The following is a 57,671-nucleotide window of genomic DNA, read 5'->3' as shown; positions in this document are numbered from 1 at the left end:
TCTCGGGTGCCACGGTGGCACCGTCGTCGGTGCCACCGTCGGTTTCGCTCTCGGTGCCTCCGTCAGTACCGCGGTCCGGCTCGTCCGCAGCGATGATCGCGGTCACCGTGGCGGAGCTGCGCAGCAGCCCCTGCTCGGCCGGCACGAATCGCAGGTTGATCTCGTGCGTTCCCACGGGCAGACCGGCGAGCGCAGAGGTGCCCGCACCGTCGGATACCATAAACGGTTCGCCCAGCGGCTCGTCACCCACGAACACCTGCACGGTGCCACTCGGATGGAGGGTCTCAGCGGGAGCAGCGTTCGCACCGTCGCGTCGCGCAGCAGGCTCGGGGTCGGGACCCGGCTCGTCCTCCAGAATGGAGACCGACACGGCGACCGTCGCGGGGTGCGCCGGGGTGCCACGCAGTTCAGACTGCGCGGGGGTGAGCACGGTCTCCACCGCGCGAACGTTCACCTCCGTCGGTGCGATCTCAGCACCGCCGAAGCCGGGGGCCGGGAAGTAGCGCGCTGACACCTGGTGCCGGCCTGTGGTGAGTCCGCTCAGCGACGCTTCGAAGCGTGAGATGCCATCGCCCGGCGTTGCGTCGCGATCATCGCTCGACGCCTCGGCGAAGAAGACCTCGCCGTCGACGAGGATCTCGATCCCGCCGCGCGGGTCGATCCGGGAGCCCGGCTCGGTGGAGCGGACCGCAAGTTGAGCGGTCACCGTGTCGAGCGCGCGCACCTGGAGCGCGGAGAGGCTGAGCTGCGCGCTGGTCCCGTGAACTCGCGCGCCGAACTTGGCCGGCTCTGATGCTGAGGGTGCCCAGTTCCCCGCAGCATCGCCGGTGTAGGCGACGACGAGTTCTTTCACGCCCCATGGCACGTCCGCCTGCGCGAAGCGAACGGCCCCGTCGGCGGCCACTGCTGCGCGCTGCACCGGTGAACCGTCGGCGAGCAGCTCCGCGGTGCCCGAGATGCCCGGCGTCGGCGAAGTCACCTGCGCGGTCACGTCGATGGGGGTGAACGCTGCGGGCGCGTCCGGCATCTCGACGATGGCCGTCTGCGTCGGCGCCTGGGCGACCGTGATTGTGGTCCCAGCGCTGACCGAGGGCAGCGCCCCTGGCAGGCCAGGGGCATCGCTCTCCGACCCGGCGAAGCGCGCGGTCAGCGTTGCGCTCCCCGCGCCCGGCATGACACTCACGGGGAAAATCGAGGAGACTTTCGTGCTGCTCCGCGGAAGCAATAGAACACTCGAGCCGATTTTCGTTTCGTCGAGGTAGAAATCGATCGGCTTGCCGATGATTATCGACGGGCCGAGCAGCTCAACGGTGGCGCTCACAGTGAGGAGGTCGCCGTACGTCGCTGGCATCTTGTCGACCGACAGCGTTGTCGCGGTCTCTGAGCGAGGGGCCGGCTCCTGCTGGACGACCGTGACGGCCAGTGCCGGGCTTGCCTGGCCGAGCCCGGCACAGCCGAGCGCGAGCGCGGAGGCCACGAGCAGCGCGAGGGATCGTGGGCATGAAGATTTCTGGGTCATGCCCAGAGCGTACGTGCGCGTGCTCCCCCACTCGGCTGCACGTCAGCGAGCGCTGCGCGAACTGCAACGTTTCTGCGCGCGCTGGGGCGCGTCGGGCGCCCGCTTCGCCGCCCCATCCCAAGCGATTCGGCTGCCGCCAGCCCGAATCACCGAAGGCGGCTGGCTTTCGCCGAATCGCTTGGGTTGGCGGGGCGCGGTGAGGCGGGGCGGAGCGCGAGGTGCAGGATCGGGTAGGGCCGGCCGTCGCCGTCGTGCTCGCTGCGCCCCACCCGCGCGAAGCCCCGGCTCAGGTAGAAGCCGAGCGCGCCGGGGTTCTGCTCATTGACGTCCACCGCCGTGACCCCGAGCTGCGCGACCGCGTGATCGAGCAGCGCACCGCCGATGCCGCGGCCGCGCACAGGGTCGGCGACGAAGAGCATCTCCAGTGACCCATCGGCGACGCCCGCGAAGCCGACCGGCGCCCCGTCCAGCTCGGCGACCACCAGAGTGACCGCCGGGAAGTAGGCAGCGGGCAGCAGCGCGTCGATGCGCGCGAAGTCGGCCGGGTCAAGGAAGTCGTGCGTTGCGCGCACCGCGCTCCGCCAGATCTCCTGGAGCGCCGGGTACTCCACCGCACCACGGCAGGGGCGGATGGCTGGGCGATTCGCTGTCGAGTGCACCCATCGATCCTGCGCTGATTTTCCGACGCAGTCAAACGCCGCGCCACGCCCGGGATGTACGCTGGACGGATGTCCCATCTTGATCTGTCTTCGATCAGCTACGGGCTTCCCGATGGCCGGCCGCTCCTCAACAGCGTCTCGCTGCGCGTCGGCGACGGCGAACGGCTCGCGCTCATCGGCGCGAACGGCGCGGGGAAGTCGACCCTGCTGCGCATCGCGCTCGGCGAGCTGACGCCCGACGAGGGAGCGGTCGCGCGCACCGGGACGCTCGGGGTGATGCGGCAGTTCCTCACCGGAGCGTCGGTGCGTGATCTCCTCCTCGACGTCGCCGCGCCGGAGATCCGCGAGGTGAGCGCGCGCGTCGCCGCCGCCGAGCAGCGCATGGCGGAAGTCGGTTCCGAGGCCTCGCAGATGTCGTACGCGAACGCGCTCGTCGCCTGGGGCGAGGTGGGCGGCTACGACGCCGAGGTGTTCTGGGACGTCTGCACGCAGGCCGCGCTCGGCCTCCCGTTCGAGCGGGCGGCGAGCCGGCCCGTCGACACGCTCTCCGGCGGCGAGCAGAAGCGGCTCGTGCTCGAGGCGCTCATTCGCGGCCCGCACGGCCTCCTCATCCTCGACGAGCCAGACAACTTCCTCGACGTGCCAGGCAAGCGCTGGCTTGAGGATCAGCTGCGCGCCTCCGGGAAGGGCGTGCTCTTCGTGAGCCACGACCGCGAGCTCCTCGCCCGCTCGGCCACCTCGATCGCCACGCTCGAGCTCGGGGCCGCCGGCAGCACGGCCTGGATCCACGCCGGCAGTTTCGCGAGCTACCACGCGGCGCGCGACGCCCGCTTTGCACGGCTCGACGAGCTGCGCCGCCGCTGGGACGAGGAGCACGCAAAGCTCAAGGCCCTCGTGCTCATGTACAAGGAGAAGGCCGCGTACAACGACGGGATGAGCTCGCGCTATCAGGCGGCCCAGACGCGCCTCGCGCGCTTCGAGGAGGCCGGCCCGCCCCACGAGCAGCCGCGCGAGCAGCGCCTCGAGATGCGACTCTCGGGCGGGCGCACCGGCAAGCGCGCGGTGGTCTGCGAGCAGCTGGAACTCACCGACCTCATGTTCCCGTTCGACGCCGAGGCCTGGTTCGGCGACCGCGTCGCGGTGCTCGGCGCGAACGGATCGGGGAAGTCGCACTTCCTGCGGCTGCTCGCCGCGGGCGGCAGCGATCCCGATCTCGAGCACGAGCCGGTGGGCGATCTCGACATCGAGCCGGTGGCGCACACCGGGCGCGCGCGGCTCGGGGCGCGGGTGCGCCCCGGCTGGTTCGCGCAGACGCAGCGGCGCCCCGACCTGGCCGGTCGCACGCTGCTCGAGATCCTGCACCGCGGCGACGAGCACCGAGCCGGGCGGGATCGCGAGGCCGCGGCCCGCGCCCTGGCGCGCTACGAGCTCGCGCAGTCCGCGGAGCAGGCCTTCGACTCGCTGTCCGGCGGGCAGCAGGCGCGCTTCCAGATCCTGCTGCTTGAGCTCGCCGGCGCGACGCTCCTACTGCTCGACGAGCCGACCGACCACCTGGATCTCCAGTCGGCCGAGGCGCTGCAGCAGGCGCTCGCCGCGTTCGAGGGCACCGTCATCGCGGTGACGCACGACCGCTGGTTTGCGCGCGACTTCGACCGCTTCTGGGTGTTCCAGGAGGACGGTGAGGTCGTCGAGTCGCCGACGCCGGTGTGGGACGAGGGGCGGGTGCAGCGCGCACGCTGACGCTACGGGATGGGCACCGCCCGCTCCTCGCCGATCTGCTTCATGACCATCGTCGAGGTGAGCCGCTGGACCCCGGGCAGGCCCGTCAGCGTCGTGTCGAAGAACTGCTGGTAGTCGGCAAGATCCCGCGCGAGGACCCGGAGCAGGTAGTCGGGCTGCCCGAACAGGCGCTGCGCCTCAACGATGCTCGGCAGTTCGGCGACGGCCGCCTCGAACGCCGCGATCACCTCGAGCGCGGTGTGCTGCATCGTGACGAACACGATCGCCTCGAAGCTGAGCCCAACGGCCTCCGGCGCGACGATCGCGCGGTACCCCAGGATCGCGCCGGATCGCTCGAGCTCTTTGAGTCGGCGATGGCACGCCGACAGGCTGAGGCCCACCCGCGCGGCGAGGTCGGTCGCGGTGATCCGCCCATCCTCCTGGAGGATCGAAAGGATCTCCCGGTCAAGTGTGTCCATGTGGAAGATTCTGCCAGCACTTCCCGCGATTCGCTCGAAGAAGCGGAGCACATTTCGCCGAATTCTCCGTACAGTCTTCACGCGGGCGCAGCACGGCGCACGCACGGCGAACCGGAGACGCAATGGATGGCACCCTCGTACTGCAGTTCTGGGCCGTCGCGGTACTCCTCGCGCTGACCCCCGGCCCGGACTGGGCGTTCGCGATCTCCACCGGGCTCCGCTCGGGCGCGGTCGTGCCGTCGGTGCTCGGCATGGCCGCCGGCTACATCGTGATGGTCGCGGTGCTCGCGCTCGGCGCTGGCGCGCTCATCACGGCGTTCCCGATCCTCCTCACTGCGCTCACGGTGCTCGGCGCCGCGTACCTCGTCTTTCTCGGGGTGGGCACGCTCCGCGCTCCGGCGCAGGCGTTTGGGGACACCGCGGCGGCGCCGGGCGGCAGCTTCCTCAGCCAGTTCCTCCGCGGTGCCGGCGTGAGCGGCTTCAACCCGAAAGGGCTGCTCCTCCTCCTCGCGGTGCTCCCCCAGTTCACGTCCCCGCTCACGCCGTGGCGGCCGGAGGCGCAGATGTTCGTGCTCGGGCTGCTCTACGTCGCCACCATCATCGTCATCTACTTCGCGATCGCACACGGCTCGCGCCGCGTCCTCGGTGCCCGGCCACGCGCAGCCCTCGTGATCACGCGGGTGGCCGGCGTCTCGATGATCGGGATCGGCCTGCTGCTCGTCGCCGAGCAACTCGCCCCGCTGCTCGCGTAGCGGCACCGCACCGCACCGCCAACCATGGCCGGCGTCGCCACGCTGGCGCTCGGGTGGTGCGGTGCCGCTTCGTTTCGGCGGAATCGCGCGCTACGTCGCGGGGTCCGCCGCCACGGCAGGCGGCGTCGAGTTGCCGCGAACCGTCCAGAACCAAGAGTGCCGCCACAGCTCCCACTCCCACTTGGGCGTTGCCGCGTTGATATTCACGATGTCCCACTTGTAGATGCGCAGCTTGCCCGAGAACTTCGCCTCAGCTGACGCCCACGCACCCACGGCGAGGCTCAGGTTATGCGTGTCCGGTGGCGTGACCGTGTCGGTCAGGGTGCCAGAAATGTTGGCGCGCGGCTTCACAAGCAGCTGCGGTCCGGCTACACCGTAGATGAGCGTCTCGGTCTTCAGCGTTGGCCCGACAGCCACGGCGCCGGAGACTTCGGGCGCGATTTTGCCGTTCAGTGCGCGAACCGTCGGCGCAGTCATCTTCGCGCTACTCTGACCTTCCACCGTGGTGATCCCATTCGCCGAGCTGTAGCGAAAGCCCTGCGTGATCGTCCGGTCATAGCGCAGGTTCGTCACGTGCACGTTCGCCTGGATACTCGCTTCCGCGTCGATCGTCAGCGTCACGTAGTTCTTGACGACGATGGGGATCGGGCCGAGGTACACGGTGAACGACCCGACCTCGGTGCGCTTCAGCGGTTCGAGGAGGGTCACCTCGCGCTTGGCGGAACCGTTCGCCGCGATCTCGACCCCCACCCCGGCGGCAACTTCCGCCTGCACGGTGAAGTCATTCACACGCACACCGGCGGGGACCACCTTCAGTTTCCTGATCAGCGTGACGTCAAGCGCGATGTGCACATCGGCCTTCGCCTTCACCTCCGCGCTGATCATCGCTTCGAAGAGCCCATCGACCGGGTGATCGGTGATGCGGGTCAGAATGTTGTCGACGTCTGTTTTCTTCGCGTTCGTCATCGTACGAACGATCACGTTACTCTTGCCACCGCCGTCACCAACGAGCAGGTAGAACACCGGGTTCACTTCGAGTGCGGCTGCTGTGTCCCAGGAGTTGCCAGCGCGCGCCGAGTCCTCCGCACGCACCGCGGCACCGCTCGGCTCATGGCCGAAGACCGCGTCTTCGCCCGTGACGAGTTCGCCCGTTCCTCCGCGCTCGTTCTCGTACGTCACGTCGTCGCGAGTGAGGGTCTCCCCCGTCTCAGGGTCGGTGATCGTCACCTCAAGCGGATCGTCACCGGCCTCTCCGGCGAGCGGCGCGAGGGACTCGAGGTCCGGACCGACGGTGTCGGCGTTGAACTCAAGCTCCTCATCGATCGCAGCGTTGAGCACCACGTCACCGAGAGCGGCCTCGGTGGTACGGACGAGCCAGTCGGTGCCGCGCAGTTCAATGCTCGCGATCCGCCCAAGGAACCCATCCGGCAGTCCGGGGGTGGCCTGGGAGACGATGACGCTGTCGAGCATGAGCTCAGCGGGGAGTTCCGCAAAACGCACCACGCGCGGGTCGCTCGTGGCGTCCATGACCGGGCCGTCCGCGCCGTTGACCACGAGTGCGTTCTCGTTCACGGTCGCGGCCTCCTCGGTGACCGCGGTGATCTGCAGCTCAATATTCGTGGCGGTGCGCGCCCCGGCACGGTCGACCAGGGTCACGGTGTAGCGGTATCGGCCGTCGAGCGGCGCGCCGACCGCGGTGGTGAAGCGCAGCTCCCCGTCATCGGTGACCACGACGTCGGCGTTGCCGATGTACCCGTCCTGGCCGATCTCCTCCGGGTAGTCCGCCGGGTTGAACCCGGGGGCATCCACACCTGCAATCGCAACCTCGACGTGATCAACGTTCTCGTCGCCTGCGCTGAGCGAACCCGCCAGCTCGAAGAAGCCGTTCTCATTCAGATCGATCGCGGCACCGTTTCGCTGCGAGTCGATCACGACGGCGGCCGCGGTGTTCGCACCCGGTGTCGCCTCGCCCAGGTACTCACCGATCAGGTGCAGGCCGACATCGGCGGTGCCCCGGTTGAGGTGCAGCCGCTCGACCTCACCCGCTGGAGCGAGCAGCAGCTGCGGAATCGCACCCGCCGCCGCGTCGACCACCACCCCTTCCGGGCGGCCCGTCGGTGCCGCGCCGAAGTCGAGCAGCGCTGGCTCGCTTCCCGGGGTCGCCTGCGCGAGCACGAGGACATACCCACCCTCGCTCGTGTCGCCGATGGGCACCTCCGCAGCGCGCGGGCCCACCGTGGTCGTGAACTCCACGTCACGGTCGCTCGCGAGGTCGAAGCCGCCCGTCACGTTCACCCGGGAGTGGAACTCGTCGGCGTTCGGCATCCAGCCGAGCACGTCCATGCGCAGCTGGGCGTCGCCCCCGTCGATCTCCGCACGGACGAGCCCCTGCGCATCCGGGGTCACCACGGTGGTGAGCGAGGTGATGCCTGCTGGCAGGTGCAGGGTGGCGCCGTCCAGGGTGACGTTTGCTGCGCGCTGCAGCTCGAGGGTGAGCGCGGCGTACACGGCACGCACATCAGCGGTGGGCACGCCTCCCTCCCCGGTGACGCCGATGTCCATCGGGCGGCCGGGCGCAAGCCCCGCCCCGCCCAGTCCGGCCACGCTGTCGGCTCGAGTCACCGGGGCGTCGAGCGTGATCGTGGAGCCCGGGGTCCCCGCTTCGAGCAGCGTGCCGTCCTCGCCGATCCGCGGCGCGCTGCCCGCAAGGCCTGCGATGACCTCGACGCGTGCGTCGGTATTTGCGGACGCCCAGAGCGATGCCGTGCCATCGGTGACGCGCAGCAGCGAGGTCGTCGATGCCGCCTCGCCAGCTGGCACGGTGAGGATCGCAACCGGGTGTTCGGCCGTGCCCGTGAATACGGTGCGCGGCGCGTCGGACGCAGCGAGCGAGACGCGCACGAGCGCGCCAGTGTTCCCGGCCGCGAGTCCGGGCAGCGCGACGCGAGCGCCGGCAGTGGCGCCGAGTCCTGCGCCCCACCCGAGTGAACTCTCGGCCGCGGGCAGTCGATCCGATACGGGGGTGAAGATGTCTTTCGCCGCGGCGACCTCGCGCAGGTCGGAGGGCATGGCGAGTGCTGGCGATGCGACCGCGGTGGCGAAGCCGCCAGCAAGGGCGACCGCCGCGGTTGCCGCGAGCAGGCGATTCAGCGTCGGCTTCGGGCTCATGCGCGGGGCTCCTCGGTGTCGGTGATGTCGGCGGCGAGCGCGCGTCGCGTCTGTGCGGTGCGGATGGCGAACGTGGCCCCGCCGGTGACGAGCAGTAGTGCGGCCAGGATCCCCATCGAGAGCAGTGTCTGGTCACCCGTGGTGGCGAGCGGTCCGCTGGCCGATCCGCCAGAGCCTCCCGGCGTCACACCCCCGGTGCCTGCGTCGTCGGTCCCGGTGTCATCGGTGCCGGAGCCGTCCGTGCCCGAGTCATCCGTCTGCGTCCTCAGTTCAACACGGGTGGCATCGAGCACTACCCCAGCGTCGGTGGCGAAGGTGAGCGCGAGTACGGGCCTCGCCGCGAGCGCCGCGTCGGTGGCGGTGACCGTTGCGGTCAGCGTGCCCGGCGTCGCGGCGGTGCGGAAGCCGGCGCCGGAGACGGTGGGGGCCCAGGTGGCGGCGCGGGGGGCGTTGGTTCCGGAGGTGAGGACCAGCTCGACATCTGCCGGGGCTGCGCCCTCGAGGTCCGCCCACACCTGCGTGGTGCCAGCGGGAGCCTCTTCGCTCAGAGTGATGGGCTTGGGTGCGGGCGCGGCGGAGGCGGCCGGTGCCCCAGCTCCCGCGAGGCCGGCCCCGAGCAGCAGCGCGAGGAGTCGGCCGGTGGCGAGCAATGATCTTGTTTCAGATGCTTTCACCCGAGCAACGTAGCAAGCGTGCGGTGCGGCCAAACCGGGTGCGCCGGGAAGGCGTCGCAAGCTGACACTAAAGGTGCGCGTTCTGCTCACTCAGCGGTGGGCACCTCGGCGTCCTGGGAGGTGCGCGCGTACGCCTGTCGCTCCTGCTCGAGCATGAGGCGGTATTCGGCGGCCAGGGACATCTCCGTGGTCGCAGCTCGGGCGCGGGACGCGGGAGCGGCCGCGCCGGAGGGCTCCGCTGCCGCTGCGGGGGCGGCCAGGGGCGAGGTCGCTCGGCGCGCGGTCGCGGGATACCGCTGCGCACCACGCACAGATCTGGGGCGAGATGTGTTCATGCGAGCACGCTAACAAGCCCGGTCCAGAATGCAGAGGGGTCCACCACCAAGGGGACGCAAGCTGACGCCAAAGGTGCGCGATTTGCTCGCAGAGCTGAAAGTTCTCCGAGCGCGGGCTAGCGTTCTGCGCGGCCGAAGCGCCAGTACCCCATGAACGCCACCGCCTCGCGCGGCATGCCGCGCTCGGCGACGAGCTCGCGCCGGATCCGCTTGATCGCGTCGGCCTCACCGGCGAGCCAGGCGTATGCGCGGGCCGAGCGGGCGTCGTCCTCCGCCGGCATGCCCGTCTCCGGGTCGATCCCCGGCACCTCCCAGAGCACGGTCGCGTCGAGGTCGACGTCCTCGAGCTCGGGGCTGGCCGTCGGCCCCGACCGAGCGCGCGCCGCGGGGGCAAAGGCGGGATCGTCGAGCGCACGCACCGCGTCGACCAACGCATCGCCCGGGTGCCGTCCGCCGCGCTCGTGCACCTCGACCGTCACCCCGTCGGTGTCGCCCAGCAGCGCGACGTCGCGCGGATCTCCCAGTTCGAGCAGCACGCGCACCGAGGCCGCAGCGTCGAGATCCTCGAGGATCGCCGCGATGGCGGGAAGCGAGCTCTCGTCGCCCACGAGCAGCAGCCGCGTCGCGTCCCGCGGCGGCAGCCACCCCACCGCGCGAGTGTTCGCCGAGTATGCCCCGTTCGGCCCAACGATCGCTGCGAGGTCGCCCGGCCTCGCAGCGGCGGCCCACGCCGCGGCCGGCCCCGGGTTCGGGTGCCACGCGAAGTCGATCACGAGGCTCGCGGGCTCCCCGGTCGCGGGGTTCGCGCGGCGCAGCAGTCGGGGCGTGTAGGTGCGCATCGGCGGCTGCTCGGCCGCGCTCAGCGCGCACCACGCGGCGTACCAGTCCCCGCCGCCGTGCAGCTCGGGGAGCACCCCTCGCGCATCGGGAAGCAGGAGCTTGACGCGCTGGTCGATGCCGACGAAACCGAACTCGTCGAGCTCGTCCCCCGTGAACTTGACGCGCACGAAGCCGGGGGTCACCCGCTCCGCCGCGGCAACGCGGACGCGGAACAGGCGGTACGCGCCGAGCCCGCTCATGCGGCGCTCCGGGCAGCGCCGATCGGCACAATCATGGGGGTGCCGGCCACCGGGTCTGGGCAGACCACCGTCTCCAGCCCGAACACCTCGCGCACGAGCTCCACCGTGACGATGTCCGCTGGGCTGCCCTGCGCGACCACGGCGCCGCCCGACATGGCGATCAGGTGGTCCGCGTAGCGGGTGGCGAGATTCAGCTCGTGCAGCACGACCACCACCTGCGTTCCGCGCTCGCGCGACAGCCGCACGAGCAGCTCCAGCACGTCGACCTGGTGGGCGAGGTCAAGGTAGGTGGTCGGCTCGTCGAGCAGCAGGATCTCCGGTTCCTGGGCGAGCGCCATCGCCACCCAGGCCCGCTGCCGCTGCCCGCCCGAGAGCTCGTCGACGCCCCGCTCAGCGAACTCGCTCATGCCGGTGAGTTCGAGCGCTTCCGCGACCACCGCGTCGTCGCCGGCGCCGCGCCGGCCCAGCGCGCCGCGGTGCGGGGTGCGGCCGCGGTCGACGAGCTCGGCCACGGTGATCCCGTCTGGCGCGATGGGGGCCTGCGGCAGGAGCCCGACCGTGCGGGCCACCTGCTTCGTGGAGAGCTGCGCGATCCGCTGCCCGTCGAGCAGCACCGCGCCCCCGCGTGGCCGCAGCAGTCGCGCGAGCGCGCGCAGGAGCGTCGACTTGCCGCACCCGTTGCCGCCGACGATCATCGTGACGCCGCGGTCCGGCAGGGTGAGGTCGAGCCCATCGATCACCGGGGCCGTGTCGTAGCCGACCACCAGTTCGCGGGCTTGGAGCGTGTGCGTCATACGCGTGTGCGTCCTCTCATGAGCAGGAACAGCAGGTAGGGGGCGCCGAGGATCCCGGTGACGACGCCGACGGGGAGCACGGCGGGCGTGAGATGCTGCGCGAGCACATCCCCGCCGAGCACCAGCAGGGCGCCGACGAGCGCGGCGGCGAGCGGGACGGTCTCCGCGCGGCGCACGAGGCGCATCGCGATCGGGCCGGCGAGGAACGCGACGAACGCGATGGGACCGGTGAGCGACGTGGCGACCGCGATGAGCAGCACGCCGCAGAGCACGATGCTGAGCCGCGCCACCGGCACGCGCACGCCAAGCGCCGCTGCGGTGTCGTCCCCCAGCCGGAGTGGGTGCAGCCGGGAGGCGATGAGCAGGCCGGCGGCGATGAGCAGCGCGAGCACCGGCAACGTCGGCCCCAGCTGATCCCAGAGGCTGCGGCTGAGCGAGCCGGTGAGCCACACCACGGCGTCCTGCGCGCCCTTCACGTCGCTGCGGGTGAGCACGTAGTTGATCACCGCCTGCAGTGCCGCGGCGAGGGCAATGCCGACCAGCACGAAGCGGATCCCCGAGAGGCCGCGGCGGTACGCGCACACCCACACGATGAGCGCTGCGCCGAGCGCGCCGAGCACGGCAACCCAGGAGACGAGCAGGCCGGAGGCGCCGAACAGGCCGATCGCGATCACGGCCGCGGCGCTCGCCCCAGCGGAGATCCCGATCACGTCGGGGCTCGCGAGCACGTTGCGCAGCATGGTCTGGAACAGGGTCCCGCCGAGCCCGAACGCCATCCCGGCGCCGAGCGCGCCGAGCGCGCGCGGCACGCGCAGCTCGCCGACCACGAAGGAGGCGCCAGGCACGTTCTCGCCGGCGAGCACGCGCAGCACATCGCCGAGCGGCGTCACCGAGTTGCCCCACACGAGCGAGACGACCATGAGCGCGACGATGGCGGCGCCGAGGGCCGCGCAGACGAGCGCATCGCGGCGCACGCGCGCCGCACGGGAGCTGCGCAGCCGCGCGGCGAGCTGCCCGCTCACAGGCCGACCGCCGTGCGTCGCTGCAACAGCACGATGAAGATGGGCGCGCCGACCACCGCCGTCACGATGCCCACCTCCAGGAGGCCAGGACGCGCGATGAGGCGACCGATCACGTCGCAGACGAGGAGGAACGCGGCACCGACGAACGCGGAGAGCGGCACGACCAAGCGGTAGTCGCTCCCCGCGATGAGGCGCACGGCGTGCGGCACGGCGAGCCCGACGAAGCCGATGGGGCCGGCGATCGCTGTCGCCGTGCCGCAGAGCAGCACCGCGGCGAGCGCCGCGAGCCCGCGGACGACGCCGACACGGATCCCGAGACCACGCGCAACATCGTCGCCGAGGGCGAGCCCGTTGAGCCCGCTGGCGCAGACGAGCGCGACCACCGCGCCAACGCCGAGGAAGCCGGCGAGCTGCGCGATCGTGCCGAGATTGCCCGCGGTGAGCGAGCCGATCTGCCAGAACCTGAAGTTCTCGAGCGTCGACTCGTCGGTGATGAGGATCGCGGAGATCACCGACGCGGCGATCGCCGCAACCGCGGCGCCCGCGAGCGCGAGCGTCACGGGGGTGGCCCCTGCGGGGCTCGCGCTCGCCGCGCCGTAGCCGACGAGCACCGCGACCGCGGCGCCGATGAGGGCGCACCACACGATCGCGAGCGGCGCTTCGAGCCCGAGGAGGCTCATCCCGAGCACCACGAAGAGCGATGCGCCGGCGTTCACGCCGAGCAGCCCCGGATCCGCGAGCGGGTTGCGCGCCATCCCCTGCATGAGCGCGCCGCCCACCCCGAGCGCAGCCCCGACGACGAGGCCGGTGACGGTCGTGGGGATGCGCGCGAGCACGGCGGCCTGCTCGATGTTCTCGGTGTTCGGCGCCGTGAGCGCGTCCCACACCGCGGCGAGCGGCACGTCGCGCACCCCGATGGTGAGCGAGAGCACGGCGGCGAGCGCCACCGCGGCGAGCGCGATGCCCACCACCCAGGCCGGGGCGAGGCGCGCGGGTCGGCGCGCCTCGCCCCGGAGCGGCGCGGTGGGACGCGTCACTTGACCTGTGCTGCGGCCTCGCCGAGCTGCTTCGCGTATGCCGGGAGTGCCCACGGGATCGACAGGGGGGTCGGCGAGGAGATGGCCATCAGCTGGGCGTCATCCTCGATGTACACGAGGGCGCCAGACTGCACCGCGGGGATCTTGCTGAGCAGCGGGTCCTCGCGCAGGGTGGAGAGGTCCCCGCCACCCTGCACGAACACCACGGCGACGTCGGCGTCGAGCGTGTCGGCCTCCTCCGCGCTGATCGACGAGACGAACTCCTCGGAGCCCTCGGACAGCTTCACGATGGACGGTGCGATCTCCAGCCCGAGGTCGGTGAGGTACTGGAGGCGGGTGTCGTTGGGCGTGTAGTACTGCACCTTGCCGGCGTCCTTCGCGTCCACCCAGATCACCATGCCGGTCTTCCCGGCGACCTCGGGGTACTTCGCCATCTCGGTGTCGGTGAACTCCTCGGTGTCGGCGATCAGCTGCGCTGCGGCGTCTGGCATGCCGAGCGCCGCCCCCACCATCCGGGTGCTGTCGCGCCACGGGGTGCCCCACGGCGTGGTCTCGTACGCGACGGTGGGCGCGATCTTGCTGAGCGTGGTGTACTCCTGCTCGCTCAGGCCCGAGTTCGTGCCGAGAATCAGGTCGACGCCCGCGTCGGCGAGCACCTCGTACGGCGCGCCGTCGAGCTCGTCGTGCAGCGCGGGGAGCTTCGCCCCGTCGGCCTCGATCGCCTCACGCGTCCAGGGCAGGTACCCCTCGGCGTCGCCGCCGAAGCTCGACGTACCGATCGACACCGGAACGACCCCGAGCGCGATGGCCGCGTCGAAGCTGCCCCAGCCGATCGTGCCGACCCTCTCGGGCTGCGCGGGAATCTCGGTCGTGCCGTAGACGTGCTCGACGGAGGTGGGGAATACGCCATCGCCCGCCGCCTCGCCCCCGCCCGTCTCCTCGGATGCCGACGGGGACGCCGCGCACGCCGTCAGCGCGAAGGCTGCGGCGGTCAGTGCGGCGAGCGCGCCGAGCGAACGGCGGACGGGGCGGGGGCGGTGCGCGGACATCAGGCTCCTTAGCGATCGGAATTTCCGAGCATAAGGTTACCCTCAAATACATCTGATGATCTACCCGAGTGCCAGATCAGGCCGCCGCGAACGTCTCCTCGGCGAAGTCGAGCAGCGCCGAGGCGCGCGGCGTGAGCGACGTGTCCTTCGGCCAGATGCCGACGACGTGCGTGACCGTGACGGGCGGGTCGAGCACAGGAGCTGGATCGAGTCTCCACTCGCGGTGCTCCCCAGACCCGTCTGAGACCTCAGCGCCTGGGTTGATTCGCGGAGCGAACGTCAGCGCGCACGCCGCACACGCTCGCCCGCGTTCGGCACGCTCACTCCGCATGCGGTGGCAGCCCGCGCACACGCAATCCGACGGCCCCAGCACGGAACCCGCGAGGCGATTCCGGGGCGTTCCACGGCACCGGTGCCGGATCGTGATTCGGGGGCCTGCGTTGTGCCGTTGACTGGCCTGACCTGCGTCTAGAGGCCGGCGCGGGGGGCTCCCCGTGCGATCGCGGCGGAACTGTCACAGGCCTGGCCACGTGGAGTATTCCACGCAGAGTGTGTGGAGTGATTGTATGCTCGTCGAAGAGATCGTACGGAAGCGAGCGCCGGTGGTTATTGGACGTGAAACTGACCTTGCAACGGCGTTCAGCCTGCTGCAGCGCGGCGGGAGCGTCGACGTCGTTGGCAGTCGCGGCAGCGGCCGCACGGCCTTCCTGAGCGCGCTCCGCACCCGGCTCGAGAACGACGGCTGGCGCGTCATCTCGGTGCGCGGCGTCGCCTCGCTCCGCCAGCACCCGCTCGCGGCCATGCACCTCGCTGGAATCGGGGGCCCGGCCGATACCCGCGTGACGTCGACGCTGCAGAGCACCGCCGACGCGCTGATCGATGCAACCCGCCAGGAGAAGTCGGTGCTGTTCCTCGACGACTGGGACGACCTTGACGAGTCGTCGTGGGGCGTCGCCGAGGCGGTGCGCCGGCGCACGAACCTGCCGCTCATCATCTCGCGGTTGCAGGGCCTCCGAGCGCGACACACGCCAAGCGGGCTCCAGGCGTCGACGCTTGAGCCCTCCTACGTCATCGATCTCCACCCGATCCGCTTCGAGGAGCTTGAGCAGGCACTCGCCGAGCACCTGGGCGGGCCGATCGAGGTGGGCACGATGAGCCGGCTCTACGCGAAGTCCGGCGGAATCGTCGGCCTCGCGCGGAGCCTCGCCGACGCGGGCGCCCGCGAGGGGCGCCTCGTCCAGACCCCGACCGGCTGGTCGGCCACCCGCGATCTCTGGAGCCCTGCGCTGCGCGGGATCCTCGAGGCGCACCTCGAGAATCTCAGCGAGAGCGCGCGACGCGCTCGAAGTGATCGCACTCGTCGGGGTCGCGGACGTCGAAACCGTGCGGAAGCTCATCTCCTGGGAGACGCTTGAGCTCCTGGAAGAGCGTGCCATGGTCAAGCTGATCCCGAGCGCGAGCCGGCAGCTCGTCACTGTGGTGCCCCCGCTCCTGGTGGAGTTCTTCCGCAACCAGCCGTTGGCGACGCGTCGAATTCACCTCACCGAGCTCATCGTCGACCGGCTCGGCGCAGCGAGTCCCGTCAACCTGCTGCTCGCGCACCACTCCGGTCCCGAGCGCGACGTCAGCGAGGACGACGCGCTCTTCGTGCGGCTTCTCCAGGAGCGCGCACGCACCCGGCGCATCGTCGCGCACGCCGAGTGGCTCGACAATCCCAAGCCGAGCACGGCGGCCCACTACGTCACTGCGCTGCTGCAGACCCCGGACACTCGGGACGAGATCATCTCGGTGTTCGAGGAGACGGATCCTGCGCGCGGCGGCGAGGAAGGCCGAGCGGCGTTCGCCGCGCTCCGTGCGGAGTGGCGCGCGGTCGTCGAGCGGGATCTGGATGGCGCGCTCGCCGATCTGGCCGACGCACGCGAGGGCCTGGGCGACTGGGCGCGCGTCCTCGATGCCGTCGCGGTACGACTTGAGACCCTGATGCGGGCGGTTCCCGAGGACTTCGCGGCCCGGCTCGAAGTCACCGAGGTGCTCCCCGAGGCCGTGGCGACGGAGCTCCGCGAGGCTCAGCTGCTCGTGCTCATCACACTCGGCCGCTTCGGTGACGCCAGGCGAGTGTTCTCGGCCCTGCCCGAGCGCGTCAAGAACCACGCGAGCTCGACGGCGAATCAGCTGCACGGCTACCTCCTCCTCGGCGAGGGGCAGTACGAAGAGGCGATGCGCTGGGCGCACCGCGGACTCGACGAGGCGCACGGCCTACTCGACGCCGACGCCACGCTCGGCCACGGCGCCCTCGCCGCGCTGGGGCTCTCGATCGCGGGCGACTACCCCGCAACCGAGACACTCCTCGACACCCTCTTCGCGATCGGCGAGCCCTCACCGCTGCTCGTGCACACGCAGTTGGCGCTCCTCAGTGTGGCGACCGTCGTCGCGGTGCGTCGTGGACAGCTGCAGGTGGGCGAGCGCTATTTCGCCGAGGTGGAGGCGCTCGACCTGCTCGACGGCCCGCTTCCTCCCCAGACGCTCGCGTGGCCGGCCGCGCAGCTCACCGCGTTCAACGGGCAGACGCAGGGCGCTGCCGCGGCGCTCAGCGCCGAAGCAGACCGACTGTGGAACCGCGGGGCGCGGTTCACCGCGGCGCTCGGCAACCTCACGAGCCTTGAGATCTCCGACGACACCGCGCTGCTCGAGCTGACGCGGGCACGCGTGAGCGAGCTGGACAGCGCCTACCTCTGGCCGCACCTGCGCTACCTTGAGGCACGGATCACCGGGGATCCGCGCCTGCTCATCGAGTCGGTCGACGCGCTCATGAGCACCGGCCGCCCTGGCCTCGCCCAGCGGGCGCTCGAGGAGGCGGCCGAGCTGCTGCGCGAACAGGGCGACGCGGCGGCCGCCGAGGACGCCGACCGCACGCGCCAGGACCTGCTCGAGGAGGTCGGGGCCGAGCGTATGGACAGCACACGCTTCCTCGCGGTCGCGATCACGCTCTCGGATCGCGAGCTCGAGATCGGCCAGCTCGTCGCTGAGGGTTTGGCCAACAAGGAGATCGCGGCGCGGCTCGTGCTCAGCGTCCGGACCGTGGAGAGCCACATGCGGCGCATCATCCGGAAGACGGGTCTGAGCAACCGCGCTGCCCTGGCGGAGTACGTCCGACGCGTGAACGGCGACGCGGCCGCACCGATGCCGGCCCCGAAGGACCACTTCTCGGCCCAGTCGATGTAGGTGACGGGGCCCGGTCAAGAACTCACCTGCAATACTGGGGGCCATGACGCAGCAACCGAGTCTCGTCCAGGCCACCGGCGTCGATGTGCCCGCGATTGAGGCCCTCGTACGCGCGGCTTACGAGCCGTACGTCGAACGGATCGGGCGCGAACCGGCCCCCATGAGCGCGGACTACCGCGAGGCCGTGGAGGCCGGCCGCGTGATCCTCGCCGTGGACGGCGAGCGGGTGATCGGCGTGCTCGTCACTGAAGCGAGTAGTGATGCCCTCCTGATCGAGAATGTCGCCGTTTCCCCGGACGCGCAGGGGCTCGGGATCGGCGCGCTGCTGCTCGACCACGCTGAAACGCAGGCGCGTGCGCTCGGCCTCGGAACGCTGCGGCTGTACACGAATGCCAAGATGACTGAGAATCTGTCCTACTATCCTCGCCGAGGGTATGTTGAGGTGGACCGTCGCACGGAGCACGGTTTTGACCGGGTGTTCTATGCGAAAGTCCTTGACCCGCGTGCGAAGGATCGCTGATCGCTCAGCCCGCACCCGCCTTGCGCCCCACCGGGGAGTGACGGATCATGGAGTCCCGAGCAGCAACGCTGAGATCGACACACCGAGGAGGCCCCGCATGACGTGGTGGGTGACCGTTTCCCTGGTCCTTGTCGCGCTCTGGGCGCTCGACCGGCTCGCACTCTGGGCCGAGGCACGAGGCTGGGTGTACTACCGGAAGAAGAAGCCGAGCGGTGGGGGCGGCGCGATCCTCGGCGTCGCAGTGGAGGTCTTCCAGCCCGCGCAGCACGCGGCCGTGCAGGTCATCGAGGAGCAGTCGCGCCGGATCGACGTCGCCGAGGACGCCGACCCGCTGGACCGGCGCGACTCGCGACTCCCGTCCGCCGACGAGGCGCCCACGGGCCCGCGCCCCTGACGCAAACCCCGACCCCGACGCAGGCGCGATCCCGATCAGCTCGGGATCATCGCCGGCCCGGCACCCGCGTCACCGCGTGGCGCGGGTACCGAACGACACATCAGGCTACGGCAGCAGATCGATCATCTGCGGCCGAGCCTTCATCGCATGGATCACCAGCTCATTGCCGCTGTCGAATACGAGAACGACCGTCTCCAAGAGCCGACCCCGAGTGTCGAAGCCGAGCCGCAGCTGACGCGCGGGACTGTTCTCATCGAGATCTTCGATCCATACCGCCCATGTCGCTGCATGAATCGCGTCCTCACGGAGAACACCGTGCTTCAACGCCGAGCCGTGAACATTCACGCTGCCAACAGGTGAAGCGCTTCGCGAATGATCTCCGAGCGCGACTTGCCCTCCCGTTCAGCGCGTTCGTCGATCGCGGCGATCTCCTCAAGGGTGAGCCGGAGCGCGACGACCTGGGATGGTTCAGCGCCGCGACCGGGGCGTCCCCGACCGCGCTTCTTCAAGGCCGCAGCGTCATAGCCCGCCTCTGCTTCGGCAGCCCAGGCAGCGATCTGCTCCTCGGTGACGGGAGCCCCATTGATCGTCTCGCGCTCACTCATGCCATTAATGTATAACGAAAATACTGGCTGGGCAAGGGGTCCCCACGCGATCAACTCCCCCTGGCTCGCGACGAGAGTGAGCGTCCCGCCGGGCCCGCGCCCCTGACGCCGACCCCGACGCCGGCGCAGGCGCGATCCCGATCAGCTCTGAATCATCGCCAGCCCGGCACCCGCGTCACCGCGTGGCGCGGTCCCCGCCGAGCCCACTCCTCCGCCGCTGCACCCCGAGCAGGATCGCCCCAGCGAGCAGCAGCATCGCGCCGGCCGCCGCAGCCCCCGTTGCCGGGCCGTTGCCCGTCTCGGGCAGCTTCGCCGCGGCGTCGCCAGCCGTGGGCGGGGTCGCCTGGCCACCGCGCTCCGTCGGGGGCTCAGTGGGGGGCTTCGGGGCGCCTGGCTCGACCGCCGTGTCGTCCTGCACTTCCACCAGCACGGACGCGACCACGTCGCCCACCGTCGCGGTGATCGTGTGCGGGCTCGCCGTCGGGAACGTGACCGTCAGCCCGTCCACCACGTCGGTGGCGACGTCGCTCGTGAGCGTCACGTCGCTCGGGTCGAGCACGACCGGGTTGCCGCTCGCGTCAGCGCCGGTGACGGCGAACTCGAGCGAACCGCCGCGCGCCACCGTCGCAGCGGAGGCTGTGATCGAGAGGCTGGCGAGCGGGCCAGCGACGACCTCGAGTTCGGCGGTCGCGGTCGCCCCGTCGAAGGTGCCGGTGAGCGTGCGCGCGCCGGCCGCCGTGACCCGCACCGTGTTGCCCGTCACCGTGTCGCTCGGGATCGAGGACGTGATCTCCACGTCGGCGCTCGCATCGACGGTGCCGCCGAACGCTGCGTTCGCGGTCGCCGTGACCACAACGTCGCTGCCCGACGCGACGACCGGATCCGGCACCGCGAGTGACAGCGTCCGCCGCTCCCACTGTGCGTACAGCGTCACGTCGGCGCCGGAAGCCACCGAGGCCAGCGAGGTGTAGGGCAGCACGGCGGCGCCCGATCCGTCCGGCTCCGTGTTCCAGCCGGTGATCACCCACCCGGCCGCGGAGGGGTCAGGGAGCACTCCAACCGTGTCCCCGGACACCACGCTCGTGACGGGGTCCCCGGCGCCCGGCCAGTTCTCATCCCAGGTCACCGCGTACGCGCTCACGCGCCACCCCGCGTACAGGGTGAGATCGGCGGTCACTGACGCATCGAAGTCGTAGGCAACCCGCAGATCGGGATCGGTGAACCAGCCAGTAAACGCGTGCCGCTCGCGCGTCGGCTGCGCGGGCTCGCTCACCGTGCCCCCGTGCCTCACGGCCGCGGTGCTCGTCGCCGGTTCGCCGCCGTCCGCGTCGAACGTGACGGTGTGCGCGGCGAGTGCGGTGCCTCTCGCGTCCGCTGTGGAGAGCGTGGTATCGGCGCGAAGGAGCGTCACCGTTACGCTCGCTGCCTGCCCGGGGGCGAGTCCGCGCACGATCACGACGCCATCATCGGTGATCGTTCCGGTGCCGTCGGTGGTCATCAGCATGAATGAGGTGTTTCCGTCGGCGAGCGTGTCGTAGTCGACGATCGGCGCGGTCCAGCCGTCAGCGGTCGGGCTCACGGCACCCAGCGCGAATCGGATGGGCGGGTGCAGGTTTGACCGCCCGACCACGGTCGCACGCCCCTCCGCCTCCCCCGCGCGAGTCGAGAACACATCAACGGCTGCGTAGCGATTCGCGGCGAGTCCCGTGACCGTCAGCACCCCGGCTTGCAGGGCCGCGGTCGCGTCACCTAACACTTCGAGGCGATAGCTCACCTGCGGATCCCAGTTCAGGATCTGGACGGTGAACCCGTCCGCTGTTCCCTGCGGAGCGGAGAACGTCGGGGCGCCCGTCGCTGCGCGCAGCGAGAATCCGGAGACCTCGGTGGTTGCGGACCGCCAGCCGTCCCGCGACGTTCGCACGCTCACCGTCTCGGAGGTGCCGGGAGCCATGCCCGACACGGTGATCACGTCTCCATCACGGCTGACGCGGACACTGCTTGCGCCGTTCGCCACCGCCAGCGCGTAGGTGAAGCGATCATCAAAGTTGGTGATCCGCGTGGTAAACCCGTCCGCCGTCGACACCGGGGTGGTCAGCGATGCCGGGGCCTGTGCGAACCCGGCGACGCCCCAGGCCTGCGCCGAGGTCGAGAAGTGACCTGCCTTCGTGGCGGTCACGGTCGCGACCGTGGTATCGCCCGGGGTGAGGCCGCTGACCGTGATGGTCTTCCCGCTCACTGCTACGGTGCCCGTTGGTGAGACCGCAGAGTACTGGAATGTCGGGTCGTAGTTGGTCATTTCGACGGTGAAGCCGTCGGCGGTCGGAACAGGCGTGCCGAACGCGAAGAATAGCCCCGTCGCCGGGAGCCGCTCCGTGAGCGTGAGGCTCGGGCTGTTCGCGCCAGTGCCCACCTCGTTCACGGCTTGGACAAAGATCGTCGGGATCTCCCCGTGAAGGTCCACATACCCGGGCCCGGAGACATCAACACTCAGAGAACTTGCCGTGGCCCCCGCCCGCACGAGATATCCCGAGTGTCCGGCCCCATTCGACTTCCCGACGAACACCTCGTACTGCGTCACGGGTGCATCGATCGGATCCGCCACTCGATCCCAGGAGACCTCAATGCTGTTGCCAACGATGCGGGCGGTAACATTCTGCGGAGTGCCCGGGACCAGCCTGGGCTTCACCATCACCCGCGCGGTGGGCTCCGAGTTCACATCTCCGGGCAGCCACCGCTGCGCGGAGACCCAGTACTCGCGGTACAGCGTGAGGCCCGAGACGGTACAGAAGGTCTGCGGGACCCCGACGGAGCAGGTGTCCACGGGGGTGCCCCCGACCTCGGCGTCCCAGACGGTCACTCGGACGCCGCCGCTCGTCTGAGGGTCACCCTCCGCGTACCTCCAGTTGAAGTACGCGGCGTTCCCGCTGGCACCGGTGCGCGTGAACGTCGGGGGCTGCGGCGCGGACTCGTCCGCGGCCTGGGCCTGGGCTTGGCGTGCGGCCGGGGCCTCCGCCGCGGCCCCCGGCTGCTCCGCCTCGGGAGCAAGGGTGTCCGTGGCTGCGGGCGGCGCTTCGGCGGGAGTTGGCGCCTCGTCGGCAGGAGGCGCGTCCTCAACGACCGTGATGTCCGCAGTGTCGGGGGCCTCAGCGGCGTCCGGAGTTGGGGCTTCCGGGGTGTCCGTGGCTGGCGCTCCTGCGCCCGGCTGCTCGGTCACCACGGCGGGCGGGGCCGCGCCCGCTTCGGCAAACGCGGGGGCTGGGGCAAGCGTACCGAGCAGCGAGGCGACGACGATCGTCATGCCGATCGACAGCTTCTTCGCACGTGGCATCCGGACGTCCAATCGTCGTAGCGGAGGCACTGCAGCAAGCTGTTGACCCGCTCGTATTCCCCCAGAAATACAGATCCCCGCACCGCATCGCTGGGGTGCCCTCGTCGCGAGGTTCAGTGGCTGAGCAGGGAACTCAGCCGGGAACACACTTATTCAATCACAGTGAGCACGAAGCGCATAGGCGGCATACAGCTTCACTCGGCCGCTCCGCTCCGCTTTGTTCCGCTCTGGGGACAGTGGCGCGACGCCTGCCAGGCTCAGCGGAAGCCCGGGTCCTGTGACCCGGGCGGGACTGGATCCCATGCGTCGCGGTTCTCGCGCACGAACTGTTCGAAGCGTGTGGCTGGTTGCCCGGTGAGCGCGCGGATGCTGCGGTTCGGGATCGCGGAGATGTTCAGTCGCACGACGCGGTGGATCATCTTTTGCACGTCGAGGTAGTCGGCGGGTGCCCCGGCTGCGGCGAGCGCGTCGAGGTATTCACGCTCGCTCGGCCGTGTGTAGGCGCGGCGGAGATGCCCCGGCTCGGTCATGACCGCTGCGGCCACTCGCCCGATGTCTTTGGCGTCGATGAACGCGGTGCGCGAGCGCCCGGCCGGCACGAAGATCTCGCCGCGCTCGCGGATGCCGGGCGCGTACACGGTGGAGAGGTTTTGCATGAAGAAGTTGGGGCGCAGGAACGTGGAGGGGGCGTCGATCCGGCGGAGATACTGCTCGACCGCGTGGTGCGGGGTCTTCCGGTTGCCCTGCACCCCTTGAAGGGAGAGGAATACGATCTGCCGCATTCCGAGACTGAGCGCGGCATCGATCACCGGGAACAGGAACTGCGCCACGTCGGCGATCGCTGGCGGCCGCATCAGGAACAGGCGATCAGCCCCCGCCATGCTGGCCCGCAGTTCTTCCGGCGCATCCCCGAAGGCGAAACGCCTCTTCTCCGCCCCCGCAGGCACCTCCGCGGTGTCGTCGCGCACGCCGGCGATGACCTGCTCGCCGCGATCCAGCAGGTGTTGCAGCACGGAGCTGCCGACGATCCCGGTCGCCCCGGTGATAAACGCGCGACTCATGGCTGCTCCGTTGTGTGTTCGGGGCCGGCCGTTTCCGACCGGCCGTTGCGCAGTTCAGCCCAGTATCGCAGGCGTGCGGAGACGTCGCGTTCGTAACCGCCGGTCGTCGGCTCGTAGAAGGTCTGCCTGGGCATCCCGTCCGGGAAGTAGTTCGCGCCCGAGAACCCGGTCTCGGTGTCGGGGTCGTACTGGTATCCCGCACCGTAGCCGAGGTCTTTCATGAGGCGGGTGGGAGCGTTGAGAATGTGCGCTGGCGGCATGAGTGACCCGGTCTTCTTCGCCGCTGCGAGCGCCCTGTTGAATGAGCGGTACACGCCGATCGATTTCGGCGCGGTGGCGAGGTAGAGCACCGCCTGCGCAAGCGCGATCTCCCCCTCGGGCGAGCCGAGGCGCTCGTACACATCCCAGGCGGCGAGCGCCTGCTGCACGGCCTGCGGGTCGGCCATGCCGATGTCTTCGTTCGCGAATCGAGTGATGCGCCGGGCGATGAAGAGGGGGTCCTCACCGCCGAGCAGCATCCTCGACAACCAGTAGAGGGCGGCGTCCGGGTCTGAGCCGCGCATCGACTTGTGCAGCGCGGAAATGAGGTTGTAGTGCCCCTCCTGCGACTTGTCGTACAGCGGCGCGCGCTGCTGCACCGCCGCGGCGAGCGTCGCGGTATCGAGCGGGGCGGGGAGCGCCTGGACCTGATCCACCATGTTGAGCAGGTACCGGCCATCGCCGTCCGCCATGGCGATGAGTGCCTGCCGCGCTTCCCGGTCGAGCGGCAACGGTCCGCCGAGCACTTCCTCGGCTCGCTCGATGAGCGTCGCGAGCGCCGCCTCGTCGAGCCGCTTCAACACGCACACCTGGCTGCGCGAGAGCAGCGCGCCGTTGAGCTCGAAGCTGGGGTTCTCGGTGGTCGCGCCGACCAGGATGATGGTGCCGTCCTCGACGTAGGGCAGGAAGGAGTCTTGCTGGGCGCGGTTGAAGCGGTGGATCTCGTCGACGAAGAGGAGGGTCCCCTGCCCGATCTCCCGGCGCCGCTGCGCGGCCGTGAACACCTTTCTGAGGTCGGCGACGCCCGAAAATGTCGCGGAGAGCGGCTCGAACGCGAGGTTCGTCTGCTCGGCGAGGAGCCGGGCGATCGTCGTCTTCCCGCACCCGGGCGGACCCCACAGGATCATCGAGACGAGCCGTCCAGCTGCGATCATCCTGCCGATCGGCGCGTCCTCGGCGAGCAGGTGGTCCTGCCCAACGACGTCGGCGAGCCGCTGCGGGCGCAGCCGATCCGCGAGCGGCCGATCCGCGTCCTCGATGCTGAACAGGCTCGGTTGTTCGTTCACGATCTGCCTTTCTGCGAGGGATCGGAGCCCCGACGGAGCGTCATGAGTCCCGCCTGCCAAAGGTTGCCGGGTTCACCGGCCGCTGCGCCCGTGGCAGCTTCTCCACGACCAGCAGATACGACTCGGTAACCAGCGCCTCCACGAGGCTTCGATCGAGGCCACCACCAGGATTCAGCGTGATCCAGTGCCGCTTGTTCATGTGGTAGCCGGGCGTGATGCTCTGGTGCTGCTCGCGGAGCGCGATGCTGTCCGCCGGATCCGCCTTGACGATCACGCAGGGCGCCCCCGTGGTCTCGGTCAACAGCATGAAGACTTTGCCGCGCACCTTGAACACCTCCCAGTCCGGGCCAAATGGGTACTCGAGCCCCGCGCCGGGAAGTTCCGCAACGCGTTCGCGGGCGTATCTCTGCAGGGTGGCTCCCTTCATGAGTCCCTCCAAGATCGAGATGGCGGCTTCGTCGTTGGGCCCCACTGTACGTGCAGCCACCGACATTGGGCCCGCGAGGAGTATGATCCCGACATGACTGACGACTGGCGCACGAACCGCGTTGCGGAGATCCGCTCCCTCATTCTCCGCGCCGTTCCCGGCGTGACCGAGGAGGCGAAGTGGGTGAAGCCCACGAACCCCGCCGGCGTTCCCACGTTTTCGCACGGCGGGCTCATCTGCACGGTTGAGACGTACAAGGACAAGGTGAAGGTGACGTTTGCGCGGGGAGCTTCCCTCGCTGACCCGGCCGGCCTGTTCAACGCGAGCCTCGACGCTGGCACGCGCCGCGCGATCGACCTCCGCGAGCACGACAGACTCGACGAGGAGGCGTTCATCGCCCTCGTCGAGGAGGCGGCTGCCGCGCTCGCCTGACGGCCCGGCCACCCGCCCGGCCGGCCCCGGCCTGCCCCCGCCACCCCCACCAATCACTTAGTGCGAGTTTGCTCCGATTCACCGCCCCACAAGCGGATCGTACTCACTCCACTTTCTTGGGAGCGGCGCTCCCCCGCTCACGATCCCCGCCCGATGGCCGGCCACACCACCTCACACGGATTCGTGCGACTCCGATCCGCTATGGACGCTCAAACCGGATCAGACCCGCTCCAAACTCCAGTCTGAATCTCGCGGATCACCTCGCCGAGCACGCCCGACGCGAGCAGCCCCTTGCCCAGCGGCCCGGACGTGTCCTCGCCGAGGAGCGGGAGCTGCGCAAGCGCGGCGCGGACTTCTGGGCTCATGCGTTCGAGCTGCCAGGTAATTTCCGCGTCACGACCGGCGGCCTCATCATCGGCCGCGAGCCCAGCGGCTTTGGCGGCGTACGCGGCGGCGCCGAGTGCGTGCGCGCCCATGTGCGCGACACCGGCCGCCTGCCCCGCCGCGCGTGCTGCCGCAATGGCAGCAGCACCGGACGCCGACTGTGCTGCGCGGCCAGCCTCAAATCTGCGCCGGATCTCACCTGCGGCGTCGAGCTCGCCCCTCCCGAACGCGCGAGCACGTGCGATTCCGTCTCGCGCCCGACCGTCCTCCGGGGCTTCCACCTCGAACAGCGGAAGGACACGTTCAGCGCAATCGGCTGCCCAGTGGGCGACGAGCCGGCGGTCGGATTCGCTGAGCGTCTGCGGTGATCCCATGACCCCAGCATCGCATGGAGGGGACTGCTCCGCATCACGCACGCCAGCACCAGCGCCGAACTCGCCCGTCCACCGCGCCGATCGCACATGGCGCTGAGCGATACTCGCTCCCCCGAAGTGCAGGTACGTGACGTACACTGCGTACATTACGTACCTCCCTGGAGCCACAACGAAGAATGGAGCGGAGAATGTCTCACGCGCCGGCCGCCGACTACCCGACTTTCTCAAGCGCCCGCACTCACCTGAAGGAGGTGCTGGATCGCGCACGCGCCGGCCAGATGGTGACGGTGTCTCGCGGTTCGGACGTCTCCGCAGTGGTCTCCGCGACGAAGCTCCGGGATTTCCTGTTCCGCACTGTTCCACCGCTCTTGGAGATCGCTCACGAGGAAGGGCGGGTCATCGCGCTCATGCGGTCACGCCCGTTCGTTTCGGAGGGACGCACGGTTGATGACGCGCTCGCAGACATGGTGGAGTCGCTTCGGGAGTACGCGGCAGACTGGCGTGATCACCTCACCGACGCTCCGAACCACGCTGAGCACTGGCCATTGGTCCAGCTGATCTTGCTATCGACAGACGACGAGCTTCGTGATTGGTTCGAGCATGGCGGGGCGTAAGCATCCGCCAGCGACGCGCGAGCACCACGACAGCTTTTGCACGACGGAGCAGTGGGAACTCAAGCGGGGCGCGACGGGACAGCCCGTCCGACATCACCGCACTTACATCCTGCGACTTTGGGACGGGCGGGTGCTTCGCACACGCCTCTCACGGCCGGTGGACGGTTCCGAATACCCGGCGAGCATGTGGGCTCACATTCTGCGTGCGCAGCTCGAGGTCGATACCGCATCGTTCTGGGCGTGCGTGGAGGATCAGGTGCTGCCGGATCGTGGCGCTCCCAAGCCGCGCACAGCACGGAAGCCGATCCCGCTCCACCTGTACCGCGAGCTGACACGCCTCGGGGTGCCCGAGTCCGAGATCGCGGAGCTTGACGCGGCGGGCGCAGCGAATCGCTACGCGGCAATACTGGCGGCCGGCGACGGCGTCGAGTAGCGGATTTCCAGACCATTCCTCTTGGTAAGTTGAGAGCCATGTATGAGCACCCCACACGCGAGGCGCTTCGCGAGTTTGTCGCCGAGCGAGACTGGGCCCAGTTCCATACCCCGGAGAATCTCGCCAAGAGCATCAGCATCGAGGCGGGCGAACTCCTGGAGTGCTTCCAGTGGGGTGACGCGGACCTCGCCTCGGCCCGCGACGAACTCGCTGACGTGCTCACCTACTGTCTGCTGCTCGCAGACCGCTTGGGGCTCGATCCCGACACGATTGTCACTGAGAAGCTCGCGCACACGCGCGCCAAGTACCCGATCGAGAAGGCCCGCGGGCGAAGCGAGAAGTATGACCGTCTCTGAGATCCAGCGGTTTCCATTTGCTTCGGAACAGATCAGGGCCTGGGGCGCAGCGAGCGCGAAGCACCGCAACTGGCCCGTGGTCTACGTCATGTCGAACGACCGCGAGGTGTACGTCGGCGAGTCGCTCAACGCCGAGGGGCGGATGCGCCAGCACCTCGACTCCGTCGAGAAGCGGCAGCTCGAGTGGGTGCGCGTCGTTCTCGATGAGACGTTCAACAAGTCAGCCTGCCTCGATCTCGAGTCCTTCCTGATCCGCATGTTCTCCGGGGACGGGCGACTGCAGGTCCTCAACCAGAACGCGGGAATCACCGACGCCGACTATTTCGATCGGGATCGCTACCGCCGCACATTCGATACGGTTTTCGAGCAGCTGCGCACCAACGAGCACCTGTTTCAGCGCACGCTGCCGGAGATCATCAACAGTGATCTGTTCAAGCTTTCGCCGTTCAAGGCGCTGAACCACGACCAGGCTGTGGCCGTCGAGGACATCCTTTCGGGGCTGTTCACGGATCTTGAGACGGGCGCCCCCAGCACAGTCGTGGTGCAGGGAAATCCTGGCACCGGCAAGACTGTTGTGGCGATCTACCTGCTGAAGTTGTTGGAGGACATTCGCCGCCACCGCGCGGATGAGGCCCCCGACAGCGACTCGCTCTTCAGTGAGTTCTTCACGCCGGGGCACGCGGAGCTCCTCGAGACACTGCGGGTCGGCATCGTCGTTCCGCAGCAGTCGCTGCGCGAGTCGATCGCGAAGGTGTTCGCGCTCACTCCCGGCCTCGACAAGAGCATGGTGTTTACCCCGTTCACGGTCGGTGAGAGCGATCGCCCCTTCGACCTCCTCATCGTGGACGAGGCGCATCGACTGAACCAGCGCGCAAATCAGGCGTCCGGACCGCTGAACCAGAAGTTCGCGGCGATCAACGAGAAGCTCTTCGGGCACGACGATCCGGAACTCACCCAGCTCGATTGGATCCGGAAACTCAGCACCCACACGATCCTCATGCTCGACACGGAGCAGAGCGTGCGCCCCGCGGATCTCTCGGCGGAGACCACTACGGCGCTGCTCAGGGAGGTCGGCGCGAACGGTCGCGTCTACCCGCTCCGCTCGCAGATGCGGATCGCGGCTGACGCCGATTACGTTGGCTACGTCCGAGCGTTGCTCGGCGGCGCTCCCCCGGCGCACCGCGCGTCATTCCCTGGATACGATCTCCGCTTCTTCGACGACCTCGGTGAGATGCGCCATGAGATCCTGCAACGCAATGCGGAGCACGGGCTGGCGCGTCTGGTGGCGGGATACGCCTGGCCGTGGCGGAGCAAGCGTGACCAGAGCGCGTTCGATATCGAACTCGACGGCGAGCAGCTGCGTTGGAACTCCACGCAGAAGGACTGGATCAACTCCCCCGACTCGATCAACGAAGTGGGCTCGATCCACACGGTGCAGGGATACGACCTCAACTACGCGGGCGTGATCATCGGCAAGGACCTCCGCCTCGACGCGGCAACCGGAACCGTCGTCTTTGACCGAGCCGAGTACCACGACAAGAAGGGCCGCGAGAACAACCCGAAGCGCGGCATCGAGTACACGGACGAGGACCTCCTACAGTACGTCCGCAACATCTACACGGTGCTCCTCACCCGGGGAATCCGCGGCACGTACGTCTACGTCTGCGACCCGGCGTTGCGGGAGCGCTTGCGCGGTTTGATTTAGCCCCACGCGAGGTCTTGGTATGACGCACCTCGTGCTTCAACGCAAGGCGGCGTTACCTGAATTTGAACCTGCGACCCCTTGGGTCAAAATGCCTGATCAGAGGCTATTTTGATTGCGTTGGGTTGTCTTGGGTTCGCTTGATTTACATAGGGAGTAGGCACATCGCCTGTTCCGAGTGTAGCCGATCGCCTGGGAACCGTCACGGACGATTCCGTCGGGTATTCGTCGGGTGCGGGGAGCATGGCTCGTCGCCACTGATTCTCATTCGGAATCCGGACCGAGCTCGGTCACCTTCGCCTCCAACTCACGTGAAGCTTCACGCCCGTCCTCATTGTCAATCAGCCCATACGGCGGCTGATCCGGGTGCTGAGAATAACGAATCACCACATGTAAATCCATGTTGCTTGGAGGCTGGTTGTCTACAAAGATAATCTGAGCCCCGGTATGCGCGGCAAGCCAGCGCTCCACATGCGCGTAGATATTATCGACAATATGTCTGCGTCGAGTCGCGATCGAGGCGTTCAACTCTGCAACTTCTGCATCGCCTACCGTCGACACGGAGCCGGGCACCAAGTTCTTTTGCGGGCTATCAACGAGCAGGAAGCCGGGGTGCCCCGAGCCTTTCTCAAACGCGATTTCAAACAGAGCCAACTCCCATGCAAGAGCTATAAGAGTCATGGCGCCCGAGGAGCCTACTTTGTCGTAACGTTTTCCTCTAACGTGAGGAACAAGATTCTTCTCGAGACGCACGAGATCAATCTTCGGATATTCAAAGTCGACAAGAATCTCGTGCATGCGATTGGCAACCGCAGCAAGCATTGTGTCCCGGGGATTAGCTTCCGCCAGGTAGTTCGCTTTGCGCGCTCTCGCGTCCTTCAACGCCGACGAAACTTGTAGCAACTCGGATTCTCTTTGACGCAATTGCAGGAGCATCTGCCGCGCCTTTTGCAAAGTTTTCAAGCTTGCCTGAACCTGCACCAGTTCTCGCTGAATCTGATCCCGCTCGGCAAGATAGGGAGATATAACCTCCGCTGATGCTGAATCAAGCGAGTCCTGCGCACGAGCCGCGCGTTTGCGCACCTCGTCTAGATCATTCCGAAGCGATTCGGCCTCGGAACGAACCTCCTGAGAGAACTTCAAGAGTTGGTTCAACCGAAGCGTGAGGCTTCGGTGTTCTGAAGAGAGATCAAGTGGCGTGCTGGCTTCGCCGGGAGTGAGTTCTGTATGGCAAAGTGAGCAGCGTTGATCTTCAACGCAAGGAGAGTCCTCCAATTTGCTCTGGCACACTGGACAGGTAACCACTGTTAGAGAATCAAACAGGGTGATGGATTCCGCAACCAGGTCAAGTCGACGGATCTCATCTGCATACTGCGCTCTCAAAGGCTCAAGCCTGCTCGCAAGCGTCTCCCGATCACGTAACTTAAGCTGAACACGTTGCGCTTCTCTTTGCGCGCTTGCGTACTCTCCACGAAGTTCGGATGTGAAGTCGCTTCTTGCCGCGACTCGATCATCGATAACTCTAATTCGGGCAGAAAGGGAAGCCGACTGAACCCTTAGTTTGTCGCTTTCTTCGTCCAGCTCTTCGATGCTAGTGAACCCTGCGTCGGACATGAACGCACGCAGTGTTTGAACGGCGCGGCCAAGCTCCCGTTCTTCAGCCCCAAGTTCCTCGACAGCGCGCGACAAGTAAGAACCATCATTGTCTGAGACCCCGAAAAGAATGTTGACGACTTGGTTCAACTTGATCGATCGATGAGGATGATGTTCAAGAGCCAGATTGCCATTGTCGAGACGTCGATTCGTGAGAAACCACAGCGGTTGCAGGTCTCGAAAGCTCAGTACGCTAGTTTTCGAATCCACCTGCGTTGGGGCTTGGTCAAGCCGTAGGCCACTTAGTCCGCATAACTGAAGCAGGTAATGAGAAAGGGATTCCGATTCGGCGGGATCGTATGTGAATGAGCGCACGGGAGGGGCGACCATTGAGTCGAAATCCCCCTCATAGAGGAATGCTTTCGTGGACGCCATGCCCAACGGCCGTTCGATAACGTATCGGCGTTGCTTCGCTTCAGCTTCTTCTGACTGCGAGATATCAATAGCGAGCTGAGCCGAACGCACATTCGCCACTATTTCATCGTGTTCAGGATGTTCTTTTGCACCTAGACACCAGTCGATAAACTCCAGCACGGTCGTCTTACCTGTGCTGATCTCTCCAGCAATGATGGAAAGGTCGCGAATACGATCGGCATCATCCGAATCGGTGAAATTAACTTGATATGAGCGAAGGGCGCCCACCAGTCGAAGAGCTCGAATATTGAATGCGGGGGATGTCATGCTGTGATTCCTAGAAAAGAGCGCCTGGAAGAGGAAGCGATGAGAGCTCGGCGCCTAGCTCGTCAGCTGATGGTGCGTCAAAAAGATCGAAGAGAACTGAATCCACACGAAGCCAATCTTCCAATTTCTCGCGCAACTTCTTTGATGTGAGTTTGGTAACTATTGGAAGAACCGCTTGCAAGCTTTGCCGGTAAGCGTCGGCGTACACCGAGCAAAGAGTATCCGCCGCATTATTTCCGGATTGAGTGATGGTAATCACCCTTTGCCCGTCAAACGCAGAGATGCTTGCTAGCCCTAAAGAGACCAGTTGAGCAGCATCCGAAGAAATTCTTTCGCGTCGAGAGACATACCGCTGGCCTGGTGAAGCATAGTCGATGGAATGTCGACCAAAGCCCTGCAGCCTTAGTCTGTTGGAGGCTTCTGAGCCCGCCGGAAGAACTAGGAAAGGGTTTGCGGCAAGGAACTCAATCACGGACAGGCGTTCCAAGTTAAGTTTCTTCTCGTGCTGGAGGGCGCTCTCTAAGACGAGCAAAAGCTGTGCCATCCTAAACGCAGGAATCGATTCAGCGCGAAATGGGAGAACGGCTTCTTTCTGCGCGTCGGGCTTCTCAACCATCCTGCTCCCCTTCGCTTTCAGAGATGTTACTTAGCGCGCCATCAAGGAAGTCTGCGGCGACTCTTCTCCAATCGCGCACCCAACCTGCTTTCCCGTTATCCACGGACTGATGAAGCAGTCCGACCCCGTGAAGCACATGAGCTCTGAGTGCGTTTGCTTCGGTGGCATGTTCATTCTCGATTGAACGTACGACATTGGAGTAGAGGCCTGGCAACAATCGCTGCCCCGGTGTTTCGCATGCCGAAATGAACGCATTTGACCAGGTAGAAGCAACGCGAACACGCCACGTGGCGAGCCCGGTGAGCTCTCTGCCGATGCCCTTATCCGCGATTTCACGCTCCAGTATCTCTGCGTTAAAGAATGCTTCCCGAGCGGAGTTTGTCTCTGAGATACCCGCTTCATTCAGCTGATGCACGAACAAGGCATCATCGTATTCAGCCTCTTCGGGGAGCATTTGAAGTCCACGGGTCGGAGCTTCGCCATCATCTTCTTGAGGCACATTGAACAACGGAGAAAAATACATCTCACGCACGGACTGCCCAGCTGGCGCTTGTAATCGGCGTCGCAGGTTCCCCGCTGTTTCCAACTGGATTACGATGCCAAGTTCTTTTTCTTTTCTCCTCTTCCAGCCTGTCCACCATTTCAACATCGGGGCGTCAAGTTCGCACGGAATGCAGAGAGTCCATGATTTGATCTTGTATCCATTGGCTTTCGAGGCCTCTATTGCCGAAGAATACGATTCGCGGACATCATCTTGCTGCGTTGCGCCAAATCCGTTCATGTAGAACTTCGACTGCCAGATATGCACCTCACCATCTTGTCCGAGATCACCCACGTAAGCGTCGATACCCCAATCGCCTGGGTTCGCCTGGATCTCTCGAACATCAGGATGCACGATCCCAACGATGTCGGCGACAAGACGCTCAAACGCCTCGCGCGCACCTGCCTCGCCAGCAAATCTCACTTCAAGAAAGCGGAAGTCAACATCGCCATTTCCAACTACGGCAATATTCTGGCTCACAGGCTCTCCTTCCAGCTCCTTCGCTTTCTCAAGCCTATCCAAGACCTACGAGTTGCCGGTCAAGGCATCAGGTCGTCTTCTCGCGAAGTGCTGACTGGGTTATCGTCGTTCAGCACGACGGCCCCAGTAGCCGGGGCGACGCTTCTCGTGTGCGTAGGCGATCACTGCCACCACATCTCCGCGCGAGTAGTAGATGACGCGGTAGGGGAAGTTGCCGATTCGACGACTACGAACCAGCGGCGGCGGCTTCCAGTGCTCGACAGGAGGCCAGGCATTCGGCGACTCCGCGGCATCGGTGCGGGCCTTCTTCGCGGCGACAGCGAACGCCGCCTCAGACCCAGCCCACTCTTCATAGTGCTGGATCGCGTCGAGGAGTTCTTCTGCCGTCTCAGGATGCACGCGGAGCAGAGCGATCAGCCCTGGAACTTCGCCAGGAGTTCGTTCACACTCGCGTCAACGTCGTCAGCGGTCAAGAGTTCGACCTGCCCCGAATCGACTTCGTCAATGCGACGGCGGAACTCCGCGTTCCACGCCGCATCGATTTCCGACTGCGGCGCTTCCGTCTCAATCTCATCAAGAGCCTGAATGCCGCGATGGATCAGCGCGGCGAGGTCGCGCTTGTCTAGCGCGAGCATCGCCTGCTCAACCTCGGCAACGTCCATAGACATGCTCTCAGTGTACGCCGAAGGTTCTTTATCTGAACAGGAGGTGGGGTGCTTCACAGGCTGCGGCCTGGGCCTTCTCGGCGCGGGTCGGTGCGATCCGAGCCGCGTACGAACGGGTCGCCAAGCCGCCGCCTGCGCACGTCGGCGAGGCGTCAAGATTCCTCAGAGGCCGCCTGTTGCGCGTCGAGCCGCGTGGCGGCTTCGGTAACTGGCAGGGCGCGCAGCTCCTCGACTTCCCGCCGCGCGATGGCGGCATTAGAGGCGGCTTCTCGGGCTTTGCTGTGCGGCTTGATCCCACCCATGCCGTTCCGCATACGCCGCGCCTGGGTTGGGCCGTACTCGCGAATTCCCAGCGCGCGACGCTCTTGCTCCTGCCGCTCCACCATCGCTGTGCCGTCTGCGGTCAGGACCCCTACTGTTCGTGCGGCGTCGAGCACGCGCGGGTCTCGCTCGGCACGAGTCGCGGCTTGGCGCGCCGCCCACGCCGGAAGCAACTCGGCGGTGTACGGCGGTTCGGTACCCCAATCGGCGCGCACCTGTGCCCGGACAGTATCGACGTGATCGGTCGCGGCGCGCTGCTCGGCGCGAGCCCTGCGCTTCCCGAACCGGCCTGCGTTCGCGAGTCGCGCTGTCGCTGCCATCTCGGCGTCCGACGCGGCAATAGCGGCGGCTCCATCCGCTTCGGCCTCAATCGCAAGAGGTTCGGTGACCTCGGCTCGCATCAACTCAGCGGCGACCTTGGCCTCGCGCACAAGTGCGTCGTGCTCTTCTCGTTCTGTTCGGTGCGCCGCGCGCTGTGCGTCGAACTTCGCGGCGCTCTGTGTCCAGCGTGCCGCAGACTGCTCAGCCTTCTCGACTTCGGCGGTCAGTCTGGCGATTGCTTCATTGACTCGCTGCACTGGGCCGTCCGCGATAAGGCCACGCACGGCCTCCTTTGCTTGCTGTGTGGCGTGGTCGAGGCCACGGTCAGCAGAGTCGCGTCCCATCGCGGCGACAAACTGCGCGCGAGCGTCATTCAGGTTCTCGGCCACGACGTGCAGCCGGTTGGTCTCGCGGCCTCTTGTCATGCCGACGTAGACGCCCGCTGCACTCGTCGCACTAGAGAGGATCGTGTGCGAGGTATCAACGGTCGTGCCCTGGACGCCGTACGCGGTCGCGGCATAGGACAGGTGCATGTGCTCGGCCACATACTCGGGCGGGAGCGCGACGATGCGGAGCGCTTTCTTGCCGCGGTCACCGACTTCTCGGGCGTACACAGTACCGTCCTCGGTGATCTGACGCACGATCCACTGTTGCCGGTTCGCGACCCCAATCGTGGTGTCGTTCTTGCGGGCCTGAATCAGGTCGCCCGCGCCCATCGCGAGGCCATCGTTCCCGGTCGCGGTCAACGTGTCGTCGACCTCGCCGTGCTCGACGCGTGCGACGCGGATGCGCTCGTTCAAGGCGGCGGCTTCCTCGTTCGTTGCGACGGTGATCACCTCACCGTCTTGGGCTTGTTCGGTGATCTGGTCCCGGGCCTCGTCCTCACTCTCGTGCAGGGTCACGAGCCCCATCGCGGCGAGTTTGTCGAACACATCGTCGGGGTTCTCCCGGTCGCGCATCGTGAGCGTCAATGCCGCGTATTCGGGGCTGATGCAGCGGTGGAGTTCGGTCATGTCGTAACTGCGTCCGCGCGCGTGGATCGCCGTCTCGAGCACACCACCACGACCGACTGCCGGGAGCGCGTCGGGCGTGTGCGGTGGTTTCCGCAAGCGTCCGACGTGATCGAGCGGGTTCCTCGGTAACACCTCGTGGCGCACGGCGAGGGCGAACGCGAGCCGAAGCGAGACGCGAGCCTGTCGTGCTCGGTTGTAACTCTGCTTCGACAGGTGCTTCAAGAACTGGTCACACCGCGCGACCCCGATCTCGCGAAGCGTGAGCCCTCTGAACGCGGGGGTCACGAGTGTGCGCATGTTCCGCTCGTACAACTGCCGCGTGCTCGGCGAGAGGCGGTCGTCTAGGTCAAGGTCAGCGAGCCAGTAGGCAACCAAGTCCTCGAACGGGCTATCTGGGGTCAGCGTGCCCGCCGTCGGCTGGTACAGGGTGCGCTCGGCGAGTTTCGCTTTCAGCGCCCGCTCTGCGGCCTTCTGCGTTTGCGCGGTGGCCTGCACAACTCGGGTCATTCCATCCCAATCGCGGTAACGCGCGTAGGCGGTCATGCGTCCGGAGGAGGCGGCTTGATAGCCGATGTCGCCGTAGGTGCCGATGGTGAGGCGGGGCCTACTCATGCCATCACCCCCGATCCAGCGATGCCGGCTCGGCAGCGGGTTCTGGCTCGCGCTGCGTCGCCATCCATGCGCGCACGTCGGAGAGCGCGAACTTCAGATGCTTGCCGAAGCGATGCGCGCGTGGGCCGTGGCCGCGCACCCGCCAGTCGTAGAGCGTCGAAATGGGGATGCCGAGGTACGTCGCCAACTCCTCGATGCTGAGGAGCGGTTCGAGCCCCGGCGGGGGCTGAGGGGTGGGGTGCTGCGTATCCATGGAGGACAGGTGCACACCCTGAAACAGCGACCGGAACCAACGGGAAGTATCCGGTCGGGGAAGTCGAGAACACCTGCGTCGGGAGGAGTTTTCGTCGGGTTTTCGTCGGGAAGATCAAATCTACCAACCTCAAAAGCCGCGGAAACCCTTGAGTTTCCGCGGCTTTTCGGTCGGGCTGACAGGATTTGAACCTGCGACCCCCTGACCCCCAGGTAAGAAGCTGACCGATTTACCCCACTTGACCGGGGTTATTCTCTTTCTCACGTTGCACAGCGCGTCACAGATTTCATGCTTTGCAGGACGTTGGCCACTAGATTGGCCCACTAGAATCGCAGTTCCGGCGACGCCACGAGATGAGTTTATGTGGGGTTTACGTCAGCCGGCTCGGCGACGATCCCTAATTCGGTCCCAGGCGCTCCCCGTTTCGTCTTAGAACGGCGATTCATCGCCACTCGCGTCCGGTGGCGGGAGCGGACTCGACCATGCCGTTGTTATCGACATAGTTCGACTATTGGGAGCAAACCGTGATTCCAGTTCGTCAACACTGACCATCACAGGGATCTGCGCCGCGACACCAGACAGGATGCAGGTGCCAGTTGGAAGAATCGGCATCGATTCGAATGACACCCGATCCAAATAGGACACCGCTTTCTCAATCGCCCGGATGTCCAAGTCATTGACAAGACGATGCAAAAAGTAGTTATGCAATTGCGAAATAATGGTTGGCGAGATGTCATGCGGACGCTGGCTTGCGATAGTTAGGAAGACACCGAATTTTCTGCCTTCTTTGACGATTTCCTCGAAGGTCTCCAAACGATAGTCTCGCCAGGCTTCGTTTTCTCGAGAGGAGTCCAGTGAGAGGATGTTGTGCGCCTCGTCAATGATGAGGTTGAGGTGGCGATCGTTCGCTTGGTCGGTGATCTTCTTAGATTCGTAGAGGTGGCGACAGAGGATCATGGGAATGACCTTGCGCATCTCAAGATTCACGTCACGGAGCGAGACGACGGTAAGCGGCTTCGAGGCTACGGTGTCATCTGAGACTGTGATCAGTCGTTTAATACCGTGGATCTGGCTGTGAAGACGCTTCATGAGCGGGCCAATGTGCTCGCGGTTCACAAACCCGCCAATAACATCCTTATAGAACTGCAGAACGAGTTTGAACCTGACAAGGTCGACGTCGGTCACTGCGGAAAAGTCTTGAGTGACAGCCTTGATCTTGTTGGCGATGAAATCTTCCCAGTCTTGGTCGGAAGACCATTTTGGGTTTGGGCCTCCCCAAAAGAAGTTGTGGTTCCGAGTGAAATAGTTCAGGTTGGTCTTGAAGTCCTGAACCATCGCTTTGAAAGAGCCAGAGGCCGTTACACCCAGGCATTCTTCAATCTCTTCAAGGAAGTTGTGCGGCAGGAGTCGATCCATTGACGGGTCGGTGCTCTTGGTTGCTCTCGCTACAGTGTCTCCAATCACCGCGAGCAGTGCGGATGAATCTGGAAGTAGGCGATCCCAGAAATCCCCTCTCAGAACACGCGACACGAACGGCGCTTGAGTCTTCTCTGTAGCGCCGAGCAAGATCGACCAGAACACGGGATCGTTTACGGCGGACGAGGGAAGCGGCAAGCGATCCCCGGAGGTCGTTCGAGTTGATAAGCGGTATTCAGCCTTGAGTTCGTCCTCGATGATTACCGACGCGCCATGGTCATCGTCACCTTCGGCGTCACGGTTGACGTATTCGCCGTTGAAGTCAATGAGCACGAACTGGGATCTGTATAGGAAACCTGGCTGACTGCCGTACTGCTTGAAGAGCTCGTGATAGAGCTTCGCGAGCGAATATGACTTGCCGCTTCCTGTGTTTCCGAACACTCCGATGTGGCTTGCGAATATCTTGTCAACCCCGATGCTGACTGGCTGCGTAGGCTCCATTGCCAGGACACCCAGCGGGATCGTTGGGGTCTTCGCGTCAGCAAATGTGTGAATAGCCTGGAACTCGTTCTCACTGAGGATGAAGCATTCGTTATCGAGGAGAGGCATCTCTCGGACGCCTCTCTGGAAGCGGCCGTTCTCGAAGTATCCAACCAGGCTCACCTCGAGCTCACGCACAAGGCTGTCGACGTTTCGCTTGTAATCGGGCGAGGCGACTCGCTCTTCTCGTATGCGTTCACCGTCGACCGAGGCTACAAGCTCTCCAAATCCCTTGGCGATCTTGATGTAGCTCCCAACGGCGATGTTCCGTACGATCTCTCCCTGGTAGAGAAGATGCGCACTGTTCTTGAGTTTGTCGACGGCAACACGTATTTGTCGCCCCTCTACGGCGACGACTCGTCCAACACTGAATACGGCATCTCGTTTCAGAGTCGCATTCTCGTCAAACACTGGCCAAATCCCCGGCAGCGGAGTCAAGCTTGAGCTCGATGATGTGGTCTGGAGACGGTGTCTTCTCAATCAGCACTTGCTCAAGGAAGTCCTCCACAACGGTACCGAGTGAGAGCTTCCGCTCATCCTCGCCCTTTTCGGGTTCCGCAGGACGCACGAAAAGGATGTTGCCGTTCTTGACCCGTTCCATGGGGAAGAGTTGTTTGATCTCTTTGTAGGAGTCGCGATCGTAGCAAAAGACAATCACTTGAAGAGTAGGGTTGGTCGCAGCTGCCCGCGTCACTAGATCAAGAAGATGCTCGTCGCGGAACGAGAAACCGTGAACGAACAGGGCGCTGTTTTCCTTCTCAAGCTCGTTCGCAAAGCGACGAAGGAGCTCATAGTAGGTCTTATTCAGAACCGTGCTCGCGAACTTGGTTTTCTCGGGGTTGACGATCTGGAGTCGCGAGTATGCCTTGACGAAATCTTTGACTTCATCGCTACGCACTTTTCCTGCTGCCCGTCTCCTCAGCCTGACCGCGTCTACCTGAGCAGGCCTAGTGATGCGAATCAAGGAGGGCCTCGCCGCCTCATACGCCGCTTGCACCCCTTGCACCAGTTTGAGCTGGTGGTCAAAATAGATGTCGTCGCCTTCGCCTCGCCAGGCGGCCGAACCGTGAATTTTAAAGAGATTGACAGTGGGGATCTCTGATCGGTACTCGAAACGGCCCCCTTGTCTATATCGGAGGGTGCTGTATTCGCCGAGGTCGAGACGTGGTCGAATTTTGCCGGAGAACCCGTCATTGGTATCAATCTCGAGGAGTTCGAGTGCCACTTCTGACGCCATGTCGACGTTGGTCGTAAACAAGTTGACTTGTTTGCCGAGGAGAGTGCTCCGTCGCCGCAACAGGACGCGGTTGAGAACGGCCATGAACCGCGCGTAGGTTTTGATCAGCGACTGCGCGCCGGCGTCAGTACGGGCATTCAGAAGTTTGGCATTCGGGACGAGCACCTTGTGGAAGAAGTATCCCTGCACTGAGGCCCGAGCAAGTCTGGTTTCTTCGTCAGCAGTCCGAAGTGCAGTGAGCGCTTTTTCGACATCTCCGAGAGGTTCGAAAAATGGTGCGGAGGTACCTGCGCCGATAAGAAAATTCAGGTGGGAATCTTGGATGATCGTTCGGAGTCGATCGATCGAGATACCGGTTGTTGCTTCCTTCTCGACCGGAACTCCTGGGCCGATGCGCAGCTGACTCGACATTCACGCACCTTTCTTCATCTCTGGGCTCCAAGCCTACTTATACGTGTTCAGTGTTTCGTTGCCCGGAACGCGATCAGTATCTCCGGCTCAGAGAGGGCTTAGTACCAGTGGGGATCGGCGCCAGATCCTCGGGGCCGAAGCCGCGTGCGTGCACGTTGAGCTGGCCTCAGCGCGGTGAACTGTGCTCGGACAGAATCGTAGATGTCATCGGTTGATGACTCATCAACAACGGATACGATCAAGGCGAACGGAATGGTTGTCGGCGAGTTATCTAGTGCCCCGCTTCGACGTGCGACGTATGACACCTCAAGGCGGGGTAGTTCTACTTCCCCGGGTTTCAGCGTCACGCGGTAGTGTCGCACGGTCTCCCACTTGCCGCTATCACGCAGTTGCGCCTCGGATGCTCCAGCCTTGGCGCTGCCGAGGGTCTTGGTAACCGGTTCCTGACTGGGCGTCCATCCTTGAGTGAGCAGTGCGCGCGCGTCCAGGCCGCTGATGTCAAGAGTCCGACTCTTCGCGTTCGATCCCTTGGGCGGGCGGAACGAATGCATGCGATGGTGTGGTCGCATCACCATTTCGAGTGAGGCACTGGTGTATTCGGTGGGTTGTGTTGGATCGACGGGTGACGCGTATGCGAGAGTGATTTGCAGTTTCACGTCGCTCGAAAGCTGCCCCGCGACCGGGATCTGATAGCCGAGCAAATCGCCTCGCTCGATGTCATCGACATAGAGAACGTGAGCTTCGTTGGGCCCACATTCCATCAGGTCTTCAAAAGTCAGAGGCTGTCGCCCGTACCCGACCTCGTCGCGAAGCTTCACATGCTGAGTTGGGCGCTCCGCGAAGTGAGTGGCGAATGCGCGCAGGACGCTGCTGTTGACCCTGGGGAGTCGCGTGACGAGGTCTGCGAGCGCGTGCGTGGTCACGGGTGCAGCGAAGCTCGTGCCAGCGGCTTCGAGGAAACTCCCGTCAGCACGAACGATGTTGAACATGCGTTTTTCTGCTCCACCGAACTGGACACCCAGCGGCTGAACGCGAGCGCCGTGGCGCCCTGGCCCCATGGATGAGTAAGGTGCACGCGCCCAGGGCTTCTCCGGAGACGGAGCGTCGCAGGCGCCGACCGCGAGGCCATTGGCCATGTCCGCAGGGACCTGCACCCGGTGCAACCCAAGATCTCGATCCTGGTCACCATCGTTGCCCGCAGCGACCACGAAAAGCACGTCATCGTCCCATGCGAGCTGATCGAGTTCGCTCGTCCAACGGTTCGGTTCCATGTCATCTTCGACAGCCAGAGTAGGGCCCAGGCTCAGGTTGACGAGTCGGTGGCCACCGGCCTTGATCGATTCCTTGATGCGGTCGAGCACCCAGTAGCCTTCGAGATCGCCAGGGATCTGCGGAGCAGGAAGGACACGATAGCTGGCCACGGGCAGCGGCGGTGTGGGCGCTTGATCGCCCGGCTCTACGAGGCCGTACAGAACAGCTCCGGTCACGCCGGTGCCGTGATCGAGTTCGCCTTGGTCGGCCGGCTCAGGGGTGAGGTCTTTGGCTGCAACGGAAAAAAGACCATTGGCGCGTCGAGCGGTGTCAACACCACCATCGAAGACAGCTACAGACACGTCGGTCATCACAGGTTGGCGTGAGGCCGGCGCAGCAAGACGCAGAACACTCCGAGTACCAAAACGGGGCCGAGGTCGGATCGCCGGCATGGGTCGAAGAACACGTAACGGGTTGAAACGAGAGAGATGTTCGGCCCGATCAGCGTCGAGGCTCACCGGGGTGAATGTGAGGCCGCCAACGGTACGAACGAAGTCGCGGTGCACCTCACCGCCTTCGCTACCGATGAGGTCGAACCAGCGCTCGAGTGTGTCGTCCTCCAGCGGTATCGCGTCGCCCAGGCTGGATGCGCGAGGGTGCAGCACGGCCTCCCAGACTCGCCGAAGCGATGATGCATCTGCGCTCTGATCCGGTGTGCGAAGTACATCGGACTGCCGCGGTAAGGAGATTTCGCTTAACTCGCGGATTTGGGCGAAAGCTTGGTTCTCGGTGCGGTTCCGTCCGCCCTGGGTGATGAGTCGGCGAAGCTCACGCAAGCCGTCATCGGAGACAGCGAAGATGAGCCGCCTCGTCTGACTCTTGACTCTCTTCTTCTTGGTGACATACAGCCCGGTATCAGCTCGTGAGCCAACCGGGGTAGCACCGACGTGAGATAGCAACTCGGTCGGAAAATACGAAGCGGCGAGGTAGTTGGGGAGCAGTTTCGCTTCGACATACACGCGGTCGCTTGCTCGCAGGCGAGGAGAGAGGGCTTCCGCCTGCTCTGCTGCCTCGTTGATCTGTGGGATGAGCAGTTCTTGAGCCGCCTCTACGGTCTGAGGTTCGTACTTGTCACCGCCACCTGGGTTGGGGGCCTGAACATCGAGGCGTAGGGCTTCGCCGTTGACGAGTAGTGGACGTGAGATCCCGTCAGTGCTCCGAACGGCCGCCATCGTTGGCTCCTTCTGCTCGCTTGATGCCATTAGCCACGGTGGGGTGGCTAACGCCGGTCAGACTTGCGATCTGCCGGTTCGACACCTTTAGTATGTCGCGCATCGCAAGGAAAAGCCGGTCACGTCCCGCACCCGTGTCTTGGACTTGACGGGCTAGTTCACTAATCAATTCATCTGACAAGTTGGAATCGTTGAGCACGGAACGCCGGTTTGCAAGAGACCAGAACCGAGTGAGGTCGGAGCTGCTTTGGTCAGCGGTGAGTTCCGTCACAAGTTCAAGGATTTCTTGATCGACAGCTTGAGCTGTCGCAGCGAGGTTGGCAAGGATTGCTGCTCGTTCGACCCGACCAGGCAGCGGCAGCGCGAGAGCGCGATCAAATCGGCGTCCGACTGCGGCATCCAGCAGTTGAGGGTGATTCGTAGCTGCGATCAGTAAGCTCGTATCAGGCCACCGATCAAGCTCAACCAGAATGACGTTGACGATTCGTTTGAGTTCCCCAATATCGGAATCATCGTCACGTCTCTTCGCGATCGCGTCGAATTCATCCAGCAGAAGAACGCAGGGACCTGTCTTGGCATAGTCCAGGACAGACTTGATATTCCGTCCGGAAGTCCCAAGATAGCTTGACACGACCGAGGACAGATCGAGCGAGAGCAACGGAAGAGCAAGGGATTGAGCAAGCCAACGCGCTGTCATTGTCTTCCCCACTCCAGGAGGACCGCTCAGCAAAAGCGTTCGAGTGAGTCCCACTCCGGCTCGGCGGAGGTCGTCCGCTCGTTCGCGTTCACGGACTACCTCACGAAGCTGGCTCATCGTGTCGTCGGCGAGCATCAGCCCATCACCATCCGGGAGGAGGTCGATGTCGACCAACGGTTTGGCACTGTCATCCTCGGTCGGTACGGCGCCGGCAACGTACCTCAGCCCGGTACCGTCAACTCCCGCGGAGATCGCGCTGTGCATCGCATCTCGAAACGACTCAACATCCTCAACACCAGGAGGAACCGCACGCATCAGGCGCGATGCAACCTGCCGAACCCCTGCACCATGGCCACGAGTACCGACCCTCACCAGATCAATGACGGCTCGCTCCAGACCGCCCTCCGATTGGTAACCTTTGCGCGATGCATCTGACATGATTACCACCCTATCCTCATTGTGTTCTTAAGACTGGTAGGTGCTCGCGGTAACACCATCGCATGAACCTCAGACATTTACCACGCAAGTCGAGCGGCGCACACTCGCAATGGGCATGCTTCCGACTCTGAACTACGCCCTCCCCCCAAATCGTTCTTCGAGCATCCGGGCGGTGGCGGGGTTCACGAGATCATCACGCACGATGTAGTGCTGGATCGTGATCCGTGAGTCGGTGTGCCCGAGGAGTTCGGCTGCGAGGCCGATACCGCCGGCCTTGTTGATTGCAGTCGCTCCGGTACGACGGAATCGATGCGGGGTCACGCCACTCAGCCCTGCTTTATCCATCACGTCGCGGAGTCGGCGGCGGACGTTGTTCGTTGTGAGTGGGTCGCCGTTGCGGTTGCAGAACAGGAGCGCATCGGGGTCAATCGAGAGCCGTTTCTTGAGCCGTGCGCGGATCGCGGCCACCGCGAACTGCGGCAGTGCGATCGTCCGCACCGAGCGTGAGGTCTTCGGATGATCTTGACGGTGGGTCGGTTCACCCTTCCTGCTGACGATCGTGCCTGTGATCCGTACTGTCGGGATCGCGCCCCGGAGGTTGAGGTCTCGGATACGGATCGCGAGCACTTCGCCGATCCGAACAGAAGTACCGAGGAGCACTTCGATGATCTGCCCGAGCTGTCCGTCTGGCTTCGGGCCAGCCATGATCTTCCGCTCTTCCCAGTCGCGCACAGCCTCGCGGATCAGTTCGATCTCCGAGTCCTCGAACGCATCAGGAGTGCGGGCGGGTCGGCGCAGCCGGGAAACGTGATCCATTGGATTGCGTGGGATCGCTTCGTGCCGCACTGCGAGTCCGAGCGCGAGGCGCAGAACCACGCGAGCCTGACGGGCACGGTTATAGCTTTGCTTCGCGAGTTGTTTCAGGAAGTAGTCGCAACGTGCGACTCCAATCTCGCGTAGCGTGAGCTCAGCGAACGACGGAGCGACGAGGGTTCGCATGTTTCGCTCGTAGAGGTTCCGGGTGGTTCGTGAGAGCCGGTCTTCGACTTCCATGTCCTCAAGCCAGTAGTCCACGAGCTTCGCGAACGTGCTGTCGGCGCTGAGTCCGGCAAACCCTGGTTGGAAGAGCGACCGTTCGGAGAGCTTACGTTTGAGTGCGAGCTCGGCTGCCGCTTTCGTCGTCCCGGTGCACTGCACCGCTCGCAGCTTCCCATCCCAATCGCGGTAGCGTGCTCGAGCTTGGCACACGCCCTTCTTGATCCTGCGGTGGCTGATCTTCCCGAAGGTGCCGATCGGAGTGCGGGGCCTAGCCATGCCGCACCTCGCGCGTGCAGCATGAGGCGGGGACTCTAGGGTGGTGCCGGAAAGTGATTCTCTGGATTGATTGCATCAGTCCAGATTGGCGAAGCTGACTGCTCCGGAACCTGGGTACAGCCGGCGGAGGAGCTGCGGTGCGGGCCTGACTGAACTCGCATGATTGCTGGCGCGTTCGCGGCACTCGGCCAGATACTTTTCCGCCTGATCGGAACGCTCGAATCCCGGAGGCACGACGCGATCTTCCAGGGCTGCTGAGTCGCACGTGGAGCGTTGGGTGGCACGCTTGATCGCAGCCCGATCGATGATCCGCTTCTTCATCTGCCCCTTCCCTCTCGCCTCTCGCGTTGGCTGATCCTCTGCGTGATCCTACCGGCGGGGCGCAGTGTGTGGCTGGAGCGGCAGATCCAGGCTCAGAACCGGGCGGCCCTCACCGCTGAGGAAAGCTGTAGCGCATCCAATAGACGGGTCTGCTACAGGAGCCGTGTTCGCTTGCGTCCTGGCCAATAGCTGGTGCTGGCGGGAGAATCGTGGTGTGAGGTCAGCGATGAACGATCCCCAGGACGCGGTCCTGGAATGGATTGCCGCTGGCCGCCTCGCTGGCGAAGAACCCGTCGAACGCTACAAGCAGACGGCGGCGTCACCGGCTGGGCGAGGCCTGATCCAGCTCGATCGCGGGTACGAGAAGCAGTGGCGGGCCTGTCTCACGCCACCGGGCCGGTACTGGATCGAGCACCGTTCCTATCCGCCCGCGGGCACGGTGCTGGAACCGCTGATCGAGACCGGGCCAGAGCCTGCCGAGGTGAGCGATTCGCTGTCGGATGCGGAGTTCATCAATCGCCGCCTGATCATGAAGGCGAAGGCCGGTTTATCAAGTGCAAGGAGCGCAAAACCGATCTGGCTCATGACAAGCAACGGGATGCCCGCTAGAAGTATCGCATTTGCGCGCAACGTCATGCCACCGGACTACTGGGGCCGTTCAGGGGTCGGGTTTGGCAAGACCGCCTAAGTATGGCTTCGTTGCTATATTTCGCGGTTTTCTCGCCCGTCGAGGAGCCCGCGTTGGTGGGCCTCGTTGATGGCTGCCCGACGGGATTTCACGCCGAGTTTGCGGTAGATGCTCGAGGCCTGGGACTTGATGGTGTGCAAGGTGACGTATTCTTGCTCCGCGATGTCTCGGAGCCGGTCGGGTGAGGCGAGTCGGCGGAGCAGGTTCGATTCGCGTTCGGTCAGGGCGACCTCGGTGAGCGGGAGCTCGAGGGGGTTCGTGCTGTTGACGTTGGCCGGTAGTTCGATGCCGGCCACCGACGCGATTGCCTGGAGTTCCGAGTATGGGGTGAGGGAGTGGATCAGGCGGATCTTCTGTCCCGATGTGATCGTGAGTGCCCGCTTGAGTGCGAGTCCGGCGTGTTGCGCGTCTCCTTGGCGATGGAGGTGAACGGCGAGCAGCAAGAATGCCTGCGCACGCAGTCGCGGCCAGACGTCTTCTTGCTGGGTCAGCTTCTGCAGGTCTGTGACGTTGTCGGGGTTGCGGGTGATGAGTCCGATGCGTGCGGCGGTGAGGCGCCTGGCGATGTCGGCCTCAGCCGGGTTTCCGACCGTTCGGATCGCGCGCTGCACATCGCCTGCGGCTAGTGCGAGGTCTCCCAGCGCCGACTTCAGCAGATCAAGCACTGCGGGCGATGTTGGCTGTCTCCCGTGGATGCGCATGAGACGGTCCAGGTCCTCAATGCCGGCGGTGGGGTCGAGGGCGATGTGCGTGCGGGAGAGCACGATCAGTGCATAGGGCCACTCGAGCACTTCGTGGAGCTTGGGTTCGATGGCACGCAGGGTGGCTTGAGCCTGCCTCGCGTCTCCCTCTTCGAGTTGCACCGCTGCCCGGGTGATCGCTAGCCTGCCCTCCCAGGGTGTGAAGCCTGAGAGCTCGTCGCCGACCTGATCCAGCAGCACGGCTGCGGGCCCGATCTCACCACGATTGGCGTAGATGAATGCTCGCTGCGCGATGCCACGAGTGATGCGCCGTTGGTCCTGATCGGCACCGAGTGCTGGCAGGATCTCCTCCGCCCGTACCAGGTTTCCGGCAAGAGCCAGTGTGACCGTCGAATAGAGCAGCCCCCAATAGGCGGCGTCCCACACGCCGGTGGTGGAGTGCGGGTCGAGCGCACCGACGAGTTCGACGAGTCGGTGCACTCGTGTAGCGCCAGCGACGTGGCGTTTCGCGGATCTGAGCAGGGCGAGGATAGCGAGCTCGCGGTATACCGCTGACTCGGGGTCGCTGGGCGGGGGCTGGCTCTCCAGGTCGGCGAGAGCCTCATCGACCATGCGGAGTAGCGCGATCGACGGAATGGGTTCCCGCGCGCTCTGGATGACGGCGGTGATGGCAGCGACGGTCGCGTCGGTGCTCAAGGTGCTCGGCAGCATGGAAGACAACGAGGCTCCGGCGCCTTCGGGCACGATGTCGGCGAACGTGGCCGCGAACAACGGCCAGAGTTCGCCGCTCCGGCCCGATTCGGTGAGGAGCGCGAGCGTGCGCCCTACCTGATTCACGTCGTTACTGAGATACCTGGTCGCAGCCGTGCGCAACTCACGAATAGTGGCGTCAGGGAGCACGTTGCGGGCCTGACGTTGCAGCGCTGACCGGATGACTTCGTGGAACTCGAAGTATCCGTGCCGGTCCACATGGCCGAGGCCGTCGCGCGCGAGCATTTCAAGTAGTCGTTGTGGCGGCTCGTGCCCCGTCAGGTGCTGGGTAAGCGCTCCGTCGGCCGCTGGAACGAGCGAGAGCCGCAGTGCGGCGTCCCGATACTCATCGACGACCAGCTCCGAAACCCATGCGTCGATCGCTCTACCCCAGCCCTGCGGCGGGGGCTCGGTGCCCATGTCGAGAAGCAGGCGGACGAGGATCGGGATGCCGCCGGTGAGGTGAAGGAGCGTCGCAGCGTCTCTCTGCTGCATCGCATCGGCAGAAGTATCGCGGCTGGTGATGAGGCTCGCGATCTCCGACTCCGTATAGGCCAGGTCTTGTGCGGTGAACATCGAGATGTGCAGCTGCACGCGGAGCAGAGACAGCAGGTGCGGATCGAGGCTGCGTGTCAGCAGCACGATTCGCCCGGTATGCAGCATGCCTGCGAACTTCATCACTTCGCGCTGCACATCTGGGGTGGCGTACTGGAAGTCATCGATCACCAGCGAGATGTCCGAACCGTCGGCATTGAGTGCGGCGGCCAGCTCGCTCGCGCTGCCCGGCACGGTGCCATCGATCACGCCGAGGGCTCTTCCTGCAGTGGCCCAGAGGAGTCCGGCGGTCGTCGTGTCGCGTTCGACCCGAGTCCATGCCGTCGTGCGATCGTCCGCTCGCAGATTCACCCAGTCGGCCACGAAGTTCGTCTTGCCGCCGCCTGCCGGAGCATGCACCAGGATCACGCTCGATCCGAGAGCAGCATCGAGCTGGGTGATAAGGCGGTCTCGACGCAGATAACCGGGGGCGAGTCTCGGAGCGCGTCCGACGGGTGCGCGTCCTTGAGCCGAGCCCCCCATGCTGTTCATTCTAGTGAGCGCATGGTCGTCGCATCAGGTAAGTTTCCCGGCCACTCCAGCGCGCAACGGATGGGGCGCCGACTGCGGCAGCGCCTTCGCTCCGTACCTTTGAATGACGAGCGCCCCGTCCGAACATGTCCGACGGGGCGCTCAGAGGTGGCTGCTTACGCCGTCGCGTTCTGCTTCCGTCGGCGGACGATTGCGAGGAGCGTGCCGCCGGCTGCGAGCAGCAGGAGTGCCGCAGGCGCCAGCAGGTTGTCCGCACCGGCGCCGGTGGCTGGCAGGCCGCCCGTCGCAGCGTTCTTCGCGATCGTGTTGGTGAGCACGACCTCGGCGACCGTTCCGTCGCCGATGGTGAGGGTGTCAGTGCTGAACGTCGCGCCCGTCCATTTGCCGCCCTGCACGACGCCCGGAGCGTCTTCGGACAGGGTCACTTCGGCGCCGTACGGGATCGGGGCACTCGAGACAGCGGTGCCGTCGGCGGCCACGACGAGCTCGCCTGAGCCGGCGTCGTAGCCGTTCGCGGCAGGGTAGGCGTACTGTACGGTGAACGTCGCGTCGTCACCGACCAGTCCCTTGCCGGTGCCGTCGATCTTCTTCGCGACGCTGAACGCGCCGGTATTCAGATCGATGGCGTTCTCAAGCCCCACCTGGGTGGTCTCGTCCTTCACGATCGTGATGACGTTGCCGTCCGTGAACTGCGCGGGCTGCCAGGTGCCGCCCTCGACACTTGCGGGGGTGGCCTCGGTGAGCGTCACGACCGCGCCGGCGGGGATGCCGGTCACCACTGCGGGCTCACCGGTGGTGACCTCGACCGAGCCGGAACCTGCGTCGAATCCGGGCCCCTCCGGGTAGGAGTAGTCGACGGTGAAGACCGTGCCGCCGGGGACGAGGTGCGCGCCGGACCCGGTAACGCTCTTTTCGATGCTGAACGAGCCGAGATCACGCTCGATCGTGTTGGTCAGCGCGACCGCGAAGGTCGTCTGATCCCCGATGGTGAAGGTCGAATGGTCGAACTCGGCTGCCGTCCAGGTGCCGCCCGCGATCGCCGGCGGAGTCGCCTCTGACAGCGTCACCTCGGTGCCATAGGGCAGGCTGGCGCTCGTCACGGCGGTGCTATCGTTCAGCACGGTGAGGGTGCCAGTTCCGGTGCCCGGCGTGATGCCGAGATCCTCGGGCAGCACGTAGCTGTAATCGATCTCGAAGGCGACATCGTCGCCGACGAGGCCGGCGCCGTCACCCGTCACGGACTTCACGATCGAGAAGTTGCCGTTGTTCCACGTGATGGGGTTGTCGAGCGAGATCTGCACGACCTGATCCTTCACGACCGTGAACTCGGCGACGTCGAACTGCGGTTCGCCCCAGGTGCCGCCGGCCGGGTTGACCGGGGTGACCTCGTCGAGCGTGACGACGGCGCCCTCCGGGATGCCCTCGATGGTCGGCGACGTCTCGCCTGCGCGGACCGTGACGGTGCCGCTTCCGGCGTCGAAGCCGTTGACGGCGGTGTAGGAGTAGTTCACCGTGAACTCGGTGCCCGCAGGCACGAGCGACTCGCCTTCGCCCGACACGCTCTTCGTGACGGCAAAACCGCCAACGTTCTGCGTGATCGTGTTCGTGACGGTGAGGTCGATCGAGCCGTCGAGTGGCAGGTTCACGAGCTCGTTCTCGGTGTATGTCACACCGTTCACCGTGTAGACGGGGTCGGCCCAGGTCGTGCCGGCGGGTGCCGGGGTGAACCACTCGAAGAAGCTGTACCGGACATCTGCGGGCAGGTCGAGCGATATTTCCGTGCCGTCGGCGGGGAGGATGAACTGGCCGCCGGTGAGGTTCTGGATGCCCTTCTCGATGGCGTTCTCGCGGGAGTAGCCGATGCGGAACGAATCGACGCCGGTGGTCACCCCGTCCGGGTTTTCGACGACCTTGCGTGCCGTGATCGGGCTCTTGATGAGGTTCGCCTCGTTCACGAGGCGGATCTCGGTGATCTTCCCGAGGTTGTCGTTGTCGGCTGAGAACGTCAGCTCGGTGATGGGGTTGCCGTCGGCGTCGACAAAGACCGGAGTTTCCCAGGTGACGTTCTGCGGGTCGGTGGGCTGCACTTCGGTGAGCACGATGCGGGTGCCTTTGAAGTATTCGCCGCTGATGTACGACTGGCCGCTCTTGATCTGGAAGCTGCCCTGATCGATCGGTGTGTTCGGGTCTACGGTGTCGTCGTAGGCGACGTAGTTCACGGTGAAGGTCGGGTTGAGGACTGTATCGCCCATGAGCTCCTTGGTGACCTGGAACTTGCCGAAGTTCTGCCCGACTACCGTTGCGCCGCCTGAGTAGCGGGTCGCGGAACCGCTCGTGGAGGCCTCGTCCTCGCCCTCGATCGTGTAGGAGGCGGTGTTGGTGTACTTGCCTGCTTTGCCGCCGTCGAGCGCCTTCACCTTCCACTGCACGGTGTAGAAGGAGCCGGTGGTGCCGACCTCGCCTTCTGCAAGGTCGGGGTCGCCTGCCCAGCCGGGGGCCGACTCGAAGGACACGGTCGTGTGATCGCCGTTCCAGGTGACCTCGCTGGCGGGCTTTGTGATGACGTTGACGGTCTGCCTGCCCCACTCGTTGTAGGAGTAGCTGCCGCCCTCCCGCACGCGCGGGTAGCCGTCTGCGACCACGATCTCGTACTTCGACGTGTCGAGCTGATCGGTGACGGTGATCTGCTTGCCCGGCTCGATGCCGTCTTGCGGGGCGGGGAGCCTGACAGTCCAGATGATCGTGTCGTCAGCATTGTTGTAGGTACCCCACTTGCTGTGGGTCTGCCCCGTGTACTCGCAGTTGTCGGTGCACCAGTTCGGGTTCGCTTCGACGTCGACCGTCTGGCTGAACTCGCCGAAGTCGAAGGTGTGGGTGGTGTCTTCCTTGTTCTTCAGCTGGGTCGACACGTCGAACCAGAACTCACCGGAGACGCTGTAGGGGTTGGCCTGGATGAACGCGTCATCTACTTCGCAGACTACCTGCGCAGCGGTCACGGTGCAGGTGCCGGCGGCCTCCCCGTTCGGGCCGACCATCGTGAAGGAGTCGGCGTAGCCCCTGATCTCTTCCGGAAGGTCGAGCACCAGGGTCGCGGGAGCCGAGGCGTTGTCCGGAAGGCTCCAGTTGATGTGCAGCGCCTGACGGGACCCGTCGGGGAACGAGTCATTCTCGAAGTACACGTTGTCGATGCTCATGGCCGTCGCGGCGTTCGCAGGCGCGGGTGCGTTGACGGCGAGGCCGAGGACGACCATCAGCGAGAGGAGAAGGCCGAGGACCAGTTTCAGGCGAGAAGGGTGCTCAACGGCGATGGCTGATGCGTTCATGCTGCGCCCTCTTCTGCGGCACGCTGCTGCGTGTCCTCGAACGTCGTGTGATGGCATTTGCGCGCCGTAGTGTGCACAGTCAAAGCTCCCCCGTTTTCAAATCAATGTCGTGCATCGGAAGCCGCCTCAACCTACCTGCGCGTGTCCGCCTGGATGCGTACTGCATACCGCCAGGCAACGGATGTCGTCGGCTACGCCGCAGAGCGGGGAGTCGTCGCAACATTCCGGACGCTTCTGAGGAAACTTCCAGTTCCAACTTCTACGAAAGCAGGAGTTCAGGTGAAGGTTGAACTGCACTCGGTGAGTTTCATACCTGGTTTCATACTTTTCCGGCGTGGCTCCCGGGTCACACTTACAGGAATGGTTGCCGAGACTTCTTGCGTGCGGAAAGCTCCGCTGCACGCTCGGGCTGTCCGATTACGCACTTAGGTTTGAGCGGTCGAGATGCGCATCTTTCTCACAGTCGCTGCGCAGTCTTGGTGTGAGGCCTGCGATGAACGATCGCCAGGACGCGGTTCTGGAATGGTTTGCCGCTGGCTGCGTCGCTGGCGAGGAACCCGTCGAACGCTACAAGCAGACGGCGGCGTCACTGGCTGGACGAGGCCTGATCCAGCTCGATCGCGGGTACGGGAAGCAGTGGCGGGCCTGGCTCACGCCCCTCGGCAGGTATGGCAGCTCTGCTGGCGAAGATGGAGTTCCAGCCCATGCCGGTGCCACCATCCTAGCCGCCTCGAAAGAAGAAGACGCCGGTCGTTCCCCACGCCCCGAAGAAGACCCCGCCGGAGATCGATGCGAAGGTCAAGAAGGCGTGCTCGTGTCATCGTGCAGGCTCGGATCTCGCGGGGGTGCTGGTGGCCTGATCCGCAATCGCCCACATGCTCACGGGCCGCGGTGCTCTCGCGCAGTCAGATGATCTTGGCACCGCGCTGCCTCGTCTCGTCAATGCGGGCCGACTGCCACCGGGCACAGCCCGGTCGCGCTTCCTGACGGTCGTCCCAAGCCACCCGACCGTGACGCCCGCGGAAACCAGCGCGCTGCTGAACGTGGTCGTGAGCATCCTCAGCGAGCTCTGCCCTGGCGGACCCGAAATCTGAACCTGCTCATCAGAGACGCAACGGAACTGCGGTCGGAGTCGCAGACCTCCGCTCGGTGTTTTCCACCCAGTCAGCAGAACGTCCGCTTCAAGCCAGAACCCGGAGTCAGAACGCCACCCCATTGTGCGGGGATGAGGGTGCCATATCGGCGCCCTCATCATTCTCCATTTCCGCCTTCGCGCGACGCCGTGCGCTCCGCCGGGCTGCGGCCTCCCGTATCCGCGCTTTCGCGAGGATGATCAGGCTGGCCGGTCCCATCGCCAGGAAGACGAGGCCCATGACGAGGCACCAGAGCATCGGAATGCTGAGCCACGGTTCGCCGCCGCCCTCGATGAGTTCCTTGAAGATGTTCGCAACGAAGAAGTAGGGAGCCGCGAGGAGCATTGCGAGCACGCCCCACTTGTGGCTGTCGCGGCGGTGGATGATCCGAATGATGAGCCGGAGGCTGGGCAGGTACCGGGCCAGGAAGCCGAAAGCGTTGATCACTCCCGCGATGATGCCGCTGAACATGATGGGTTCCTCTCGTTAGCGCAGAGCTATTCAGAAGCGGTGCTAAGAGAAGTTGCCCGAAGGCCTGCCCGGAAGGCGGAAATGTTGATCACAGGGGTGACCGCTCTGCTTCCACTGTACGTCGAAGCGGTGCGAACGGGAACCCTCACATCAGAGAGTGCGTCCTCGTTCCCTCGCGGACGTTCGCCCGCCCGCCTGCGGCCGAGGATGTTCAGCCGCGAGTACACGGGCGCGCTGGATTGCCTGTGCAGCGCGGGCATGGTCGATCTTCTGCGCGACCCCGTCAGGCTCCGGCCCGAGAGCGTTGCTGCTGGTGATCGCGTAGCGGTCACGGTAGGCGGCGACCGTTCGGGCATACCGATTCCAGGCTTCCTGCTTGCGCGGTTCGCCGGGGCGAGCACCGAGAGCACGAGTCCACGCAACATCATCGGTGAGGGCTTGTTCGGCGAGGGTGGCGGCTCGGTTCTCGATGAGCTGGTGCCGCTCTGCGAGCGCCTGCTTCATGTCGGGGTCGGTGATCCCGGCCGCGACGGGGATGAGGCCGGCGATGAGTTTCGGTGCCCGTCGGGTACGCCCCGCGCTCGCGGGCTGGGTGGTGGCGTTTGCGACGCGCCAGTGCAGCACGGAGGCGATGTCGTCGGCGTTCTCGAAGCCGCGCGTGGCTACCAGGCGGGGCATGAGCTGGTCGACGTCGTGATGGTTCGCCTCGGCCCGGCGCAGCTCGGCGGCGAGTGCCCCGAACGCTTCCGACGCGAGCGCGGATTCTGCCTGCATATCGGTGAGGCCGGATTCGTGGATGAGGGTGGCCCAGCGGTCGTGCTGGGCTTCGGTGGCGATCGTCTCGTACTCGGCGGCGAGCTGCAGGATCGACTCCCACCGTTCCTGCTCCGCCTGGATCGTCTCGTGTACGGAGAGCTCGGCCCCGGAGTGATGCAGCACCCCGTAGAGCACACGACGGGCTGCCTCTTTCATGTCTTCGGCCTCGTGCGGGTGCGCGTGCGCGTCATCCGGGGTGTCGGTCGCGACGTAGGCGAGGTTGGCGTCCTTGCCGCGGGTCAAGGCGACGTACAGGTTCTCGCGGGTCATCGAGGGGTCGACCAGCACATGCGAGGTGTCCACCGTCACGCCCTGCGCCCGGTATGCGGTGACGGCGTAGCCGAGGTCGAGGTGCTGGGCGACGTAGTCGGCGGGGAGCACGATCGACTCGCCACGGCCTGGGCCGGCGGGGCGCACGATCACTGAGCCGTCGCGGCGTATCTTCGTGATCGTCCACCGGTTCCCGTTCTGCACCCAGGAGAAGCGGGTGCGCAGCTTCCGCTCGTTCTTCCGCGTGATCACCGTGTCACCGACAGCGGCCGTGGCGCCGCCTTCCAGGGTGACTTCGCCTCGGAGCGGGTTGACGACATCGGCGAGGATGAGCTCGGTGCGGGCGCGCAGGTTCAGCGCGGCAACGGCTTCGCCGGAGTCGGAGACGAGGATCGAGGCGATCCCGGCTTCTCGGTCTGCGCGCCATGCCTCGTAGGCTCGTGCGGTCATGTCGTCGGTGGTGCCGCCGATGATCCGGTCGGCGTCCTCGTAGACATCGATCACGTTGTGTTCCCCGAGGCGGAGCCTGAGCGATGCTCGCTTCTCCCACTCGTTCGTGAAGCGGTGGATCGTGGAGAGTTCGGGGGTGTCCGTGCGGTCGCCGGCGAGGAGCCCGAACGCGCCGGCCGCGGCCGGGGATTGGAGCTGCCCGTAGTCGCCGACGAGGAGAATCTTCGCTCCGGCTTTCGCGGCGGCCCCGGTGATGCGGTCGAGGGCGAGGGTGCCGGCGAGGCTCGCCTCGTCCACGATCACGAGCTGACCCGCCTGGAAGGTTCGGCCGGTCATGAGGTGCAGCGTCCACCATCTCGCGGTGTTCTCGGTCTTGATCCCGAGATCCCCGGCGAGCACTTCCGCCGCGACCGCCGACGGGGCCAGCCCGACCACCGAGCCCGCGCCGTGCTGCTGTTCCCATGCGGTGCGGAGCGCGAGCATCGCGGTCGTCTTCCCGGTGCCTGCGGGGCCGACGAGGAGATCAAGCTGCCGGCAGGAGACCGCGATCCGGGTGAGCGCATCGGCCTGGTCGGGGCCGAGCATCCGCCCCTCCCGATCCGGCCGCCTCGTGACCTTCTCGATGAGGGTGAGCGGGAGCTCGGGGCTGGTCATGGTGCGGGAGCGTTCGAGGAGCCGCTTCTCCGCATCGAGCAACGCCTCGGAGGAATACAAGGTGCCGTGGCGTGGGCGGAACGCGCTCGACCCATCCGGCCGCTGAAACCGCACCGGCGTCGACGCCAGCTCCGGTGGCGTCAGTCGCAGCGAGGCGCGCTCGGCGGCATCGACGACCATGCCGGTGACGGCCTCCCGATCCCGTGTCGTCGCGAAGCGGTACTCCATCGTCTGCCGTGCCGCCTCGGCGGTCAGGTTCCAGCGGTGCCAGGTCGACCGCTTCTCACCCACCGCATTCATGACCTCGCGGCCGATCTTCTCGATCCCGTCCAAGGGAAGGTCGTCGGCACGCAGCACTCGCACGGGTGCTGCCGGGATCGCCCCTCGCACCCAGTCCGACGAATCCCGCCCCAGCCGCGCTGTGGCGCGCTTGCGCCATTCGGTGGTGAGGTCGGCGAGGGATCGCACTTGCTTCTCGGGCCGGGTGGACAAGGTGGCTTGGGCGCGGAGCTTGATGATCGCCGCCGCCGAAGGTTGCCGGCCGTGCTTCTGAACGTATTCGGCGATGAGGCGGTCTTTCTCGGCGTCGATCTGGCGGGCGCGGGTGGAGAACTCGAGCACGAGTTCTTCCGGCACTGTCCTGATCGCCCAGGCGGGGTTGCGGTCGCGGCCTCGATCCCGCGCTTCCCATTCCACGCCGAGCAGCCGGGTGAGGTGGTCGGCGATGGTCGCCTCGTGCAGTTCGGAAAGCGCAACGGTCGCGGCGTGCATCGGCCGCCCATCGAGTGACCGCCACCGCCCGTCCAGCGTGGTCTTCACCTTGTTCGACACGACGACGTGCGTGTGCAGGTGCGGGTCGGAGCTGCGGGAGTCGTAGTGGTCGTAGGCGGTCGCGGCGAGCCCGAAAGTGTCGCCCTGCGCGACCGCGCCACCGTCCGCGCCGGTCATGCCAACGCGGGTCGCGGCGACTTCTCGTTCCATGAAGTCAATCACTTCGGCGATCGCCGCGTGGTGGGCTTCGGCGATGAGTGCTTGGGTGCCGGCGTCGGCGACTGCCCACAGCGCCGACGCCGACTTCGGCAGCGAGAAGGTGTAGTCGTATCCGGCGACGGCCTTCCGGGTGCCGCGTCCGTGTTCTTCGGCTTCGATCTCGGCGACCGCTTCCGCGCGCGAGGCCGGGCCAAGGTTCGGGTCGAGGGCTTCGACGCGCTCGGTGATGTGCTCGGCCGGGGTCTTGTACACCGGGTAGGCGCGGCCGAGCGGGTCGCCTGTCACCGGGTCGCAGCCCATCCCGATGAGGAGCTGGAGCTGCTGCTCCGATACTTCATCGCCGGGAGTGATGCGGCCTTCGCCGAGTTGGGTGAGGCCGGAGCCGAGCCACCGGCCGGGAGGGTTCCCTGCTTCGGCATAGTAGCGAGTGAGCGGCGTCGACAGGCTCCGGTCTCCGTCGCCCGCGACGATCGAGCCCAGGAGGTACTTGTAGCCGTCACCGGCACTCATCACGCGCATCGAAACCGTCATGCACGGAAGGTGCGCCTGAAGCTGGGTCCTACCGTCTCCTAGCCTGCGCTTATTCAGGAGGGCCGGAGAAACCAATGCTGTCAGCACTTCCCGCAGGCATGCGCGGGGCGAAAGCGGTGCTGGATGCGGGTGGGGTGAGGCGCCCTCAGGATGGAAGTTTGAAGCGGGAAGGTCGAGCTAGGTGTCAATACTGACTGCGTGATCCCTTCTAGATGATCACGCAGTATCGATCTGAGCGCCGGCTCGATCCGGGTGAGACTGTTCCTGATGAGTTCAGTCACGCCAAGCGGTGAGAGTGACGTGTTGACAGTGGTGCCCCGTAAAGTGGTGTA

At 65.7% G+C, this 57,671-nt stretch carries 46 protein-coding genes (1 of these 46 running past the window's edge); 12 read left to right on the top strand and 34 right to left on the bottom strand.

Features of this window, described 5'->3' with window-relative positions; translation table 11 throughout:
• Together EGM46_RS06245 and EGM46_RS06240 are read right to left on the bottom strand one after the other, a co-directional pair.
• Positions 1-1,519, bottom strand: partial view of an Ig-like domain-containing protein gene (locus EGM46_RS06245; RefSeq protein WP_125099300.1) — the 5' portion only. The gene continues 140 nt to the left of window position 1, outside the view; the window shows 1,519 of its 1,659 coding nt (coding positions 1-1,519); it begins with the start codon at positions 1,517-1,519; its stop codon lies beyond the left edge, outside the window.
• A gap of 146 nt (positions 1,520-1,665) precedes the next feature.
• The gene (locus EGM46_RS06240) at positions 1,666-2,178 is read right to left on the bottom strand and encodes a GNAT family N-acetyltransferase (RefSeq protein WP_277425213.1); all 513 of its coding nucleotides are present in this window, start codon (positions 2,176-2,178) and stop codon (positions 1,666-1,668) included.
• A gap of 69 nt (positions 2,179-2,247) precedes the next feature.
• Here EGM46_RS06240 and EGM46_RS06235 point away from each other — a divergent pair, with 69 nt between their 5' ends.
• Positions 2,248-3,918 (top strand): ABC-F family ATP-binding cassette domain-containing protein, encoded by a 1,671-nt coding sequence (locus EGM46_RS06235; RefSeq protein ID WP_125099298.1) that lies wholly within the window; start codon positions 2,248-2,250, stop codon positions 3,916-3,918.
• A gap of 2 nt (positions 3,919-3,920) precedes the next feature.
• Here the strand turns inward: EGM46_RS06235 and EGM46_RS06230 are convergent, their stop codons facing one another.
• Positions 3,921-4,376, bottom strand: a complete 456-nt coding sequence (locus EGM46_RS06230) for an Lrp/AsnC family transcriptional regulator (protein WP_125099297.1) — start codon at positions 4,374-4,376, stop codon at positions 3,921-3,923.
• Positions 4,377-4,498: 122 nt separating this feature from the next.
• Here EGM46_RS06230 and EGM46_RS06225 point away from each other — a divergent pair, with 122 nt between their 5' ends.
• Positions 4,499-5,128, top strand: coding sequence for a LysE family translocator (locus tag EGM46_RS06225; RefSeq protein ID WP_125099296.1), 630 nt, complete (start codon positions 4,499-4,501; stop codon positions 5,126-5,128).
• A 90-nt stretch (positions 5,129-5,218) separates the two neighbouring features.
• On the opposite strand, the gene EGM46_RS06220 is transcribed toward EGM46_RS06225, so the two are convergent.
• From EGM46_RS06220 to EGM46_RS06190, 7 genes are all read right to left on the bottom strand, one after another.
• Positions 5,219-8,296 (bottom strand): hypothetical protein, encoded by a 3,078-nt coding sequence (locus tag EGM46_RS06220; protein WP_125099295.1) that lies wholly within the window; start codon positions 8,294-8,296, stop codon positions 5,219-5,221.
• The gene (locus EGM46_RS06215; protein ID WP_125099294.1) at positions 8,293-8,970 is read right to left on the bottom strand and encodes a hypothetical protein; all 678 of its coding nucleotides are present in this window, start codon (positions 8,968-8,970) and stop codon (positions 8,293-8,295) included. Before EGM46_RS06215 ends, EGM46_RS06220 begins: the two co-directional genes overlap by 4 nt.
• A 451-nt stretch (positions 8,971-9,421) precedes the next feature.
• On the bottom strand, positions 9,422-10,384 hold the full coding sequence (locus tag EGM46_RS06210; RefSeq protein ID WP_125099293.1) for a siderophore-interacting protein: 963 nt from the start codon (positions 10,382-10,384) through the stop codon (positions 9,422-9,424).
• Complete coding sequence (locus EGM46_RS06205; protein ID WP_125099292.1) at positions 10,381-11,178, bottom strand: ABC transporter ATP-binding protein; 798 nt, start codon at positions 11,176-11,178, stop codon at positions 10,381-10,383. Before EGM46_RS06205 ends, EGM46_RS06210 begins: the two co-directional genes overlap by 4 nt.
• A complete protein-coding gene (locus EGM46_RS06200; protein ID WP_241156213.1) occupies positions 11,175-12,200 on the bottom strand; it encodes a FecCD family ABC transporter permease in 1,026 nt (341 codons plus the stop codon). Before EGM46_RS06200 ends, EGM46_RS06205 begins: the two co-directional genes overlap by 4 nt.
• The gene (locus EGM46_RS06195; protein ID WP_125099291.1) at positions 12,197-13,237 is read right to left on the bottom strand and encodes a FecCD family ABC transporter permease; all 1,041 of its coding nucleotides are present in this window, start codon (positions 13,235-13,237) and stop codon (positions 12,197-12,199) included. Before EGM46_RS06195 ends, EGM46_RS06200 begins: the two co-directional genes overlap by 4 nt.
• A complete protein-coding gene (locus EGM46_RS06190) occupies positions 13,234-14,286 on the bottom strand; it encodes an ABC transporter substrate-binding protein (protein ID WP_125099290.1) in 1,053 nt (350 codons plus the stop codon). The genes EGM46_RS06195 and EGM46_RS06190 overlap by 4 nt, the downstream gene beginning before the upstream one ends.
• Positions 14,287-14,888: 602 nt before the next feature.
• Here EGM46_RS06190 and EGM46_RS06180 point away from each other — a divergent pair.
• From EGM46_RS06180 to EGM46_RS06165, 4 genes are all read left to right on the top strand, one after another.
• Positions 14,889-15,701 (top strand): AAA family ATPase, encoded by an 813-nt coding sequence (locus EGM46_RS06180; RefSeq protein ID WP_125099289.1) that lies wholly within the window; start codon positions 14,889-14,891, stop codon positions 15,699-15,701.
• Positions 15,634-17,508, top strand: coding sequence for a helix-turn-helix transcriptional regulator (locus tag EGM46_RS06175; RefSeq protein WP_125099288.1), 1,875 nt, complete (start codon positions 15,634-15,636; stop codon positions 17,506-17,508). Before EGM46_RS06180 ends, EGM46_RS06175 begins: the two co-directional genes overlap by 68 nt.
• A 43-nt stretch (positions 17,509-17,551) precedes the next feature.
• On the top strand, positions 17,552-18,028 hold the full coding sequence (locus EGM46_RS06170; RefSeq protein WP_125099287.1) for a GNAT family N-acetyltransferase: 477 nt from the start codon (positions 17,552-17,554) through the stop codon (positions 18,026-18,028).
• 97 nt (positions 18,029-18,125) lie between these two features.
• The gene (locus EGM46_RS06165; protein WP_125099286.1) at positions 18,126-18,422 is read left to right on the top strand and encodes a hypothetical protein; all 297 of its coding nucleotides are present in this window, start codon (positions 18,126-18,128) and stop codon (positions 18,420-18,422) included.
• Positions 18,423-18,527: 105 nt separating this feature from the next.
• Here EGM46_RS06165 and EGM46_RS06160 read toward each other — a convergent pair whose 3' ends face one another.
• The 6 genes from EGM46_RS06160 to EGM46_RS06135 form a co-directional block, all read right to left on the bottom strand.
• Positions 18,528-18,767, bottom strand: a complete 240-nt coding sequence (locus EGM46_RS06160) for a toxin (protein WP_125099285.1) — start codon at positions 18,765-18,767, stop codon at positions 18,528-18,530.
• Positions 18,764-19,027 (bottom strand): ribbon-helix-helix protein, CopG family, encoded by a 264-nt coding sequence (locus EGM46_RS06155; protein ID WP_125099284.1) that lies wholly within the window; start codon positions 19,025-19,027, stop codon positions 18,764-18,766. The genes EGM46_RS06160 and EGM46_RS06155 overlap by 4 nt, the downstream gene beginning before the upstream one ends.
• Positions 19,028-19,202: 175 nt before the next feature.
• Entirely contained in the window at positions 19,203-22,355 is a 3,153-nt protein-coding gene (locus EGM46_RS06150; RefSeq protein ID WP_125099283.1) for an InlB B-repeat-containing protein, read from the bottom strand.
• A gap of 257 nt (positions 22,356-22,612) precedes the next feature.
• Complete coding sequence (locus EGM46_RS06145) at positions 22,613-23,416, bottom strand: NmrA family NAD(P)-binding protein (protein ID WP_125099282.1); 804 nt, start codon at positions 23,414-23,416, stop codon at positions 22,613-22,615.
• On the bottom strand, positions 23,413-24,741 hold the full coding sequence (locus tag EGM46_RS06140; protein WP_241156212.1) for a replication-associated recombination protein A: 1,329 nt from the start codon (positions 24,739-24,741) through the stop codon (positions 23,413-23,415). Before EGM46_RS06140 ends, EGM46_RS06145 begins: the two co-directional genes overlap by 4 nt.
• A 40-nt stretch (positions 24,742-24,781) precedes the next feature.
• A complete protein-coding gene (locus EGM46_RS06135) occupies positions 24,782-25,168 on the bottom strand; it encodes an MmcQ/YjbR family DNA-binding protein (RefSeq protein WP_125099345.1) in 387 nt (128 codons plus the stop codon).
• Between the two features lie 93 nt (positions 25,169-25,261).
• Between EGM46_RS06135 and EGM46_RS06130 the strand changes: the two genes are divergently transcribed.
• Complete coding sequence (locus EGM46_RS06130) at positions 25,262-25,600, top strand: DUF1801 domain-containing protein (RefSeq protein WP_125099281.1); 339 nt, start codon at positions 25,262-25,264, stop codon at positions 25,598-25,600.
• Positions 25,601-25,809: 209 nt separating this feature from the next.
• Here the strand turns inward: EGM46_RS06130 and EGM46_RS06125 are convergent, their stop codons facing one another.
• Positions 25,810-26,358 (bottom strand): putative immunity protein, encoded by a 549-nt coding sequence (locus tag EGM46_RS06125; protein WP_125099280.1) that lies wholly within the window; start codon positions 26,356-26,358, stop codon positions 25,810-25,812.
• A gap of 188 nt (positions 26,359-26,546) precedes the next feature.
• Between EGM46_RS06125 and EGM46_RS06120 the strand changes: the two genes are divergently transcribed.
• The 4 genes from EGM46_RS06120 (at position 26,547) to EGM46_RS06105 (ending at position 29,466) form a co-directional block, all read left to right on the top strand.
• Positions 26,547-26,972 carry a prevent-host-death protein gene (locus EGM46_RS06120; protein ID WP_164512823.1) on the top strand — a complete coding sequence of 142 codons (426 nt, stop codon included), beginning with the start codon at positions 26,547-26,549 and terminating at the stop codon, positions 26,970-26,972.
• A gap of 184 nt (positions 26,973-27,156) precedes the next feature.
• Positions 27,157-27,405, top strand: coding sequence for a hypothetical protein (locus EGM46_RS14845; protein ID WP_206427514.1), 249 nt, complete (start codon positions 27,157-27,159; stop codon positions 27,403-27,405).
• Between the two features lie 38 nt (positions 27,406-27,443).
• Positions 27,444-27,761 carry a nucleotide pyrophosphohydrolase gene (locus EGM46_RS06110; protein WP_125099277.1) on the top strand — a complete coding sequence of 106 codons (318 nt, stop codon included), beginning with the start codon at positions 27,444-27,446 and terminating at the stop codon, positions 27,759-27,761.
• Positions 27,748-29,466 (top strand): DUF2075 domain-containing protein, encoded by a 1,719-nt coding sequence (locus EGM46_RS06105; RefSeq protein ID WP_125099276.1) that lies wholly within the window; start codon positions 27,748-27,750, stop codon positions 29,464-29,466. The genes EGM46_RS06110 and EGM46_RS06105 overlap by 14 nt, the downstream gene beginning before the upstream one ends.
• Positions 29,467-29,727: 261 nt before the next feature.
• Here the strand turns inward: EGM46_RS06105 and EGM46_RS06100 are convergent, their stop codons facing one another.
• The 13 genes from EGM46_RS06100 to EGM46_RS06040 form a co-directional block, all read right to left on the bottom strand.
• The gene (locus tag EGM46_RS06100; RefSeq protein ID WP_125099275.1) at positions 29,728-31,797 is read right to left on the bottom strand and encodes a hypothetical protein; all 2,070 of its coding nucleotides are present in this window, start codon (positions 31,795-31,797) and stop codon (positions 29,728-29,730) included.
• A 10-nt stretch (positions 31,798-31,807) separates the two neighbouring features.
• Positions 31,808-32,413 (bottom strand): hypothetical protein, encoded by a 606-nt coding sequence (locus tag EGM46_RS06095; RefSeq protein WP_125099274.1) that lies wholly within the window; start codon positions 32,411-32,413, stop codon positions 31,808-31,810.
• On the bottom strand, positions 32,406-33,434 hold the full coding sequence (locus EGM46_RS06090) for a hypothetical protein (protein WP_125099273.1): 1,029 nt from the start codon (positions 33,432-33,434) through the stop codon (positions 32,406-32,408). The genes EGM46_RS06095 and EGM46_RS06090 overlap by 8 nt, the downstream gene beginning before the upstream one ends.
• A gap of 99 nt (positions 33,435-33,533) precedes the next feature.
• The gene (locus EGM46_RS06085) at positions 33,534-33,833 is read right to left on the bottom strand and encodes a type II toxin-antitoxin system RelE/ParE family toxin (protein WP_125099272.1); all 300 of its coding nucleotides are present in this window, start codon (positions 33,831-33,833) and stop codon (positions 33,534-33,536) included.
• Positions 33,834-33,847: 14 nt separating this feature from the next.
• Positions 33,848-34,102: an addiction module protein gene (locus EGM46_RS06080; protein ID WP_125099271.1), complete on the bottom strand. Its 255-nt coding sequence runs from the start codon at positions 34,100-34,102 to the stop codon at positions 33,848-33,850.
• A 149-nt stretch (positions 34,103-34,251) separates the two neighbouring features.
• Positions 34,252-36,366, bottom strand: a complete 2,115-nt coding sequence (locus tag EGM46_RS06075) for a hypothetical protein (RefSeq protein WP_125099270.1) — start codon at positions 36,364-36,366, stop codon at positions 34,252-34,254.
• A 4-nt stretch (positions 36,367-36,370) separates the two neighbouring features.
• The gene (locus EGM46_RS06070) at positions 36,371-36,619 is read right to left on the bottom strand and encodes a helix-turn-helix domain-containing protein (RefSeq protein WP_125099269.1); all 249 of its coding nucleotides are present in this window, start codon (positions 36,617-36,619) and stop codon (positions 36,371-36,373) included.
• 429 nt (positions 36,620-37,048) lie between these two features.
• Positions 37,049-38,986, bottom strand: coding sequence for an ATP-binding protein (locus tag EGM46_RS06065; protein WP_125099268.1), 1,938 nt, complete (start codon positions 38,984-38,986; stop codon positions 37,049-37,051).
• Positions 38,979-40,223 carry an SIR2 family protein gene (locus tag EGM46_RS06060; RefSeq protein ID WP_125099267.1) on the bottom strand — a complete coding sequence of 415 codons (1,245 nt, stop codon included), beginning with the start codon at positions 40,221-40,223 and terminating at the stop codon, positions 38,979-38,981. The genes EGM46_RS06065 and EGM46_RS06060 overlap by 8 nt, the downstream gene beginning before the upstream one ends.
• A 98-nt stretch (positions 40,224-40,321) precedes the next feature.
• A complete protein-coding gene (locus EGM46_RS06055) occupies positions 40,322-42,706 on the bottom strand; it encodes a S8 family peptidase (protein ID WP_164512822.1) in 2,385 nt (794 codons plus the stop codon).
• On the bottom strand, positions 42,684-43,841 hold the full coding sequence (locus EGM46_RS06050; protein WP_125099265.1) for an AAA family ATPase: 1,158 nt from the start codon (positions 43,839-43,841) through the stop codon (positions 42,684-42,686). Before EGM46_RS06050 ends, EGM46_RS06055 begins: the two co-directional genes overlap by 23 nt.
• Before the next feature lie 132 nt (positions 43,842-43,973).
• Entirely contained in the window at positions 43,974-45,155 is a 1,182-nt protein-coding gene (locus EGM46_RS06045) for a tyrosine-type recombinase/integrase (RefSeq protein ID WP_125099264.1), read from the bottom strand.
• Between the two features lie 75 nt (positions 45,156-45,230).
• Entirely contained in the window at positions 45,231-45,476 is a 246-nt protein-coding gene (locus EGM46_RS06040; protein WP_125099263.1) for a hypothetical protein, read from the bottom strand.
• A 226-nt stretch (positions 45,477-45,702) separates the two neighbouring features.
• Here EGM46_RS06040 and EGM46_RS06035 point away from each other — a divergent pair, with 226 nt between their 5' ends.
• Positions 45,703-46,164, top strand: a complete 462-nt coding sequence (locus tag EGM46_RS06035; protein WP_125099262.1) for a hypothetical protein — start codon at positions 45,703-45,705, stop codon at positions 46,162-46,164.
• Between the two features lie 14 nt (positions 46,165-46,178).
• Here the strand turns inward: EGM46_RS06035 and EGM46_RS06030 are convergent, their stop codons facing one another.
• From EGM46_RS06030 to mobF, 4 genes are all read right to left on the bottom strand, one after another.
• Positions 46,179-48,578, bottom strand: coding sequence for a LuxR C-terminal-related transcriptional regulator (locus tag EGM46_RS06030; RefSeq protein ID WP_164512821.1), 2,400 nt, complete (start codon positions 48,576-48,578; stop codon positions 46,179-46,181).
• A gap of 278 nt (positions 48,579-48,856) precedes the next feature.
• Positions 48,857-52,024 carry a DUF5979 domain-containing protein gene (locus EGM46_RS06025; RefSeq protein WP_125099260.1) on the bottom strand — a complete coding sequence of 1,056 codons (3,168 nt, stop codon included), beginning with the start codon at positions 52,022-52,024 and terminating at the stop codon, positions 48,857-48,859.
• 1,199 nt (positions 52,025-53,223) lie between these two features.
• On the bottom strand, positions 53,224-53,628 hold the full coding sequence (locus tag EGM46_RS06020; RefSeq protein ID WP_241156211.1) for a hypothetical protein: 405 nt from the start codon (positions 53,626-53,628) through the stop codon (positions 53,224-53,226).
• A 150-nt stretch (positions 53,629-53,778) separates the two neighbouring features.
• Entirely contained in the window at positions 53,779-57,339 is a 3,561-nt protein-coding gene (gene mobF, locus EGM46_RS06015) for a MobF family relaxase (RefSeq protein WP_125099259.1), read from the bottom strand.
• Between the last annotated feature and the right edge of the window lie 332 nt (positions 57,340-57,671).

Origin of the sequence: Leucobacter chromiireducens (assembly GCF_003917135.1) — a bacterium.
Taxonomy (GTDB): domain Bacteria; phylum Actinomycetota; class Actinomycetes; order Actinomycetales; family Microbacteriaceae; genus Leucobacter; species Leucobacter chromiireducens_A.
Note: the sequence above shows the minus strand (reverse complement) of the source record. Positions and strands in the feature narration are given on the sequence as shown.

Excerpts from the sequence above, each read along its gene's own strand:
- EGM46_RS06235 (WP_125099298.1), top strand. The coding sequence starts at position 2,248 with ATGTCCCATCTTGATCTGTCTTCGATCAGCTACGGGCTTCCCGATGGC.
- EGM46_RS06230 (WP_125099297.1), bottom strand. The coding sequence starts at position 4,376 with ATGGACACACTTGACCGGGAGATCCTTTCGATCCTCCAGGAGGATGGG.
- EGM46_RS06225 (WP_125099296.1), top strand. The coding sequence starts at position 4,499 with ATGGATGGCACCCTCGTACTGCAGTTCTGGGCCGTCGCGGTACTCCTC.
- EGM46_RS06220 (WP_125099295.1), bottom strand. The coding sequence starts at position 8,296 with ATGAGCCCGAAGCCGACGCTGAATCGCCTGCTCGCGGCAACCGCGGCG.
- EGM46_RS06210 (WP_125099293.1), bottom strand. The coding sequence starts at position 10,384 with ATGAGCGGGCTCGGCGCGTACCGCCTGTTCCGCGTCCGCGTTGCCGCG.
- EGM46_RS06205 (WP_125099292.1), bottom strand. The coding sequence starts at position 11,178 with ATGACGCACACGCTCCAAGCCCGCGAACTGGTGGTCGGCTACGACACG.
- EGM46_RS06190 (WP_125099290.1), bottom strand. The coding sequence starts at position 14,286 with ATGTCCGCGCACCGCCCCCGCCCCGTCCGCCGTTCGCTCGGCGCGCTC.
- EGM46_RS06170 (WP_125099287.1), top strand. The coding sequence starts at position 17,552 with ATGACGCAGCAACCGAGTCTCGTCCAGGCCACCGGCGTCGATGTGCCC.
- EGM46_RS06165 (WP_125099286.1), top strand. The coding sequence starts at position 18,126 with ATGACGTGGTGGGTGACCGTTTCCCTGGTCCTTGTCGCGCTCTGGGCG.
- EGM46_RS06155 (WP_125099284.1), bottom strand. The coding sequence starts at position 19,027 with ATGAGTGAGCGCGAGACGATCAATGGGGCTCCCGTCACCGAGGAGCAG.
- EGM46_RS06150 (WP_125099283.1), bottom strand. The coding sequence starts at position 22,355 with ATGCCACGTGCGAAGAAGCTGTCGATCGGCATGACGATCGTCGTCGCC.
- EGM46_RS06145 (WP_125099282.1), bottom strand. The coding sequence starts at position 23,416 with ATGAGTCGCGCGTTTATCACCGGGGCGACCGGGATCGTCGGCAGCTCC.
- EGM46_RS06135 (WP_125099345.1), bottom strand. The coding sequence starts at position 25,168 with ATGAAGGGAGCCACCCTGCAGAGATACGCCCGCGAACGCGTTGCGGAA.
- EGM46_RS06130 (WP_125099281.1), top strand. The coding sequence starts at position 25,262 with ATGACTGACGACTGGCGCACGAACCGCGTTGCGGAGATCCGCTCCCTC.
- EGM46_RS06125 (WP_125099280.1), bottom strand. The coding sequence starts at position 26,358 with ATGGGATCACCGCAGACGCTCAGCGAATCCGACCGCCGGCTCGTCGCC.
- EGM46_RS06120 (WP_164512823.1), top strand. The coding sequence starts at position 26,547 with ATGTCTCACGCGCCGGCCGCCGACTACCCGACTTTCTCAAGCGCCCGC.
- EGM46_RS14845 (WP_206427514.1), top strand. The coding sequence starts at position 27,157 with ATGTGGGCTCACATTCTGCGTGCGCAGCTCGAGGTCGATACCGCATCG.
- EGM46_RS06110 (WP_125099277.1), top strand. The coding sequence starts at position 27,444 with ATGTATGAGCACCCCACACGCGAGGCGCTTCGCGAGTTTGTCGCCGAG.
- EGM46_RS06105 (WP_125099276.1), top strand. The coding sequence starts at position 27,748 with ATGACCGTCTCTGAGATCCAGCGGTTTCCATTTGCTTCGGAACAGATC.
- EGM46_RS06100 (WP_125099275.1), bottom strand. The coding sequence starts at position 31,797 with ATGACATCCCCCGCATTCAATATTCGAGCTCTTCGACTGGTGGGCGCC.
- EGM46_RS06095 (WP_125099274.1), bottom strand. The coding sequence starts at position 32,413 with ATGGTTGAGAAGCCCGACGCGCAGAAAGAAGCCGTTCTCCCATTTCGC.
- EGM46_RS06080 (WP_125099271.1), bottom strand. The coding sequence starts at position 34,102 with ATGTCTATGGACGTTGCCGAGGTTGAGCAGGCGATGCTCGCGCTAGAC.
- EGM46_RS06075 (WP_125099270.1), bottom strand. The coding sequence starts at position 36,366 with ATGAGTAGGCCCCGCCTCACCATCGGCACCTACGGCGACATCGGCTAT.
- EGM46_RS06070 (WP_125099269.1), bottom strand. The coding sequence starts at position 36,619 with ATGGATACGCAGCACCCCACCCCTCAGCCCCCGCCGGGGCTCGAACCG.
- EGM46_RS06060 (WP_125099267.1), bottom strand. The coding sequence starts at position 40,223 with ATGTCGAGTCAGCTGCGCATCGGCCCAGGAGTTCCGGTCGAGAAGGAA.
- EGM46_RS06055 (WP_164512822.1), bottom strand. The coding sequence starts at position 42,706 with ATGGCGGCCGTTCGGAGCACTGACGGGATCTCACGTCCACTACTCGTC.
- EGM46_RS06050 (WP_125099265.1), bottom strand. The coding sequence starts at position 43,841 with ATGTCAGATGCATCGCGCAAAGGTTACCAATCGGAGGGCGGTCTGGAG.
- EGM46_RS06045 (WP_125099264.1), bottom strand. The coding sequence starts at position 45,155 with ATGGCTAGGCCCCGCACTCCGATCGGCACCTTCGGGAAGATCAGCCAC.
- EGM46_RS06040 (WP_125099263.1), bottom strand. The coding sequence starts at position 45,476 with ATGAAGAAGCGGATCATCGATCGGGCTGCGATCAAGCGTGCCACCCAA.
- EGM46_RS06035 (WP_125099262.1), top strand. The coding sequence starts at position 45,703 with ATGAACGATCCCCAGGACGCGGTCCTGGAATGGATTGCCGCTGGCCGC.
- EGM46_RS06025 (WP_125099260.1), bottom strand. The coding sequence starts at position 52,024 with ATGAACGCATCAGCCATCGCCGTTGAGCACCCTTCTCGCCTGAAACTG.
- EGM46_RS06020 (WP_241156211.1), bottom strand. The coding sequence starts at position 53,628 with ATGTTCAGCGGCATCATCGCGGGAGTGATCAACGCTTTCGGCTTCCTG.
- mobF (WP_125099259.1), bottom strand. The coding sequence starts at position 57,339 with ATGACGGTTTCGATGCGCGTGATGAGTGCCGGTGACGGCTACAAGTAC.